The 57,671-nt window shown below is 60.6% G+C and carries 40 protein-coding genes, 2 tRNA genes and 1 other RNA gene; 14 read left to right on the forward strand and 29 right to left on the reverse strand.

Going from position 1 to position 57,671, the window contains the following annotated elements:
* Both HMPREF2845_RS07115 and HMPREF2845_RS07120 read left to right on the forward strand, forming a co-directional pair.
* A partial coding sequence (locus tag HMPREF2845_RS07115) for an ABC transporter family substrate-binding protein (protein ID WP_070634296.1) occupies nucleotides 1–1,667 on the forward strand: 1,667 nt, incomplete at its 5' end.
* A gap of 249 nt (nucleotides 1,668–1,916) precedes the next feature.
* Nucleotides 1,917–3,620, forward strand: a complete 1,704-nt coding sequence (locus tag HMPREF2845_RS07120; RefSeq protein ID WP_070634297.1) for an ABC transporter family substrate-binding protein — start codon at nucleotides 1,917–1,919, stop codon at nucleotides 3,618–3,620.
* Between the two features lie 168 nt (nucleotides 3,621–3,788).
* Here the strand turns inward: HMPREF2845_RS07120 and HMPREF2845_RS07125 are convergent, their stop codons facing one another.
* The 7 genes from HMPREF2845_RS07125 to HMPREF2845_RS07155 all read right to left on the reverse strand — a co-directional run bounded on the left by HMPREF2845_RS07125 (nucleotide 3,789) and on the right by HMPREF2845_RS07155 (nucleotide 16,053).
* Nucleotides 3,789–4,817, reverse strand: a complete 1,029-nt coding sequence (locus HMPREF2845_RS07125) for a dihydrodipicolinate synthase (RefSeq protein WP_246823121.1) — start codon at nucleotides 4,815–4,817, stop codon at nucleotides 3,789–3,791.
* A gap of 181 nt (nucleotides 4,818–4,998) precedes the next feature.
* Nucleotides 4,999–7,071: a glucose PTS transporter subunit IIA gene (locus HMPREF2845_RS07130; RefSeq protein WP_070629216.1), complete on the reverse strand. Its 2,073-nt coding sequence runs from the start codon at nucleotides 7,069–7,071 to the stop codon at nucleotides 4,999–5,001.
* A gap of 609 nt (nucleotides 7,072–7,680) precedes the next feature.
* Nucleotides 7,681–10,239, reverse strand: coding sequence for an HAD-IC family P-type ATPase (locus HMPREF2845_RS07135; protein WP_070634298.1), 2,559 nt, complete (start codon nucleotides 10,237–10,239; stop codon nucleotides 7,681–7,683).
* Between the two features lie 258 nt (nucleotides 10,240–10,497).
* Entirely contained in the window at nucleotides 10,498–11,268 is a 771-nt protein-coding gene (locus HMPREF2845_RS07140) for a heme ABC transporter ATP-binding protein (protein ID WP_012904204.1), read from the reverse strand.
* Nucleotides 11,265–12,344 (reverse strand): FecCD family ABC transporter permease, encoded by a 1,080-nt coding sequence (locus tag HMPREF2845_RS07145; RefSeq protein ID WP_070634299.1) that lies wholly within the window; start codon nucleotides 12,342–12,344, stop codon nucleotides 11,265–11,267. Before HMPREF2845_RS07145 ends, HMPREF2845_RS07140 begins: the two co-directional genes overlap by 4 nt.
* The gene (locus HMPREF2845_RS07150; protein ID WP_070634300.1) at nucleotides 12,344–13,507 is read right to left on the reverse strand and encodes a heme/hemin ABC transporter substrate-binding protein; all 1,164 of its coding nucleotides are present in this window, start codon (nucleotides 13,505–13,507) and stop codon (nucleotides 12,344–12,346) included. Before HMPREF2845_RS07150 ends, HMPREF2845_RS07145 begins: the two co-directional genes overlap by 1 nt.
* 182 nt (nucleotides 13,508–13,689) lie before the next feature.
* Nucleotides 13,690–16,053: an HtaA domain-containing protein gene (locus tag HMPREF2845_RS07155; RefSeq protein WP_070634301.1), complete on the reverse strand. Its 2,364-nt coding sequence runs from the start codon at nucleotides 16,051–16,053 to the stop codon at nucleotides 13,690–13,692.
* A gap of 237 nt (nucleotides 16,054–16,290) precedes the next feature.
* Between HMPREF2845_RS07155 and HMPREF2845_RS07160 the strand changes: the two genes are divergently transcribed.
* Complete coding sequence (locus HMPREF2845_RS07160; RefSeq protein WP_070634302.1) at nucleotides 16,291–16,953, forward strand: biliverdin-producing heme oxygenase; 663 nt, start codon at nucleotides 16,291–16,293, stop codon at nucleotides 16,951–16,953.
* Between the two features lie 139 nt (nucleotides 16,954–17,092).
* Here the strand turns inward: HMPREF2845_RS07160 and purL are convergent, their stop codons facing one another.
* The 9 genes from purL to HMPREF2845_RS07205 all read right to left on the reverse strand — a co-directional run bounded on the left by purL (nucleotide 17,093) and on the right by HMPREF2845_RS07205 (nucleotide 28,708).
* Nucleotides 17,093–19,411, reverse strand: coding sequence for a phosphoribosylformylglycinamidine synthase subunit PurL (purL, locus tag HMPREF2845_RS07165; protein WP_070634303.1), 2,319 nt, complete (start codon nucleotides 19,409–19,411; stop codon nucleotides 17,093–17,095).
* A 25-nt stretch (nucleotides 19,412–19,436) separates the two neighbouring features.
* Nucleotides 19,437–20,249: a phosphoribosylformylglycinamidine synthase subunit PurQ gene (purQ, locus tag HMPREF2845_RS07170; RefSeq protein WP_005507195.1), complete on the reverse strand. Its 813-nt coding sequence runs from the start codon at nucleotides 20,247–20,249 to the stop codon at nucleotides 19,437–19,439.
* Nucleotides 20,250–20,254: 5 nt separating this feature from the next.
* A complete protein-coding gene (purS, locus tag HMPREF2845_RS07175) occupies nucleotides 20,255–20,506 on the reverse strand; it encodes a phosphoribosylformylglycinamidine synthase subunit PurS (RefSeq protein WP_005507194.1) in 252 nt (83 codons plus the stop codon).
* A 191-nt stretch (nucleotides 20,507–20,697) separates the two neighbouring features.
* Entirely contained in the window at nucleotides 20,698–21,651 is a 954-nt protein-coding gene (locus tag HMPREF2845_RS07180) for a 3-methyladenine DNA glycosylase (protein ID WP_070593555.1), read from the reverse strand.
* Nucleotides 21,652–21,703: 52 nt separating this feature from the next.
* Nucleotides 21,704–22,177, reverse strand: a complete 474-nt coding sequence (locus HMPREF2845_RS07185; protein WP_371260518.1) for a PIN domain-containing protein — start codon at nucleotides 22,175–22,177, stop codon at nucleotides 21,704–21,706.
* A gap of 164 nt (nucleotides 22,178–22,341) precedes the next feature.
* Nucleotides 22,342–22,812 carry an excisionase family DNA-binding protein gene (locus tag HMPREF2845_RS07190; RefSeq protein WP_070634350.1) on the reverse strand — a complete coding sequence of 157 codons (471 nt, stop codon included), beginning with the start codon at nucleotides 22,810–22,812 and terminating at the stop codon, nucleotides 22,342–22,344.
* Between the two features lie 233 nt (nucleotides 22,813–23,045).
* Nucleotides 23,046–24,341, reverse strand: a complete 1,296-nt coding sequence (locus HMPREF2845_RS07195; RefSeq protein WP_070593553.1) for an aspartate kinase — start codon at nucleotides 24,339–24,341, stop codon at nucleotides 23,046–23,048.
* A gap of 187 nt (nucleotides 24,342–24,528) precedes the next feature.
* Nucleotides 24,529–25,683: a recombination mediator RecR gene (gene recR / locus HMPREF2845_RS07200; protein ID WP_070634305.1), complete on the reverse strand. Its 1,155-nt coding sequence runs from the start codon at nucleotides 25,681–25,683 to the stop codon at nucleotides 24,529–24,531.
* A gap of 178 nt (nucleotides 25,684–25,861) precedes the next feature.
* Complete coding sequence (locus tag HMPREF2845_RS07205; protein WP_070634306.1) at nucleotides 25,862–28,708, reverse strand: DNA polymerase III subunit gamma and tau; 2,847 nt, start codon at nucleotides 28,706–28,708, stop codon at nucleotides 25,862–25,864.
* A 193-nt stretch (nucleotides 28,709–28,901) separates the two neighbouring features.
* Between HMPREF2845_RS07205 and ffs the strand changes: the two genes are divergently transcribed.
* From ffs to HMPREF2845_RS07220, 3 genes are all read left to right on the forward strand, one after another.
* An RNA gene (ffs, locus tag HMPREF2845_RS07210) (signal recognition particle sRNA small type) lies at nucleotides 28,902–28,998 on the forward strand.
* A 338-nt stretch (nucleotides 28,999–29,336) separates the two neighbouring features.
* Nucleotides 29,337–29,425 (forward strand) — tRNA-Ser (locus HMPREF2845_RS07215).
* A gap of 119 nt (nucleotides 29,426–29,544) precedes the next feature.
* Nucleotides 29,545–29,868, forward strand: coding sequence for a type II toxin-antitoxin system VapB family antitoxin (locus HMPREF2845_RS07220; RefSeq protein WP_005507186.1), 324 nt, complete (start codon nucleotides 29,545–29,547; stop codon nucleotides 29,866–29,868).
* A 124-nt stretch (nucleotides 29,869–29,992) separates the two neighbouring features.
* Here the strand turns inward: HMPREF2845_RS07220 and HMPREF2845_RS07225 are convergent, their stop codons facing one another.
* Entirely contained in the window at nucleotides 29,993–30,688 is a 696-nt protein-coding gene (locus HMPREF2845_RS07225) for a TetR/AcrR family transcriptional regulator (protein ID WP_005509262.1), read from the reverse strand.
* A 108-nt stretch (nucleotides 30,689–30,796) separates the two neighbouring features.
* On the reverse strand, nucleotides 30,797–31,849 hold the full coding sequence (locus tag HMPREF2845_RS07230) for an alpha/beta hydrolase family protein (protein ID WP_070634307.1): 1,053 nt from the start codon (nucleotides 31,847–31,849) through the stop codon (nucleotides 30,797–30,799).
* 234 nt (nucleotides 31,850–32,083) lie between these two features.
* Between HMPREF2845_RS07230 and HMPREF2845_RS07235 the strand changes: the two genes are divergently transcribed.
* The 6 genes from HMPREF2845_RS07235 to HMPREF2845_RS07260 all read left to right on the forward strand — a co-directional run bounded on the left by HMPREF2845_RS07235 (nucleotide 32,084) and on the right by HMPREF2845_RS07260 (nucleotide 39,153).
* The gene (locus HMPREF2845_RS07235; protein WP_070634309.1) at nucleotides 32,084–32,812 is read left to right on the forward strand and encodes a queuosine precursor transporter; all 729 of its coding nucleotides are present in this window, start codon (nucleotides 32,084–32,086) and stop codon (nucleotides 32,810–32,812) included.
* Nucleotides 32,813–32,919: 107 nt separating this feature from the next.
* Nucleotides 32,920–34,374: an amino acid permease gene (locus tag HMPREF2845_RS07240; RefSeq protein ID WP_049346652.1), complete on the forward strand. Its 1,455-nt coding sequence runs from the start codon at nucleotides 32,920–32,922 to the stop codon at nucleotides 34,372–34,374.
* Nucleotides 34,375–34,606: 232 nt separating this feature from the next.
* Nucleotides 34,607–36,112: an amino acid permease gene (locus tag HMPREF2845_RS07245; protein WP_070634311.1), complete on the forward strand. Its 1,506-nt coding sequence runs from the start codon at nucleotides 34,607–34,609 to the stop codon at nucleotides 36,110–36,112.
* 345 nt (nucleotides 36,113–36,457) lie between these two features.
* Nucleotides 36,458–36,970: an acyl-CoA thioesterase gene (locus HMPREF2845_RS07250; protein ID WP_070634313.1), complete on the forward strand. Its 513-nt coding sequence runs from the start codon at nucleotides 36,458–36,460 to the stop codon at nucleotides 36,968–36,970.
* A gap of 111 nt (nucleotides 36,971–37,081) precedes the next feature.
* The gene (locus HMPREF2845_RS07255; protein ID WP_070634314.1) at nucleotides 37,082–38,203 is read left to right on the forward strand and encodes a phosphoglycerol transferase; all 1,122 of its coding nucleotides are present in this window, start codon (nucleotides 37,082–37,084) and stop codon (nucleotides 38,201–38,203) included.
* Between the two features lie 236 nt (nucleotides 38,204–38,439).
* Entirely contained in the window at nucleotides 38,440–39,153 is a 714-nt protein-coding gene (locus tag HMPREF2845_RS07260) for a hypothetical protein (RefSeq protein ID WP_070592999.1), read from the forward strand.
* Nucleotides 39,154–39,299: 146 nt separating this feature from the next.
* On the opposite strand, the gene HMPREF2845_RS07265 is transcribed toward HMPREF2845_RS07260, so the two are convergent.
* The 5 genes from HMPREF2845_RS07265 to HMPREF2845_RS07285 form a co-directional block, all read right to left on the reverse strand.
* Entirely contained in the window at nucleotides 39,300–39,809 is a 510-nt protein-coding gene (locus HMPREF2845_RS07265; RefSeq protein WP_070634316.1) for an SRPBCC family protein, read from the reverse strand.
* Between the two features lie 32 nt (nucleotides 39,810–39,841).
* Nucleotides 39,842–41,152 carry a tRNA guanosine(34) transglycosylase Tgt gene (gene tgt, locus HMPREF2845_RS07270; RefSeq protein WP_070634318.1) on the reverse strand — a complete coding sequence of 437 codons (1,311 nt, stop codon included), beginning with the start codon at nucleotides 41,150–41,152 and terminating at the stop codon, nucleotides 39,842–39,844.
* Nucleotides 41,153–41,276: 124 nt separating this feature from the next.
* Nucleotides 41,277–42,215, reverse strand: a complete 939-nt coding sequence (locus HMPREF2845_RS07275; protein WP_070634319.1) for a Dyp-type peroxidase — start codon at nucleotides 42,213–42,215, stop codon at nucleotides 41,277–41,279.
* 134 nt (nucleotides 42,216–42,349) lie between these two features.
* Nucleotides 42,350–43,612, reverse strand: a complete 1,263-nt coding sequence (locus HMPREF2845_RS07280; protein WP_070634320.1) for a glycoside hydrolase family 76 protein — start codon at nucleotides 43,610–43,612, stop codon at nucleotides 42,350–42,352.
* A 163-nt stretch (nucleotides 43,613–43,775) separates the two neighbouring features.
* Complete coding sequence (locus tag HMPREF2845_RS07285; RefSeq protein WP_012904179.1) at nucleotides 43,776–44,909, reverse strand: pseudouridine synthase; 1,134 nt, start codon at nucleotides 44,907–44,909, stop codon at nucleotides 43,776–43,778.
* Nucleotides 44,910–45,517: 608 nt separating this feature from the next.
* Here HMPREF2845_RS07285 and HMPREF2845_RS07290 point away from each other — a divergent pair.
* Nucleotides 45,518–46,102, forward strand: coding sequence for a TetR/AcrR family transcriptional regulator (locus HMPREF2845_RS07290; protein ID WP_044150799.1), 585 nt, complete (start codon nucleotides 45,518–45,520; stop codon nucleotides 46,100–46,102).
* A 266-nt stretch (nucleotides 46,103–46,368) separates the two neighbouring features.
* On the opposite strand, the gene HMPREF2845_RS07295 is transcribed toward HMPREF2845_RS07290, so the two are convergent.
* Entirely contained in the window at nucleotides 46,369–51,876 is a 5,508-nt protein-coding gene (locus HMPREF2845_RS07295) for a DEAD/DEAH box helicase (RefSeq protein ID WP_070634322.1), read from the reverse strand.
* A 147-nt stretch (nucleotides 51,877–52,023) separates the two neighbouring features.
* Here HMPREF2845_RS07295 and HMPREF2845_RS07300 point away from each other — a divergent pair, with 147 nt between their 5' ends.
* A complete protein-coding gene (locus HMPREF2845_RS07300) occupies nucleotides 52,024–52,611 on the forward strand; it encodes a malonic semialdehyde reductase (RefSeq protein WP_070634324.1) in 588 nt (195 codons plus the stop codon).
* 157 nt (nucleotides 52,612–52,768) lie between these two features.
* Here HMPREF2845_RS07300 and HMPREF2845_RS07305 read toward each other — a convergent pair whose 3' ends face one another.
* The 5 genes from HMPREF2845_RS07305 to HMPREF2845_RS07325 all read right to left on the reverse strand — a co-directional run bounded on the left by HMPREF2845_RS07305 (nucleotide 52,769) and on the right by HMPREF2845_RS07325 (nucleotide 57,642).
* Nucleotides 52,769–53,713: a DUF4232 domain-containing protein gene (locus tag HMPREF2845_RS07305; protein ID WP_070634325.1), complete on the reverse strand. Its 945-nt coding sequence runs from the start codon at nucleotides 53,711–53,713 to the stop codon at nucleotides 52,769–52,771.
* Between the two features lie 2 nt (nucleotides 53,714–53,715).
* Nucleotides 53,716–54,036, reverse strand: coding sequence for a 2Fe-2S iron-sulfur cluster-binding protein (locus tag HMPREF2845_RS07310; RefSeq protein WP_005509285.1), 321 nt, complete (start codon nucleotides 54,034–54,036; stop codon nucleotides 53,716–53,718).
* A 279-nt stretch (nucleotides 54,037–54,315) separates the two neighbouring features.
* The gene (locus HMPREF2845_RS07315; RefSeq protein ID WP_070615651.1) at nucleotides 54,316–55,569 is read right to left on the reverse strand and encodes a cell wall biosynthesis glycosyltransferase; all 1,254 of its coding nucleotides are present in this window, start codon (nucleotides 55,567–55,569) and stop codon (nucleotides 54,316–54,318) included.
* Nucleotides 55,569–57,164 carry a DNA repair protein gene (locus HMPREF2845_RS07320; RefSeq protein ID WP_070634327.1) on the reverse strand — a complete coding sequence of 532 codons (1,596 nt, stop codon included), beginning with the start codon at nucleotides 57,162–57,164 and terminating at the stop codon, nucleotides 55,569–55,571. Before HMPREF2845_RS07320 ends, HMPREF2845_RS07315 begins: the two co-directional genes overlap by 1 nt.
* A 402-nt stretch (nucleotides 57,165–57,566) precedes the next feature.
* Nucleotides 57,567–57,642, reverse strand: a tRNA-Arg gene (locus tag HMPREF2845_RS07325).
* Nucleotides 57,643–57,671 lie beyond the last annotated feature (29 nt).

A 57,671-nucleotide genomic window follows, 5' to 3' on the forward strand; every position in this document is an offset into this window, starting at 1 on the left:
GCACCGTTGCCCTGGGTACCGTCGGCCTGCTCGCAGCCTGCGGCGGCAACTCCTCCAAGAACGAAACCAGCGCTCTCTCCGCCGGCGACGACCTGTCCAAGGCAGTCTCCTACAACGAGAAGGACCGCTCCGCCCTCAAGGACGGCGGCGAGTTGCGACTGAGCGCAGACGGCATTGGCCCGAACTTCAACATCCTCAACACCAACGGCTACACCGCCGGTAACCTGAATATTCAGGCGGCAATCAACTCCGCCTTCACCGGCGGCTTCTACGCTGACTTCCGCGGCGAGTCGCACATGAACCAGGACTACGTCACCGAGTACAAGGCGCAGACCGTTGATGGCGTGCAGACCGTGACCTTCAAGATCAACCCCAAGGCAGCCTTCAACGACGGTACCCCCATCGACGTGAACGCCGTCAAGAGCTACCAGACCATCTACACCGCCGCGGCATCCGGTTCGGACTACCAGATCACCCCCTCGCCCATCTGGGAGCAGGTCGCAAGCGTCGAGGCTGTGGACGGCGATACCCGCCACGTGAAGGTCACCATGTCCAAGCCCTGGTACCCCATCGAAGGCAGCTTCACCTCCTTCCTGCACCCGGCATTCGTCGAACCCAAGTTCTTCAACGACGGCCTGAACGACAAGCCCCTCGACCAGTACTGGGCAGGCCCCTTCAAGGTCGGCGAGTGGAACTCCTCCTCCAAGGTGCTCACCGTCGTCCGCAACGAGAAGTGGTGGGGCACCAAGCCCGCTCTTGAGCGCATCACCTGGCGTGAAATGAGCTCCCAGGCAGAGCAGGCAGCTTACAAGAACGGCGAAATCGACTATGTGGACGCCAGCACCCTCAGCTCCTACAACGAGCTCTCCGGCGTGGCAAACACCGACATTCGCAAGGGTAGCGCTCTCAGCGTGGGCAACTACGAAATCAACCCCGAAAAGGTGCCCCTGCCCGTCCGCCGCGCATTCGTTGCAGCCCTGAACCGTGAGCAGCTGCAGAAGCTGCGCTACGAGAAGCTCGGCTGGAAGGAAACCCTGCCCGGCTCCATGTGCATGCTGCCCATGCAGGAAGGCTACCAGGACAACTACCCGACCAAGCGCGGCAAGGACGTCGCTACCAAGATCCTTGAGGACGCAGGCTACACCAAGTCCGGTGACTACTACACCAAGGACGGCGCTAAGGTCTCCTACCCGGTCATCACCTTCGGTAGCGACCCGGTTGTCAGCTCCACCGCGCAGTTCCTCGTTCAGCAGATGAAGGAAATCGGCGTTGAACTGACCATCGAGAACCACGGTGCCTCTGAAATGTCGAGCATCATCTCCTCGAAGAACTTCGCGATTAAGACCGGTGGCTACGGCATCACCACCTCCCCGGTGGATGCGGCGAACTACTTCTACATCTCCGAGACCAACAACGGTCACGGTAAGGATCTGGACTCGCTGGCAGCAACCATGATGTCCACCGAGGACCCGAAGGAACAGCTCAAGATCATGAACGAGCTGGAGAAGCGCCACCTGGACGAGGTCGCCATCTACGTGCCCACCCACAACGGCCCGAACTTCAAGGCGTGCCGTAAGGGCCTGGCGAACTACGGCCCCATGCTCTTCGGCCTGCCCTACTACAACCCGAACGTATGGATCAACGTCGGTTGGGAGAAGCAAAACTAAGCGTTGAGCACCGCTCACACACTCCATAAGGGGTAAAAGCGCTACAGCGGCGTGTTACAAAAGGATTAAAACCTTCTGTAGCACGCCGCTTTCCCGTTCCTAAGAGAGTCGCACGGATATACTTAAAACAAATGTGGGCATTCTGCCCGCAACCCCGGCAGAGACTGTCCTCCCGCCGGGTTGGAGTGTGGGTTACGCACCGTTCGCGTACCGCCTCCACAACACTGCGAATACTCTAGGAGAAATTCCATGAAGAGCATGTCTGTCTCTCGCCGTACCCTCCTGACCGGCACCGTTGCCCTCGGCACCGTTGGTCTACTGGCTGCCTGCGGCAGCTCGAAGGAAAAGGTTGGCGGTAGCGCCGCTAACAACGCTGAAGATATTCTGAAGAACCTTCAGGTCAACAAGCAGGACCGTTCCTCCCTCAAGCAGGGTGGCACCCTGACCCTCGCGGCTACCGCCCTGGGCCCCAACTTCAACCTGCAGACCCAGAGCGGCTACACCTCCAGCAACCTGGACGCTCTGGCACCCTGCAACATTCCCGCCGTGATGGGCTTCTACACCATGAGCCCCGACGGTGAAGGCACCCTCAACCCCGAGTTCTGCACCGAGCACAAGACCGAGACCGTCGATGGCGTGCAGACCGCGACCTTCAAGATCAACCCCAAGGCTGCCTTCAATGACGGCACCCCCATGGACGTGAACGCTGTTCGCGCCGTGTGGAAGGTCTACCGCGCAACCACCGACAACCCCTACCACATCACCGACAACACCATGTGGCAGCAGGTTGAGAGCATCGAGGCTGTGGACGGCGACAACTTCCACGTCAAGGTCACCATGAAGGCTCCGTATTACCCCTCCGAGGGTCTGTGCGCCTTCGCAATCCACCCCGCACTGGAAGACGTCAACCTCTTCAACGAAGGCTTCGTTGACAAGCCCCTCGACCAGTACTGGGCTGGCCCCTTCAAGGTTGGCGAGTGGAACTCCTCCCAGAAGGTGCTCACCCTGGTCAAGAACGACAAGTGGTGGGGCGAGAAGCCGATCCTGGACCGCATCATCTGGCGTCAGATGGACTCCGAAGCAATCCGTGCAAGCTTCAAGAACGGCGAACTGGATGCCTTCACCTTCGTGGGTGCAACCAGCTACAACGCTGTGAAGGGCCAGGCAGGCACCGAGATTCGCCAGAGCCAGAACACCAACGTCAACATCATTCAGCTGAACCCCAAGCGCATCGAGGACCTGGCACTGCGCCGCGCAATCCTTGCTTCTGTGGACCGCGAGCAGATCGCTAAGGCATACTTCTCGCAGCTCGGCTGGACCGAGCCGCTGCCCGGCTCCATCATCGCAATGCCGTTCCAGAAGGGTTACCAGAACAACTACGCTGGTGACACCGGTGCACAGGCAGCTGGCAAGATTCTGGAGGCCGCAGGCTACTCCAAGTCCGGCGACTACTACGCTAAGAACGGCAAGGTTGCTGGCTTCGCTCTGACCTCTTTCGGTTCCGAGGCGGTCTACCAGGCGGTCTACCAGATTCTGGAGCAGCAGCTGAAGTCCGCAGGTATCCGCCTGAGCGCTGACAACCAGCCGCAGTCGAACTCCAACTCCGTGCTCGGCCAGAAGAGCTACGAAGCAATCTTCACCGGTTGGGGCGTTCTGCCCGACCTGGCTTCCTCGGCACCCTACTTCTTCACCACCGAGGTGTTCGGAGTCGGTGACCCCGAAGTTGATAAGCTCATCGAGAAGCTGCAGAACACCGAGAAGGAAGACGAGCGCATCAAGATCGCTAACGAGGCGGAGAAGCTCTACTACGAGAAGGTCGCAGTGTACCTGCCCTACGCAAACGGCCCGATGTACGCCGCTGTCAAGGCTAAGGTCGCGAACTACGGTCCGTCCCTGTTCAAGCAGAGCTACACCAGCGCTGACTACTGGGTCAACGTTGGCTGGCAGGAGTAGTACCGCTTACGGTAACGCTCTAGCCGTCCTGTAGGACTCGAAATCCCGGGTACTCTCACGAGAGAGTGCCCGGGATTTTTCTGTCCCGCTTGTTCTGCGTCCTTTAGCTGGATACATTAGCGGGATATGTAATTACAAAAACTAGGGGAGCGCCACTCTAACTGGCTGCTACCACTCGCCCAGGTACAGGGCGCGCTCCTGCAGGTACCTCAACATCTTCGGGTTCTGCCGCAGATAGAAGATACGGTAAATGCCGCCTCCAGCAACGATGAAAGCCAGCGGGAAACCCAAAATCACGAGCACACGGCTCATATTAGCGGACAGATCAAACGGATCACCGCTGGTTGCCACCAGCACAATCCAGAGAGAATAGCCCACGCAGGCGAGCAGAGTGCCCCACATGCCGCGCACGAGCCAACTCACCAGCGCCACCGCAATGACCCACGCCAGCGCCAACGTGAACTGGTGCCGCTCCGCCTGAGCCCAAGGGAGTGCACCCACGTAAATAATTGCGGGGATGCCCAGGTACCCGGGGATATTCAGCGAGGCAAGAATGTTCACGCAAAAATAGCCCAAGAAAATAGCGCTCAACGACGAGGACAGGAACAGGTGCAGGGGAATCATGCCGTCGCCGCTATAGACGGCGGTCGGGCCCGCGTACACGGTTTCAAACATGAGGGTCAGCGGAGTCATCATGTACTCGATCCAGACGACCAGTGCAAAAGCACCGAAAATGCCCAGAGCCTGCATCAGCGCAATCAACCGTGAACGCGCATCGTGAGGAATAGTGAAGCTCTGACCCTTCGCCTTGACGCCGCAGAGATGAACGACAGCCACCATTGCCGCGATGCACAGTACCCAGCGCACGAGGACCCCCGGCAGCTCAGGAAGACCTCCATAAGCCCCCGTAGCGGGGTCGCCCCAGGCTCCGGGGAGCAGCGTAATAGCGTGAGTACCCTCGGGGAGGCTGGTGGAGGAAGCAAGCCGGTGCGGCTCGTAGATAACCCACCACAGAAGGCACGCTGGAATCAGCGCGGAGAGCTTACGCAACAGAACCGGAAACGGCGCGGACTCATAGACGAGCGCCTCAAGATTGAGCCGGCGCATCAGCCGCCGAACAGGAGAAAGAGCGCGTAGCTCTTTTTGCTGCTCTTCCCACACTCCGGTATCCCATGTCCTAGTATCAGAAGACATCATCGTACTCCCTATCACTTGAGAACTTCCTTGTTGAGCTTATTCTTACATTAGCAGAAATACCCCCCCCGGCTAGTGCATACGCCCAAGCAAAACCTGCCTAAAGAATCAGTACATAAGAGAACAGGCATAAGGAAAGGGGCCCCACCGTAACGGTGGGGCCCCTTAGAGCCTAGAAAGCAAACTACTTGGTGGTCACCTTCAGGACAGTGCTCAGGTTCTGGTGAGCAACGCCCGGCAGACCCTTTACCTCAGCAAACTTGCGGGTGTTGGTTACGATAACCGGGGTAATCAGCGGGTAACCCGCCTCCTTGATAACCTCAGGATCGAACTCAATCAGAGCGTCGCCAGCAGCAACAACATCGCCCTTAGCAACCTTCACGCTGAAGCCCTTACCGTCCAGGTTCACGGTATCCAGACCAACGTGAATCAGCAGCTCAATACCGTTCTCCAGCTTCAGACCCACAGCGTGGCCCGAGGGGTAGGTTGCAGCAACCTTACCGGCTGCGGGAGCAACAACAGTGGTACCGGTCGGCTCAATAGCCACACCCTCGCCCAGCTTGCCAGCAGCGAAAATCGGGTCCGGAACATCAGACAGAGCAACAGCAGTACCCTCAATGGGAGCGTGCAGCTCAATGACCTCACCGGCGGAAGCAGCGGGTGCAGCAGCGGCGGTCGCAGTAGCGGCAGCAGCCGGAGCAGCCTTAGCAGCAACAGCCTCAGCCTTGGGAGCGGCCTCAGCATCCTCAGCCTTACGCTCCGCAGCGTGCCTTACAGCGTCAGCCTTCGACTCGTAACCGAACAGCAGAACACCGGTCATAGCGCCGAAGAACGCAATAGCCAGACCAATCACGTACAGGTACGAGGGCTGCATAGCCGGAATCGACAGCAGCGAAGTGAACGCGAACGCGTAGGACTTAACGCCCAGGAAGGAAATGGTAGCACCACCAATAACAGCGGGAACCAGAATAATCGGAATCACGCGCTTGTAACGGAGCACAACACCGTACAGGGACGGCTCAGAAATACCACCGAGCAGACCGGACATCGACGCACCAACAGCGGTCTGGCGCAGCTCGCGGTCGTGCTTAGCCTTAATAGCCACACCTGTCACAACACCGAACACAGCGAAGTTGTATGCACCCATCGGGGACTGAATGAAGTCAGTACCCATGGTCTGCAGGTTGTTAATCATGACAGCGTTCAGCGGCCAGTGCAGACCCAGCGGAACCATGAACAGGTACAGGCCAGCAATCAGAGCACCAACCAGAGCCGGAGCCTGGTCGTTAACCATCTTCAGGAAGTCAGAGATACCCATAGCAACACCGATACCGATGGGGCCAACCAGGAACGCGGTCACCGGAACCAGAACGATGACCGAAATCATCGGTACAAACACCATCTGCAGCATCGAAGGAATAACCTTCTTCAGGAAGCGCTCAAACGGAGCCAGCAGAGCAACAGCCAGCAGCGGGGGGAAGACCTGACCGGTGTAGCTGAATGCGTACAGCGGCAGATCCAGACCAAAGAACGGAACGTTCAGAATCTTAGTGGTCTTGTCAGCCAGAGCAGTCAGATCGGTGAAGGTACCGGTCATCAGTGCAGCGGGGATAGCCGCACCAACCCACATGTTCGCGCCCAGACGCTTAGCAGCGGTAGCACCCAGCATGATGGGCATGAAGTTCAGAACCGACAGCGAAGCAGCCTTCAGGATGTACCAGAAAGCGAACTGCTGCATCCACTGGGTGTTCAGAGCCTTAGCAGCCTCCGGGTCAGCCACACGAGCACCGTTAATGATGTCGATGTTCACGCTTTGACCGGTCAAGTCAGTGTACTGGCCGAAGAAGCCCAGCTGCTGCAGGAACACAATCAGGGTCAGAATCATCGAGGTACCCAGAAGTGCCCACAGCAGAGGACGGAAGGAGTCAGACAGAACGTCGAAGACGTTGGTAAGCCAGCCGGACTTCTTGCCCTCAGCCTCAACCTTGGTGTCACCCTCAGCGTGGCCGGACATAGAAGGCAGAGCGTTGATTTCGTTGTACACAGCCTCAACGCGATCGCCCAGAACAACCTGAGTCTGGCCGGACTGCTCAATCACAGAGAGAACGCCGGGCAGGCCCTCAATCTTCTTGTTCTGCACTGCATCGTTAGACACAGGAGTGACACGAAGGCGGGTTGCACAGTGAGTAATGTGCGCGATGTTCTCGGGGCCACCCAGGCCGTCAAGAATCTTCTCGCCAAGTTCGCGGTTATTCACGATACTTCCTTAGATATGCGGTCAATGTCTATACGGTTGTTGCCGGAGGCTGTGCCTACCTGACGTTGCGGTAGCCGAAAAAGCCCCGGAAAACACGTCCAGAAAACACAAAAGACCCGAGTCTCTCGACCACCGGAAGCACTACACTCGTGCCCACTATGGAGCTTCGGTACAGCAAATAGAGGGGATTCTCGGCAGATATATGCTGCCGTCCCATACGGTGTTGAGTAACTCAGGTCTTGCCTGCCAAACCAGTAACAACCCTGAAGAAGGTTTCCCTTCTCAAATAGTTCCCTGTAACTCTAAGGGTTTTCCCAGGTTAAGAGCAAGGTGAGAGGCAAAAGCTATCAGAAGCTGTTAAATATTTCACCCAAGTGATAGCTGAGAATAGCTGAGACACGCTCTCGGTGCTGATTACGGGGGCGCCTCCCGGCTGGACTCCAGCAGGGCTCAGGCAAAGCCCAGGCAGGGTTCCAGGGCCCTCCGGTACGCCCAGATACGCCCCGGACCGGGTGCTTTCGAAGACGGCGCTCATGAAGACACGAAAGGACCCCGCATCCACAGGATACGGGGCCCACACGCTACCGAAGCAGCTACCTTTCCGACTAACTACTTAGCCGGGAAGAAATTCAGCGGAGCAACCTCCAGCTCAGGGTAATTACGCTTCTGCCAACGGCGGTTACGATGCGCATTCACCTCAATCAGCGCGGCACCCAGAACACCGGCACCCAGAGCCGTCCACAGCAGATGCGGAAGCACAGTAACGAACTGGTGGTACTCCACCAGAATCGGCACGAACAACGCCGCGAAGAACACCGCCAGCAACGCACCAAACAGCAGAACACGAGCACGGTTGAACGGACGAGCCACCGCAGCCAAGTTCCACAGACCCATCATCACCAGGGTAATGAACGAAGCCGTCTGAATCTGACGGATATCCTCAACACCCATGCCACGAGCCGTGAACGTCACCGCCAACAGCATCGCAACCACAATAATCGAGTTCGGAACCGTGTAATTCAGCACGCGACGCAAGAAGCCCGGCACGTAACGGCGCGAATTCGGCAACAGAGTCAACGCGAAGGACGACGCACCCACAATCAAGAAGTCAGCAGTCGAGTACTGACGCGGCAAGAACGGGAAGGTCAAACCGAAAATACTGAACAGAACACCCAGAAGAATCGCGAAACCAGTCTTCGTCAAGAACAGGTTTGCCACCATCTCAATGTTCGTAATGACCTGACGGCCCTGCTCCAACGCAGCCGGCAGGGACGAGAACTTACCGTCCAGAAGAACCAGGCGAGAAACAGCCTTCGTTGCCGGGGCAGCGTTACCCATCGCGATACCCAAGCTTGCGTGCTTGAGCGCCAGCGCGTCGTTGATGCCGTCACCGGTCATCGCCACCACGTGGCCGCGCTCCTTCAGCGCAATGACCATGTTCTTCTTCTGCTCGGGCGAGACACGACCGAAAATATTGTGGGTCGCGGCAGCCTCGGCAAGCTCCGGGCCGTCCTCGGGCAGGGTAGAGGCATCAACCGCGCCGGCGGAGGTGTCCATACCCGCAGTCTTTGCGGCGGCGGCAACCGTGAACGGGTTATCACCCGAGAAGACCTTCAGCGTCACACCCTGACGGTGGAAGTACTCCACAATCTCCGGGGCGTCCGCGCGCACGTTCTCGCGGAAAATCACGAACAGAACCGGGGTAGCGTCCGCCGGAATCTTCTGGACGGGCTCACCCTTCTCGTTACGCACCACGGCCGCGGCATGGGCCAGCACCATCGTGCGCAGACCCAGAGCCGCTAGCTCGGCGGCGCGCTCGCGCTCGGCGGTGCCCTTGGCGAGCAGCGCCTCCGGGGCGCCCAGAAGCCACGCACCCGAATCCTTGAACTCAATCGCGCTAAAACGCAGCGCCGACGAGAACGGCACGATGCCGCTGACGGTAGCCGAGGAAGCCTGCGGGAAGCCGCCGGTCAGCGCTGCGGCGGTCGGATTCGCGTTCTCATCGTGGCCGAACCACGACAGCGCCTCGTTCCAGCCGGTCGGCAGGGAGGCACGCCAGGAGGTGTTTTCGGCAGAGTCGACGTCGGGGCCCTCAGCCACCGCCTCGGTGGTCAGGGGACGCACCGAATCAAAAATCACGCCACCCTCGGTGAGAGTACCGGTCTTATCGAAGCAGACCACATCCACACGAGCCAGAACCTCAACCGCAGGCTGCTCCTGCACCAGGATATTGTGCTTGCGGCCCAGAGCCACGGCTGCCGCGGCGAAGGCCAGGGTGGTCATCAGCGCCAGGCCCTGCGGAATCATCGAAGCCACCGAAGAGACCACGGCGATAGACACCTGCTCCCACAGGTGGTTCTGCTCCACGGCCTCCAGGCCACCGGCGGCGCGAATCTGACCCCACAGCACCACCGGAATAATGACGGCCAGACCAATCGTAATCCAGCGGACCACGAGGTTCAGGGCATCGCGCAACTCAGACTGGATACGCGAGAACTGGCGCGCCTCGTCGGAAATCTTGCTGGCTCGCGAGTTCGCACCCACGTGAGAGAGCAACACGCGACCGGTACCACCGAGTACGCTCGAGGCCGAGAGCACCATGTCGCCCGGGCGCTTAGCAATCGGGTCGTTCTCGCCGGTCAGCAGGGATTCGTCCAGCTCCAGCGAATCGGAGGTGAGCACCACGGCATCGGCGGGCACCTGATCGCCGCGCTTGAGGACCACCACGTCGCCCTCCACCAGCTGCTCCATGGGAACCTCGACGGTCTTGCCATCGCGCACAGCGGTTGCGGGGGAGCGGTCCAGCAGGGAGATGCGGTCCAGCTCAAGCTTCGCCTTGTACTCCTGCACGAAACCGATGACCACGTTAGCGATAACAGCCGCCAGGAAGAGGAGATCCGCCCAACGCTGGTACATAATCACCACGGCACCACAGGCGCCCAACACAAAGTTGAAGACCGTGAACAGGTGCGCACGCATAATGCTCCACAGCGTGCGAGAAGACTTCGTGTTCTGGGTATTGACCTTACCCTCAGCCGTCAGGCGTGCAACGTCATCGCTGGTGAGGCCGTGCTGGGCGATATCAAAGGAGCCGCTATGCGGTGTTTCAGAATATTCGGGAATGTAGCCGGCAACGGCAGGCGCTGCCGTTTTCTGCTGAGGATCCATGCGGGGGTCTCTTTCTCGAATGGATGGAATGCTGAACTGAATAGAGTTCAGTATTGCGGACACTACCTTTCAGTGTATCTGTGCAGAAGGGGATAAAGATAATCTCCGCCCTGTAATGAACTGATATTTACAGCCATTCCAGAACGGAGATTTAATATATGCGAATACTGGCATATTTTGAGGTGGAAAGTGTTTGCGGGATGGTTCGCTAACGCCCCGTAAAATCAGCGCGCCAGCAGACTCAACGCGCCAGCAGACTCAGCGTTCTGGCAGAATCAACAAACGATTCGTCACCGGATGCCTCAACACCTCAATCGGATGCTGATACACCTCAGACAACAACTCCGCCGAACACACCTGCTCAGGGGCGCCCGAAGCAACCACCTCACCGCCACGCAACAACACCATACGGTCAGAATACGCAGCCGCCACATCCAAGTCATGAAGCACCGTCAACACCGCAGCACCCTCAGCAGCCAACTCACGGCTCACCCGCAACGTCTGCTCCTGATGCGTAATATCCAACGCCGCAGTCGGCTCATCCAAAAGAATCAGCGGAGTCTGCTGAGCAAACACACGCGCCAAATGCGCACGACCACTCTCACCACCGGACAGAGTCGTAATATCGCGATCCGACAAGTGAGTCACCGACGTACGCTCCATCATCGAAGCAACCACGGCGTCATCCTCTTCAGCGCGCTCCGTACCCTTCCACGGGGTGCGGCCCATCTGAACCACCTCATGCACCGTGTACGAAAACGCCACATTCAACTTCTGCAACAGCATCGCACGCTGACGCGCCATCTGACGGGCAGGAATCGAACCCAGAGGGGTGCCATCCAACAGAATCTCACCGCCACTGGGCGCAATATCACCAGCAATCACACCCAACAGAGTCGACTTACCGGCACCATTAGGACCAATCAGCGACACAACCTCGCCCGCAGCAACAGACAGAGACACATCATTCAAAATCTGACGCCCACCAGCGTTAAAACACACACCGGACAGGCTCAACAACTCACTCACGAAGCACCTCCGCCCTGACCCAGGGAACGACGCAACAACACGAAGAACGTCGGGCCGCCCACCAAAGCCGTAAAAATACCAATCGGCAAATCAGCAAAAGGCACCAGCGTACGCGCACCCAAATCAGACAGCGCAATCAACAGCGCGCCACCCAATGCCGAAGCCGGCAACAACACACGATTCGACGGACCCAAAATCATGCGCAACAGGTGAGGAATAATCAGACCAATAAACGCAATAATGCCCGCATACGCCACCGCAGCACCCGTCAACAAAGCCGTCGCCGCAATAGACACCGCACGCAGACGCTCCACGTTCACGCCCGAATGCTGCGCCGCACGCTCACCCAACGCCAGAACATCCAGCGAAGACGCCATCACAAAACACGCCACCAAGCCGATCAGAATAACCGGCCACACGCTCGCCACTGCCTTCCACGTGGAACCGTTCAGCGAACCCATCTGCCAGAACACAATCTGATCGCGGCTCGTCGTATCAGCAATAAACATGAGGAACGCAATAATCGCATTCGCCACCGCGGTCACCGCAATACCCGTCAAAATCATCGACAGGACCTTCGCACGACCCGAAGAACGCGACAGGAAATACACCAGTGCAGTAGCCGCCAACGCACCCACAAACGCGAATGCAGGAGTCGTGAAAATACCGAAGAACTGCAGGTTCAACACAATCGACAAACACGCGCCAACCGCCGCACCCGAGGAAACACCAATCACGCCCGGCTCAGCCAACGGGTTACCAAACACCGACTGCATCACCGCACCGGAAGTACCCAAAGCGGCACCCACCAGCACACCCAACAGCACACGCGGGAAACGGATATTCCACAGAGTGCTATCCGCCAGCTGCATCGCCGGGTTCTCCGGCGCAAGACCCAGGCGGCGGCCCACAGAAGCAACCACCTGATCAGTCGGGATATTGTACTGACCCAAACCCGCAGACAGCACCATCACAGCGCACAGTGCCACCGCCAAAAACGTAAACGTCAGACCGGCACGACGCCGACGTGAAGCACGATAATCCCGCGCACCCGCCGCACTCTTCACGGCAGCCACTACTGGCCCCCCGCAGGAGTGGAGTACGCAGCCTTAGCGAGCGAGAGCAACACTGCAGGAGTATTCGGGCCATAGGACAGAATCTGGCCGTCACCCATATCAATAATGCGCTTATTCTTACCGGCAGTCGTCTCACCCACACCCGGGCGAGCCAAGAAACCATCCAAACCGCCGGTGGACTTAATGCCGCCGCTCATGGTCAGAATGACGTCCGGGTTCAGCTTCACCAGCGCTTCACTGGTCGCCGGAATAATATTCGTCGCGTTCTGCTCAGACGCCACATCCTTGCCGCCAATAGCCTGAATCAAATCGTCAGCGCCCGAACCCTTGCCGAGCACGAAGAACACGCCAGCGGTGCCGCGCACGTACAAGAACGCGAACGACACCTGCTGTGCACCCTTCGGGGCGACGTCCTTGAGCACCTGCAGGGCATAATCCAGGTCCTTCTGCACGCGGGCAGCAACCTGCTCGCCCGCCTCCGGGACACCCAGCGCCTGCGCAACAGCCTTGAGCTGCGGAATGATCTTATCCATACGACGCTCATGATCGAAGACCACAACGGTCACGCCCGCAGCGCGCAGCTGATCCACAATCTCAATCGGGCCGTTGCTCTTATCCCACAGCACCAGGTCCGGGGAGGTCGCCAGAATCGCCTCAGCGTTCAGGTCGTGACCGTTCTGGGTCACCAGCGGCAGATGAGCCAGCGACTGCTCAGTCGAGGAGGTGACACGACCGACCAGGCGACCGCCCAGACCCAGCGCAATCATCTGCTGAGCCAGAGTGCCGTACAGGTCCAGTGCCAGTACACGGTCAGCAGACTTAACGGTCACCTCAGTGCCGTTGAAATCCTTGAACGTCACCGGGAAAGCCGGAGTGGGGGTATCGACCATCGGCTGAATTTCGGGGGTATCTGCGGCGCTATTGGGGCCGCGCAGAGCCTTCTGATCAGGGGCAATAGAAGAACGCAACTGATCGGCAAGGTTCTCCAAAACGGTGCGGGTGCTCTGCTCATCCACCACAGCCTGCGAAGCACTTGAAGAAGCGGCCGGGTTCTGAGTACCCACACCGCAAGAGCTCAGCAGGAACGCGGAAGTGATGGAGAATGCCGCATACTTCACTGCATCGCGGCGGTTCAGGGCAGAAGAAGAAAGGGAAGAAAGCATCGTCGTCTCACAGAAAAAGGGAGTTAGAAAAACTGGGGTAGGCGCCGGGGCAAAACCTGGCACCTGAAGCGGGGGTGCAGTGAAAATCTGCACCCCCGCACGGGCCGTGTCGGCTCACCGGTGAACCTCATGGTTGAGTCTCACAGGCGAGTCCACAGTGTGGGCAGCCTCGTGAGGTGCCGTTATGCCTTCTTGCGGCGGCGAGTGTACACGACGGTACCCGCACCGGCTGCAACAGCGATGAAGCCTGCAACCAGGGTGCCCTCAACACCGGAGGCGCCGGTGGACGCCAGAGGCTTGCCGGTGACCGGGTCGCAACCCTCACCCTCGTAGACGGTCTCGGACACGGTCTTGGTGGTGGTCTTCGCGCCGTTAATCGTCGCGGAGAAGCTCAGCGGAGCCATGTCCTTACCGGCGTCGTAGAAGCCAGCGAACGCCTTCGCGCCCTCAGCGGTCAGGGTGGTTGCCGCACCGTTGACGCTCACAGCGTCAGCGGAGCTCTGCAGACCCGAAAGATCCACCTTCAGCAGTGCCACCTCACCGTAGTTAGTTGCCTTGCCGGAGGGGTCATTGCTGTTCATGGTTGCGTAGAGAGTACCGGAATTGCCGTTAATCTCAAGGCGCGGGTTCGCAATGGTGGTGTCCAGAATGCCGTGGTGACCGGTGAAACGAACCGAACCGCTGAAGGAGATGGAACCCTTACCGCCCTTGAAGGTGCCGGTGCCGTTAGACCAGTTGAATGCATCCGAAGAGTAGGAGGTGCCGTTCAGCTCCCAGCTACCGTTCGCGATGCCGCCGCGCACGTAGTTGCGGAAGGAATCACGCACGCCCCAGCCAAGGTTTGCGCTCTTAATGGTGCCGTCGGATGCGCCCTGCTCCTGCACCTCGCGGGTGCGGGTGACGGGTACGCAGACCGGCTGTGCCGGGTTGTTGCTGACAGAACCGTTCGAGGAGGAACCGCCGTTAGAGACGCTGCCGGAGGTGCCTGCCGAACCATTAGAACCGGAGCTGTTAGCGCCGGAGTTACCGGAGGAGTTCGAGGAGCTGTTATCGGAGGAGCCGTTCTCAGAACCCTTGTTATCGGAGGACTTGTTCTCAGAGACGCGGGGAACCTCAACGGTGTTCTCTGCGGTCTGCTCGCTGAGCTTTACGGAGAAGCTCAGCGGCGCCATGGCGTTATCGGCACCGCGGTACTGGCCGGCGAAGAGCACGTTGGAACCTTCAGCGGTGAGCGCGACTGCCGCGTTCTGCGCCGAGAAAACGCCGTCCTTCACGCTCGCGCCGGAGAGGTCCACCTCGGCGATAGCCAGGCCGGTCTTAGAAACGGACTTGCCGTCGCGGGTCAGCGCGTCAACGTCAGCGACCAGGGTGCCCTTGCCGTTGACGACGACCAGGCGCATGTTCTTGATGGTGCTCTTGAGCTGACCGTTGTGGCCGGTGAACTCTGCGGTGCCCGCGAAGTTGATCTGACCGGTCTTGGTCTCGGGGTTGTACACGCCGGATGCCTGAGTGTACTTGAAGCCGCCAGCCGCGGTCTTCTCCATGCCCTCAACGTTCACGGAGCCGTGCGCGAAGCCGGTCAGGTACTTCAGGAAGGACTCGCGGATATCCCAGCTGAGGGTGCCGGACTCGACAACGTTGCCGGTGACCTTTTCTTCACGCTTGGGCTCGGTGGTTGCGGCGGGGGAGGAGGGTGCCGCGGAGGTGGGGGCTGCGCTCGGCGCTGCAGAAGTGGGCTCTGCGGGCTTGGGGTCTGTGGGCTTGGGTGCCTCGCTGGTCGGTGCGGAGGAAGGCTCTGCGGTCGGCGCAGCACTCGGCTCGGCGCTGGGTTCAGTGCTGGGTTCAGGGCTCGGCGCGGGTGCTTCCTTGGTCACGATGGTTGCGGAGAAGCCGAGCGCATCCAGCTCCTGACCTGCCTTGTAGAAGCCCGCGAAGGCGCCGGTTGCCTCTTCGGAGAGCTTGACGCGGGTGCCGTTTTCCTCGTCAACGCTGGGCAGGGTGATGGTGTTACCCTCAACCTTCAGGCCGGAGGCGTTGAAAGTACCGATGGTCATGTTCTTGGTTTCGACCAGGTCGTTCGGGGTGGTGTTGCCGTTGTAGGGGCGCGACTGAACGTTGGCGCGCACGGTGCCCACGCCGTCCTTAATGGTGACGGAGAGGTCGGAGATGATGACTTCCAGCAGACCGTGGTGTGCGGTGTAGTGGATCGAGGAGCCGGTGAAGGTGACGGAGTATTCGCCGTTGGCTACGGTGCCTTCGGCGGAGGTGAAGTGGTAGGAGCCGTCTTCGTTGGTGGTGACGCCGGTCAGCTTCTGGGAGCCCTGGGAGAAGGGGCCGTTGATGTAGGAGCGGAAGGACTTCTTCAGGCCCCAGTTGACGGTGACGTCCTGCAGGCTCTGCTCTGAGGCTGCGGCAACCTCACCGGCGCTGATGTGGGAGTTGGTTTCAGCTGCGAAGGCTGCGGGTACGCCGGCGACGCCGCTGAGGCCGATGGTTGCCGAAGCCAAGAACGCCCAGGTGCGCTTGGTGAGAGAGGGGGTAGACATTCGGTGTCTCCTTGAATTTTGTGATTGTGGTGTTCGTATCAAGTCTAGACCTATTAGCCTATGTTTGTGTAACTTAATGCCTAGGGTGACTTGTGCATAAGGTTTACCTTAGCAAAAGTTTTTTAAAAACTATTGCCAAAACCGGTTTTTGGTGACAATATGTCATTATCAGGTTTTGGTGACATTGTGTCACTAAAACATTTATTGTTCACCCACAAGTCACTTTAGGAACTCACAATGACCGTGATCGCCCCCGAAACCACCCAGGAACGCTTCTCCGCACACCTGAAGGAAAGCACCAAGCACGTCCACGACAACGCCGAACATTCCACCTTCATGGAAGACCTCATGGGCGGCTCCCTCAACACCGAGGCATACCTGCGCCTCATCAACCAGTACGTGCACATCTACGAAGCACTCGAAGCAGTCTCCGAACACTACCGCGCAGAACCCAGCCCCATCACCGAACCCTTCACCCACCCCGGCCTCGACCGCGCAGAATACATCCGTGCAGACATCCGCGCACTCGGCCAGGAAGGCGACATCGACGCGCCCCTGCCCGCAACCGCAGAATACGTAGAGCGTATCCGCGCCACCATCAACTCCCCCGAACGCTACCTCGCACACCACTACCTGCGCTACCTCGGTGACCTCTCCGGCGGCCAGGCAGTCGCAGCGCTCGTCAACCGCCACTACGGCATCCCCGCCGAAGCGCTGAGCATGTACCGCTTCACCGAACTGCCCAAGCCCAAGGTCTTTAAGGACGGCTATCGCGAACTGCTCGACAACGCACCCCTGACCGACGAACAGCGCGAAGCCCTCATCGAAGAATGCATCGAAGGCTTCCGCATTAACGCCTCCCTGTTCGCGCAGCTGGGCCGCAAGGTCGCCGAGGCATAAACCCAGAACGCGCATAAACAGAACGCCTCAACGCACAACCTCTCACCGCTCAACGCACAAGCCAGCGGGCATAACAAAAGGGGCGGATGCTTTCACAAGCATCCGCCCCTTTCGGCGTTAGTCTCAAACGAGTCGAAAACTAGCCCTTCGCAACCTCACCGAAGTAAGAAGCGAGAGTACCCTCGTGAGCTGCACGCAGCTCATCCAGGTCAATGGAAACCTCATCCTGGAAGTCCAGAGCGTTCGACTCAGCGTCCACCACACCAATACGTGCGAAGGGGAACTGGCGAGCGGTGCACATATCCTTGAAGCGCACCTCCTCAGAACGCGGAACCGAAACCACAACGCGGCCCAGGGACTCCGAGAACAGCAGAGTGAACAGGTCCACGCCGTCACGCTCAGCAACCTCACCCAGACCAATGCGGGCACCGGTGTTGAAACGCAGGCAAGCCTCCGACAGAGCCGCAGCCAGACCACCAGCAGACACGTCGTGCGCGGCATCAATCATGCCGTCACGAGACATGTTCACCAGCATGTCACCCAGCTGACGCTCCAGAGCCAGATCAACCTTCGGCGGCTGACCGCCCAGGTGACCCTTGAAGCGAGCCCACTCGGAGCCGTCCAGCTCATCGCGAGTGGTACCCAGCAGGTAGATAGCCTGACCGTCATGCTCAGGAGCCCAACCCGAAGGGGTGCGGCGGGTGACGTCATCCATCACGCCCATCATCGCCACCACGGGGGTCGGGTTAATAGCTTTACCACCGGTCTGGTTGTACAGGGACACGTTACCGCCGGTCACCGGAACACCCAGCTCCATGCAGCCATCAGCCAGGCCGCGAACAGCCTCAGCGAACTGCCACATGACGTCCGGATCCTCGGGAGAACCGAAGTTCAGGCAGTCAGACACAGCCACGGGGCGTGCACCAACGGTCGCAACGTTACGGTACGCCTCAGCCAAGGACGCGCGAGCACCCTCGTACGGATCCAGGTAGGTGAAACGCGGGGAGGCATCGGTCGCCAGAGCAACACCGAGGTTGGTGTTCTCGTCCACGCGCACCACGCCGCCGTCGTCCGGCATGGACAGGGCGGTGTTGCCCTGAACGTAGCGGTCGTACTGGTTGGTGATCCAGGACTTGGAGCACATGTTCGGGGACGCCATGAACGCCTTGATTGCCTCGCCCAGCTCCTTACCGCGCGGGCGGGAATCGTCGGCAGCCGAACCGGTGAAGTGGTTAGCCTGAACGTCATCCTGCCACTCGGGGCGTGCGTAAGGACGCTCGTAGGTCGGGCCGTCGTGCGCGACGGTGCGGGGGTCAACATCCACGATGACCTCGCCGTCCCACTCGATGACCAGGCGGCCAGAGTTGGTGACCTCACCGAGGAAGGAGTACTCCACGCCCCACTTGTTCATGATCGCTTCGAAGCGCTCCACGTTCTCGGGGGAGACAACAGCCATCATGCGTTCCTGAGACTCAGACATCAGAATCTCGCCCGGGGTCAGGGTGGGGTCACGCAGCAGAACCTTGGTCAGGTCGACGTGCATGCCGCCCTCACCGTTAGAAGCCAGCTCGCTGGTTGCGCAGGAAATACCCGCAGCACCCAGGTCCTGAATACCCTCAACCACGGAGCCCTTGAACAGCTCCAGGCAGCACTCAATCAGAACCTTCTCAGCGAAGGGGTCGCCCACCTGAACGGCAGGACGCTTCGAGGGCTTGGTGTCATCGAAAGACTCGGACGCCAGCACCGACGCACCGCCGATGCCGTCGCCACCGGTGCGTGCACCGAACAGAACAACCTTGTTGCCCACGCCCGATGCGTTCGCCAGGCGGATGTCCTCGTGACGCATAATACCCACAGCCAGTGCGTTGACCAGCGGGTTTGCCTGGTAGCAGGAATCGAACTCAACCTCGCCGCCGATGTTCGGCAGGCCCAGGGAGTTACCGTAACCACCAATACCGGCAACCACGCCGCCAATAACGCGGGCGGTGTCCGGGTGATCAATCGCGCCGAAACGCAGCGGATCCATCACAGCAATCGGGCGTGCACCCATGGAAATAATGTCACGCACAATACCGCCCACACCGGTCGCAGCACCCTGGTAGGGCTCCACGTACGAGGGGTGGTTGTGGGACTCAATCTTGAAGGTAACAGCCCAGCCGTCACCAATATCGGTCACACCGGCGTTCTCACCGATACCGACCATCAGGTCCTTCTTCATCTCCTCGGTGACCTTCGCACCGAACTGCTTCAGATGAACCTTAGAAGACTTGTAGGAGCAGTGCTCGGACCACATGACCGAGTACATTGCCAGCTCAGCCGCGGTAGGACGGCGACCAAGAATCTCCTTAATGTCCTCGAACTCGTTCTCCTTCAGACCCAGTTCAGCCCAGGGGAGTTCGGTGTCCGGGGTTGCCGCCGCGTGCTCGACGGTGTCGAGGTTAAACTGCTTTTCGCTCATAACTTCTTAGAATCCTTGTCGTGCGTTAGCGGGCGTTAATCAGGTTGGCAAGAACGGAGGTGAACACGCCGAGACCATCGGCGCCACCGCGCAGAGAAACCTCACCAAAACCGGAAGAGGAAGGACCGAAGCCGGGCTCCACAGCGTGCTCCGGGTGCGGCATCAGACCGACCACGTTACCGCGCTCATTGCTGATACCAGCAATGTCGTTACGGGAGCCGTTCGGGTTGAAACCAACGTAGCGGAACACCACGCGGCCCTCAGCCTCCAGCGCCTCCAGGGTCTTCGGGTCAGCAACATACTGACCGTCCTGGTTCTTCAGCGGGACAACAATCTCCTGGCCTGCAGCGTAGTCGCTCGTCCAGGAGGTGGAGTTATTCTCAATGCGCAGAACCTGGTCACGGCAAATGAACTTGCGGTGATCGTTCTTAATCATCGAACCGGGCAGCAGGTGAGACTCAGTCAGAATCTGGAAACCATTGCAAATACCCAGAACAGGCAGGGGAGCGGAACCGGAGGTACCGGCAGCGTTAGCGGCATCAATCACCGAACGCATCACGGGAGCCTTCGCAGCAATAGCGCCAGCACGCAGGTAGTCACCGTAGGAGAAACCGCCAGGAATGATGACGGCATCAACGTTCTTCAGGTCAGCGTCGTCGTGCCACAGCTCAACGACGGTACCGCCAGCCAGACGGACAGCACGCGCAGCGTCACGGTCATCCAGGGTGCCGGGGAAAGTCACCACGCCAACGCGTGCGTCAGCGAATGCGGGGTTCGGGGAGTAGCTAGAGAAGTCGCCAACCAGGGGGACTTCAGTGGGTGCGAGGGACTCTGCCATAGGTATTAGTCCTCCAGAACCGAAACGTTCACAACGTCTTCGATGACGGGGTTCGAGAGCAACTCTTCAGCAGCCTTGCGGGCAGCCGCGAGGTGCTCCTCGGTTGCCTCACCCTCGACGGTTAGCTCGAAGCGCTTACCCTGGCGAACATCAACGAAGGAATCAACGCCGATACGGGGCAGCTCGTGAGAAATAGCCTTACCCTGCGGGTCAAGAATTTCGGGCTTGAGCATAACATCAACAACAATACGGGCCATGTGTGGGCACTCCTTGGGTGCGTGGGTTCTGTATGAGCCGTATCTCATTCTACCCCAGTACAGCGGAAAGTGAGATGACGAGACCACCAATTACCAAATAGAGAGCCCCAAGTCACCCTTTTCTCACGCACTGGGTACCAAATCCACAGGCCACAGCGCCAAAAACGTAACTGGCCCCCGCCACCAACCAGCTACTCACTACTCAGCGGCGGCAGGTAACGCTCGCACACCTGCAGCAGGCGCTCACGCAGCTCAATCGAACGCTCCGATAGCTCACGCTGAATCCGCACGTACTCAGCCTTACCCTCGGTCGTCTCCACCGGAATCGGCTCGTACCCCCAGCTACGAATATCGTAGGGGGCTGCGCGCATATCCAGTTCGCGTGCATCCCACGCCAGGTCGAAACAATCCATGACCAGGGTCGAATCAACCAGCGGCAGCAGCTTATACGCCCACTTGTACACGTCCATATTCGCGTGCAGGCACGCCGGCTGTTCCAGGACGCGCTGCGTCTCACGGGTCGGCTGCAGCTCGTTCAACGGTGCTGCCTGCGGCATGAAGAAACGGAACGCATCAAAGTGCGAGCAGCGGATGCGGTGCTCCTCCACCACGCGGTCCGTACCCTCCGCACCCAGGCGCAGCTCCAGGTAGTCGTGGCGGATATTGTTCTCCACCGACTTGTACGCCATCGCCCACTCGTGCATGCCGAAGCAGCCGAACTGGCCCTTCTTCGCGGCGGTATTACGCAGAATCTCGTGGGTGAAGGCGAGGGCGGTAGCGCGGCGCTCCACGAAGTCGGTGACGTCCACCGTGACGGCGGAGGCGGCATCGGCCTGGGCACGCGTCACCTCGGGGGTACAACCCGCTTCGAGGAGCTCCTGCTCGGTTGCGGACCGGTAGAAACGCCAGGAGGCGCGCTCGGGTGCATCCAGCAGAATGATGCCGGCGCCGGGGTGCCAGCGCTTGAACTGGCCGGGCTTGAGAGTGTAGTAGGTGAAGAGGAAGTCCTCCACGGGGTGCACTTCGTGGCGGGCACGACGCTGCGCAAACGGGTCGGCGTAGCGGCCGGCACGCGCCTCATGCGCCGCCTCTGCGGCACGCCATTGACGGGCATCCATCACCTGGGAAAAAACAACACTACTCATGCTTCTAGCCTAAACGATGCCGCGACGAGGTAGCGGACGTAGCAATGTCTATCTAGTTACTAGAAGACCGGGCTTTAAACTCACGTTCAAAATCGACAAACTGTGGGCTATTAATCACCACAGTCCGAAGATATCGGGCAAATTGACCCGCCCCTGCTCGTTCAAGTGCGCGAGGAATGTCAATCTCCGTATGACCTTTGGAACGAGCATAAGATTCCTGGACGAGGTAAACCTGTGCGAAGAGAGAAGGGTGGGCGTATTTGGTGAGCTGCATCAGAAAATCATCTGCGCTGAGCGTCTCATAATTTTGAATATTCTGAGCTTCTTCCGTGGAGGCATAATCGAGAAGTTCATGGTCGTTGGTGACCAGCGCGTGCATGCCGCCGTATTGGGCAGCGGCATGCACATGAAGGTCGTTAGTGTCGGGATACCCTTTAGGCTTATTAACAGGGAAATCTTTGATGATAGATACACAAGAATCCGTAATTTGATGCTTCCAAGTCTGAATGGCTGCATCATTAATCATTGGGTTCCTTCGGCGTGTATGATATCCAAACTCATCCATGATTGCGGTGGATACGTATGGAGTGAAAAATCTGTAGTTACTCTCTTGTGCCAAGAGGAGAACCCAATCTCGAAGAGTCTTAGACATCAGAATATTCGTATCCAGTAGAACCGAGTAAACTCGGGTTACCATGCCGGGCCTCCAATGGTATCGATGAGACCCTGTTCTTCTTCAAAGGCCCAGAGATCCCTAATCGCCTGCTTATTCTTCGCGATGCTTCGTTCTAAGAGAGCCTTGCGGAAGCTATCGGCATCCTCGGTGCGGATACGGAAGTGGCTACCCACCTTATGCGCCGGGAGGTCACCAGAGCGAATAGCCTTCATGAGCGTGGGGCGGGAAATACCGATACGCTGCGCCGCAACGGTCGTCGTCAAATCTTGGGGGACAGGCTGAACATCAATACTCTGCCCGTTAGCCAAGGCATGGAAGACGTGCTGAATGACCTGGTTAAGGGCGTCGCCAAGCTGCTGGCTTTCTCGACCCGAAACGGTCAGCTCAATGGTGGTTTCTTCAGAATTCTTGAGAATCTCCCGCGCCTCTGCGCGAGCCTGATTGAGGGTATCTTCCTCCAGGGGGTTGGTTAGGGTGGTGGTCATTATCTTCTCCTTGGTGCTGTTGCCGGCAGAGTCAACGTCCGAAGATGCCACGTCGGTGGGGTGCATATCATTCGGTTGGAGGCTCATTGTGGTTGATACAACCCTACCCCTATCTGAAATAACTGTAAAGCGTTTCAGTTATTTCACCTATACACAGACAAAAGGGAGGGGCGGTGCCGGATCAAACCAGCACCGCCCCTCCCGAAGCGTACAGCTCACAAACGAGCTAAACCCTAGCGGCCAGTACCACCGTAAACAGTAGCCTCACCCTCAGCGTCCAGACCGAACGCAGTGTGCACCGCGCGAACAGCCTCATCCAGCTTGCTCAGCTCAGTAATCACCGAAATACGGATCTCAGACGTTGAAATCATGTCAATGTTCACGCCAGCAGCAGACAGAGCCTCAAAGAAAGTGAACGAAACACCCGTGTTAGTCTTCATGCCCGCGCCAACCAGCGACAGCTTACCAACCGACTCGTTGTAAATAACCTCCTGGAAACCCAACTCAGCCTGCGCAGCCTCCAGCGCCTTCAGCGCGGTGGGGCCCTGCTCCTGATCCAGGGTGAAGGAAATATCGGTCACGCCGGGGCGGTCGGTGGGAACGTTCTGAACGATCATGTCCAGGTTCACCTTCGCCTCGTTAATCAGACCGAACACCTTAGCTGCCGAACCGGGAACATCCGGAACACCAACAACAGTAATCTTTGCGCGGGTGCGATCGTGCGCGACACCAGAAATCAGGGGCTGCTCCAAGGGAATCTCCTTCAGATGGGTGGGGGTCAGTTCCGCGGACTCCTCCGGAACCACGATAGTGCCTTCAAGGTTAGAGAACGAAGAACGCACGTGAAGCTTCAAGTTAAAACGACGAGCATACTCGACGCTACGCAGGTGCAGAATCTTTGCACCGTTCGCCGCCATCTCCAGCATTTCCTCGCTGGTGATGGTATCCAGCTTGTGCGCGGTCGGCACGATGCGCGGGTCGGCGGTGAACACGCCGTCCACGTCCGAGTAAATCTCGCACACATCGGCGTTCAGCGCGGCGGCCAGCGCAACGGCGGTTGTATCGGAACCGCCGCGGCCCAGGGTCGTAATGTCGCCACTCTGACGGTTCATGCCCTGGAAACCGGCCACAATCGCGATATTTCCGGCCTCGACGGACTCACGGATGCGATCGGGGCGAACCTCCACGAGGCGCGCCGAACCGTGCACGCCGTCGGTAATCATGCCAGCCTGCGAACCAGTGAAAGACTGGGCCTTAGCACCCAGGTCGTTAACAGCCATCGACAGGACGGCAGTCGAAATGCGTTCACCGGCGGTCAGCAGCATGTCCAGCTCACGGGAAGGAGTGACATTGCTGGTGACCTCTGCGGCAAGGTCGAGCAGCTCATCGGTGGTGTCACCCATAGCGGACACCACGACGACCACATCGTTACCTGCCTTCTGAGTGTCCACGACGCGGCGGGCAACGCGCTTTACACCCTCCGCATCAGCTACGGAGGAACCGCCGAACTTTTGGACGATCAGGCTCATAGAATTCTCCAGGTCAGTTACTTGTGTGCCACCGGCAGAGGCCGGCTCCTCATTTATAGTAGACGGCGTTCAGTGCAAGCGGCGAACTGTGCACCCGTATGTATTGCCCCGTGAAATATTACGTAGTATTACGCGGTGGTGACGCGGGGCGCGGAAGCGGGTACAGCACGCCCGCGGAGGCTAGTTTTTAGGTCCACGGGTTCACATACGTGACACCCGGTAGCGGCGGAACATCCGGCTTCGGGGTGCGCAACGGGGCGTTCTGAATAGTGCGGATCTTCTCCTCATAATCGGGGGTGCGGAACACCTCCGGCGCATCTTCCGCCTGCTCGGCTACGGGTGCTTCAGCCGGTTCGGAGGTGGCGCTCGCAGGAGCCTCCTCGCCGGAGTCTTCGCCCAGGTCGGGGGCGGGTTTTACAGTGGGTTCTGCGTCTGCAGATTCGGCAGCAGAATCCATACCAGAACCAGCGGGGGATTCCTTGTTGCTGGATTCCTCAGCCTCCTGCAGAACCTGCTCAATCAGCTGCTCATCCACCGTGCCCTGCACACCCTCAGTGGCGGGCGCCTCCGTGCGGGAACCTGCAGAATCCTCAGAATCCAGGTCATCAAACATGCTCGAAGTCCAGCGGCGACGACTCTGCTTCGCCTCCTGAGCCTGAACCTGAGCCGCCTGCTCACGCTCCTGTTCCTCCTCACGGTTCACGCGCTCAAAATCCTCGGCGGCAGTATGCGCCACCGCTGTGCCCTCGCTAATGACGCGGCGGCCCTCCAACGCGCGGCCCAGGGTAATCTCGTCCGCGTACTCCAGATCGCCACCGACCGGAAGACCCGATGCCAGGCGCGATAGACGCACACCCAGCGGCACGAGCATACGCGAGAGGTAGGTTGCGGTCGCCTCACCCTCAAGGTTCGGGTCCATCGCCAGAATAATCTCCTGGATACGCTCATCCGCCAGGCGGGACACTAGCTCACGAATACGCAGCTGCTCCGGGCCCACACCCGCCAGCGGGTTAATGGCGCCGCCGAGCACATGGTAGCGGCCGGTAAAGGAACGGGTACGCTCAATCGCCACCACGTCCTTCGACTCCTCGACCACACACAGCACGGACGGGTCGCGGCGCTCATCACGACAGATCGTGCACAGCTTCGTCTCGGAGACGTTACCGCACTCCTCGCAGAAACTGACGCTGGTCTTCACCGTGGAAATCGCGTTGGCTAGGCGCGCCATATCGGCAGCATCCGCATTCAGAATGTGAAAAGCGATGCGCTGAGCCGACTTGGGACCCACGCCCGGCAGGCGGCCGAGCTCGTCAATGAGGTTTTGAACTGCTCCCTCGTACATGGCTTCTCCTTCAGATGCGGTGCGTTGTGCTGGTGTGTTGGTGCGCTGTTCTTGGGCGACGTTATGAGTATGCACCCAACCCCTGACAGTTTAGGGGCGTTTCGCGTAGCGAGTATGCGGCTGGAATGAGTGCGCCCGCCATCGGTGCGATGGCGGGCGCGGCACCTACAACCCTGGATTAGGGCTGGTGCAGGGGGCGTTCGTCGATGACGGTGCCACCAATAATTTTTTCGATAGCGCGCAGACCGATGAAGGTGCTGTTTTCGACCTTCTCGTCATCCTCAGAGACGTAGTCCTCATCGGATGCGGCGCGTGCCGGGCGAGCCGGTGCCGCCGGTGCGCTAGGAGTCGGTGTGGCAAGTGCGTTAGAAGCCTGCGCTGCGGGCTTCTCATCGCTTGCCGGCTTGTTATCGACCGATGCATTATCAGCTGGGGTAGCCGGAGTAATCGGAGTATCAAGCGGACCAGCCGGGGCGACCGGAGCAAGAGGACCTGCAGGCTCAACCGGAGGTGCCGAATCCTGCGGTGCTGCCTGCGGTGCCTCTGCCAACGGGCCAGCAGGCTCAACCGGAGCAGCGAGCGGGCCCGCCGGTGCTACGGGTGCAGCCGGCATTGCGGGTGCTGCGGGCATTGCGGGTGCAGCGGGCGCCTCAACCGGTTCAGCGTAGGCAGGCTCATCCTCAAAAGGGGGCTCCTCCTCATACGGAGGCTCCTGCGCATACTGGGGTTCAGGAGCGCTCTCCTGCTGCGGAACTCCACTACCGGAGGCGGCAAAGGAATCACGCTCACCAAAACCACCCACCGGAGCAACCGGCACCTGCTGAGCTGCCGGAACTTGCTGACCTGCCGGAACCTGCGGAGCAACCGGGGGCTCAGGGGCAAGTGGACCCGCCGGGGCTTCCTGAACCGGTGCCTGCACTGCCGCCTGGGCAGCCTGCTGAGGTGCTTCCTCGGGGGCGCTCTGCGGAATCGGGGCAACCTCCCACGCGCCCAGGGGCGCATCCACGCTCGTGGACTCGGGGGTGTTTGCGCCGGTCAGCGGCTGACCGTGGCGACGCCACGCATCCTCACCGCCGCGCGGACCATCAGCCAGAGGCGCCGGCTGAACGGGCTGCGGGGGAGTCTGCTGAACGGGCTGCTGAGGCTCCTGCGGGGCAACAGCCGTCGGAACTGCAGGCTGCGCTGCGGGCTTGACCTGCTCACCGGGCTTCGCCACCTGAGCGTGAATGGTCACCGGACGGCGCAGGAACTCACTCACGCGGGCGGTCAGCTCGGGCACAAAACCCTTGACCGCGCGCAAAGTCGCAATGTCGGCGCTCACGTACAGGGTTGTGCCGTCCATGCGAGCGGGGCGAACCTTCATCAGCTGCTCCGCCGCACCGGGAACGCTCATTCGGTTAAGGATGGCACGCCAATTACCCTGAACCGCAGCCAGTGGATCGTTCGGGTCAAGCTTCAGAGGCGCGGAGGGGGTACCCGCCGCAGCTGCTGCAGCAGAAGCCGGAGCATGAGGTGCCGCCGGGGTGTTACCCGCCAGGGGAGCACCAGCCGCAGACTCCTGCGCGGTCGGTGCCAGAGGTGCAACACTAAGGGGCGCACCCGCCAGCGGGGGAGCACCCGCGCTGGCATGCTGAGAACTGCCCTGCTGAGAGCCGCTCTGCTGAGGGACAGACTGCGGGGCAGTCGCCTCCTGAACAGGGGCGCTAGGAGTCTGCGCATTAGGCGCCTGAATCTGAGGAGCCTGGGTCTTAGGAGTCAGGCCAGCCGCCGCCATACCCGCCGCACGAGCAGCAGACATGCCACCCTGCGCCGGACCAGAACCAGCAGGAACCGAACCAGTAGCACCAGAAGCCACGCGACGCTCCAAAACCTGCAAGCGAGAAGCCAACGCCGCAACCTCAGCGCCACCGGCAGAACCCTCCACCGCAGGCAGAAGCAGACGAGCACACAGCAACTCCAGCTGAAGCTGCGGATTCGCCGCACCCGTCATACCATTCAGAGTCTCATTCGCCGTACCCGCAGCAACCGTCAGCTCACGCTCACCCAAAACCTGAGCCTGCTGAGCCAGACGCTCCAACTGATCCTGCGGAACACCCTGCAAAATCTGGCCGGCAGCCTGCGGAACAGCCTTCACCACAATCAAATCACGCAGACGCTCCAGCAGATCCTCCACAAAACGGCGAGGATCCTGACCGGTAGCCACCACACGAGACACCGCACCAAAGAGAGTCGGCGCATCCTTCGCACCCAACGCCTCAATAACCTCATCCAGAAGCTGCGCGTGGGTATAACCCAGCAGCGCCACCGCACGGTCATACTCAATACCGTTCTGCGAAGACGCACCAGCCATCAGCTGATCAAGAATCGACAGCGAATCACGCACCGAACCGCCACCAGCACGAATCACCAGCTGCAGCACACCCGGCTCAACCGGCACCTGCTCCTGCTCACACAGACCCTGCAGGAACGGCAGAAGAACCTCCGGCGGAACCAGACGGAACGGGTAATGGTGAGTACGCGAACGAATCGTACCCAGCACCTTATTCGGCTCAGTCGTCGCGAAGATAAACTTCACGTGCTCCGGCGGCTCCTCCACAATCTTCAGCAACGCATTGAAACCCTCACGGGTCACCATATGCGCCTCATCAATAATGAAGATCTTGTAACGGTCACGCACCGGCGCCAAAGTAGCGCGCTCACGCAGGTCACGGGCATGATCCACGCCGCCGTGGCTCGCCGCATCCATCTCAATCACGTCAAGAGAACCGCCACCATCACGCGAAAGCTCACGACACGAATCGCACACACCACACGGAGTAGGAGTCGGACCCTGCGCACAGTTCAAACAACGCGCCAAAATACGCGCCGACGTGGTCTTACCGCAACCACGCGGACCCGAAAACAGGTACGCGTGATTCACACGGTTCTTTTCCAAGGCGACCATAAGAGGTTCGGTCACGTGCTCCTGCCCGATAACCTCAGCAAAGGTTTCGGGGCGATAACGACGATAAAGGGCAGTGCTCACGGCAACCTCTTCAACTCGGGGGTGCGGATAGGACAATCCCTACCATTTTAGACGCTTTACCCCTCAGCCCGAGTGGCCGACAGTCACCGATGAACACGCACACGTCACGGATTCTCATCGGGCAGTCCGTACGCCCACAGAAATACTGTGCACGCACGGAATTCCCAAGCGCCAAAAAATCCGGTACACTGGTTCTTGCCTCTTACGTGGCGTTATCTTGGAAAACTCCCCCAGGACCGGAAGGTAGCAAGGGTATTCGAGCTATGACGGGTGCGTAGGAGGTTTTTCTATGCCCGAAAACAAGCCTTTCTCCTGAGAATGCGCACCCGTCATGTCCGTCTCACTGTCGTTCGACGGCTTCAACCCAGGATTTATATCCTCGCTCGCTCGGAATCCTGGGGTTCAGCGGTTGCGTAGGAGGTCTTTTTTTACCCAAAAACGGGTACCTTGGTAGTTCGCACCCGTCATATGCACTGCGTGCCCGCTCCGCCTGCGCCTCGTCCAAAAGCGAGGACACAAGCAACCATAAATGTGCTTTCTGTTACTTTTATCGCTCAGGGCTTGCATGTTTCACAAAAGCGTAGTAAAGTTTTATTCGTTGCCTACGCAATGCGTAGAAAACATAGCTGGAGGATTCGCCTAGCGGCCTATGGCGCACGCCTGGAACGCGTGTTGGGTTAACAGCCCTCGGGGGTTCAAATCCCCCATCCTCCGCCACCGATCCCCGGTCTTAGATTCTAAGACCGGGGATTTTTTATACCCCTTGGTACTATTTCTTCAGAACCCCACGGTTCCGGGCGCCGCCGAGGCGCCCCATACCTGCAGAAAGCACCACCATGATCTTCAAAAAAGTAGGCGACAGCCGCCCCTACCCCCAGCACGGCATGACCCACGCCGACTGGGGAGGAATCCCGCCGCAGCAGGTACGCCTCGACACCCTCATCACCACCCAAAAAACCCTCAACCTTGAGACCCTACTCGCCGAAGACTCCACCTTCTACGGCGACCTCTTCCCTCACGTCGTCAAATGGGGAGGCGAACTCTACCTCGAAGACGGCGTGCACCGCGCACTGCGTAACGCCCTGCACCGCCGCGCCGTCATGTACGCGCGTGTACTGGACCTGGACTCCATCTCACCGGCGCTACTGCCTGGCGCGTAAAAACCCACCCGAATACAGAAAAAGCCGCGGACCGATGCGAGAAGCATCAGGTCCGCGGCATTTTTGTGACGTATAACTGAGCTACGTTCCGCGGTTCAGGTTCCACGGTTCAGAGGTGCCACGCTTAGGATGCGACCTTCAGGCCCGCCTCCTGCACCGGGGATTGCTCCGGCAGGGACTCCTCGGAATCCAGGCGAACCGGGTTGCCCTCGGCGTCAAAACGCGCGCCCAGGCCCATCTGAATAAAACGGATAGTATTCAGAATCTGACGCTCGCGGGTCTCCTCATCCGGCGCATCCTCCGCGCGACCCGCACTTGAGGAGAGGGAACCGTGTACGAGCATCGCCAGCTCGCGAATGTCGTTCTTCGGAATGTAGTTCTCGGCAATGGCGGCAGAAAGAATATGCGCGAGCACCATCTGCAGCTCGTGAACGTGCTTGCCGAGCTTCGCGTAGGACTCGGGGGAGAGCATGGAGCGCATCGCAGGGCCCGGAGGCAGGTGGCGGCGCGCCAGGTCGTTGATCTGCAAGCGAATGTAGACCGCGAGCTGGTCAATCGGGTTTTCGATGCCCTCCAGGCCGACGCGCAGCTCGTTGAGGAAGCGTTCGGTTTCGTCCAGGGCGTAGGCGACCAGCAGTTCGCCCATGTCGGCGAAGTAGTTGTAGACTGCGGTGCGGCCGATGCCGGCGTTCTTGGCGACGTCGGTCATGGTCAGGCCGGAGAGGCCGCGGTTGTAGAGGATCTCGCCGAAGGAGTTGAGGATGGCGCGCTTGGTGTTTTCGCGCTGGGCGGCGTTGGTTGCTGCAGAAATACGAGGCATAGTGACACTCTACCCCAAATCGTCAGCAAATGACGAATTTATTGAATGTGTCACCAAGAAATTTGCGTAATCCATGCGAATTTTCACAAATATGACAAAAATCAGTCCTCACAAGAACCCCAAACGAGTAGCCGCCGCCAAATCAGCACCCACCAACGACGCAATCGGATACCCCGTATGGCCACGCCCCGGAGTCACCTGCAACAAAGTCCGCGCACCCAAACCCTCGTAGAACGCACTACCCTCCTGCACCGCAATCCGCGCCGACCAACTCCCCTCAGAACTCGTCGCCATACGCCGACGAGCCGACGGCGAACGACCATCCAGCACACCCACATGCCAGCTCATCAACAGGTGCTCATGCGAGGAAGGATTCAGCGCAGCCTGTTCACGCACCCGCACGGGCACGCCGTCAGCGCCGCCGCCACCGATAAAGGTGGCGCCACCTCCACGAATCCACTCAATATCGTGTGACAGCAGCTCGTAGCTGAGGAACTCGGCGCCACCCGAATAGCCCGCAAGCCAGATACGGCTCATATCCACCCCGTACGCCAGGGCAATCTCCTCAATGAGGGCGCGAACCATCCTGCCGTTTGAGCGGGCGCGAACCCACCAGTTGTAGGTCAGCGGAGGCGCATAAGAATCACCATCGGTCAGGCGCGGCTCCCGCAGACTACCCGGCGACAGCACCGGCACCGACAGCATATTGAACTCAGCCGCCACCTGCGCCAGCTCGGCACGCAGGGGGGAAGTTCGGCGCAACAGGCGGCTACCGGCACGCGAGAGATGATCACCATCAAAATAGAACAGCACACCGGGCGCAGACTCAGAATCGGTCAGAAGATACAGGTTATCGACCCGATAGTAGATATTGCGCCCGCGATGCGTAAACGATCGGTAACCGAGCAGCTCAGACGAAGCCAGAAGCACTGGCTCTAGCAGGGAAGCTCCGGTGCGCACGGCCTGCGCCGCATAGGTGAACAGCGGATGCAGACGCGGAATATGCGCGCTCAGCCGCCGCTGGTTACGGTGCCGCCGCCTCCGCACCTGCTGTGAAGAACCCCGTACCGACCGCCGAAGCGAGGCGCGTAGCGCACGCCCCGCCCCCAGCAGGGATACCACCTGCTCAGTGCGGTGAATTCCGTGGCCCAGATTCTTCATACATTTATTGTAAATGTGCGGTCAGGAAGGCTGGCGGGGTGGTCATGAGCGTCCACACTCTTGAACGAAGCCCGTAAACCTGCCGCCGCCACGGCATATAGGTACTATTAGATAGGCTCGGGTGGCAGACGAGCCGGTGAGTAGCGCCCTGCATAGCGCACTCACCCACCACACGTGAGGGCTCGTACCTTACGTGAAGAAACACATCGCATGAAGAAAGACTTGGGGAAAGTAATGGCTAAACCCGTTAGCGAATCTAAGGCTCAGACGAGCACCGTCAAGGTGCCCTGGGCTGGTCGCCGCGGCTACTTTGATCTGCTGCTGGGCGCATCCTGCGTCATCCTGATCATTTCGAATATTGGTGCAACCAAGGGCGTGGAGTTCGGTCCGCTGCCCTTCGAGCTGCCCCTGATTGGCTCGACCATCGTCACCGATGGTGGTTTCTTCCTCTTCCCGCTCGCCTACGTGATTGGCGACCTTCTTTCTGAGGTGTACGGCTTCAAGCGTGCCCGCCGAGCCATTGTGTCGTCCTTCGCCGCGGCTGCTTTTGCCGCCCTATGCTTCCTGCTGATCGTGCACCTGCCCGCTGCGAGCTTCTACAAAGGCCAGGAATCGTTCGAGCAGGTTCTCGGCCCGGTCTGGCAGATTTTTGCGGGTTCCCTGCTCGGTTACCTCTTCGGTCAGACCCTGAACGCCTGGGTCATGGTGGCAATGAAGAAGGCAAGCAAGGGCCGTTTCCTGTGGCTGCGTATGATTGTCTCCACCCTGGTCGGTGAGCTGCTCGATACCGTCATCTTCTGCTCCATTGCGGCACCGGTGCTCGGCATCGACACCATGGAAGCATTCATCAACTACGTACTAATCGGCTATATCTACAAGTGCCTGGTCGAGGTGATCCTCATGCCGATCAGCTACCCGATCATCGGTTGGTTCAAGCGTCACGAACTCGAGTACGTGGCATAAGCTAACCTCCTGACAGCTGATGTGCAGAGCCGCCCGGCCTAACGACCGGGCGGCATTGCCATTTCAGCTTTATTCAATACACAGCATGTCTAAGAAAGAGATACGTTATGTCTAAACTGCAGGGGAACACCCCCGAGCAGTCGGAGAAGAACGACTCGTTGAATCGTTCCCTCTCCCACGGCCAGTTGACCATGATTGCGATGGGCTTGGCGCTGGGTACGGGCCTGTTCCTGGGCTCCTCCTCCGCCATTAAAATTGCGGGCCCCGGCGCAATCCTCTCTTACGCTATTGGTTCGATGATTGCGGCAACCATTGCTGCGTGCGCGGGCGAAATGTCCGTGCGTCACCCCGTCCAGGGCGGTTTCGGCACCATTGCCAGCCGATACCTGAACCCCTTTAGCGGCTACCTGACTCGCTGGGCGTATTGGGCGTGCACCGTGCCGCTGGCCGGTGCTGAGCTGGTGGCGGTTGGCCACTACATGGCGTACTGGTTCCCGGACGTTCCCCTGGCTGTGTTCGTCGCCCTCTTCGGTGCGATTATTCTGGTGCTGAACCTGGTGAGCGTGAAGTCCTTCGGCGCCCTGGAGTTCATGCTCTCTTCGATTAAGGTTTCTGCCGTCATCGTGTTCATGGTGATTGGTGTACTGCTGGTGTTCGTGGGTCTGCCCGGTCACGCTGCGGCGGGTACCGCAAACCTCGTGAACGACGGCGGCTTCCTGCCCAACGGCCCGGCATCCATCTGGATTTCGATGGCTGTTGTCATGTTCTCCTTCGGCGGTGTGGAAATGATTTCCCTCTCCGCAGCGGAGGCGAAGAACCCGGCACGCTCGGTGGCAACCAGCGTGAAGGCAATGATTTGGCGCCTGTCCACCTTCTACGTGGTGTCCATGGCAATTATTCTGTGCCTGGTGCCCTGGCAGACCGCCGCACAGAACTCGGAGCTGACCGAGTCGCCGTTCGTGCTCGTCTTCTCTGAACTGGGTATCCCCTTCGCGGCGGACATCATGAACTTCGTGGTGCTCGTTGCTGCGCTCTCTGGCGCTAACGCCTCCCTGTACGCGGCAACCCGCCTGCTGCACGCCCTGGGCTCTGACCGTATGGCTCCCGCAGTGGCTGCCCGCACCTCCTCGCGCGGCGTACCGGTCGTGGCTCTGCTCATCTCCTTCACCGGCGTTGTCGTGGCGACCGTGATGGCTGTTGCCAAGATTGGCGACATCTTTGCCCTGCTCATGGCGCTGGTGACCCTGTGCATCCTGATCGTGTGGATCATGATTCTGCTGACCTACCAGGCGTACAAGAAGGACCAGAAGGACGCCTCCTCCTTCACCGTGCTGGGTGGCCGCGTCACCGCAGGTCTGGCTCTGGCGGGTGTTCTGGCGACCCTGGCGGCAATGTTCATGCTGCCCGGCTCGGGTGTTCAGGAATCGATCATGGTCGGTATCGTCTTCTTCGTGCTGATTTCTATTGGCTACGCCATCTCGTCGAAGGTTCAGGGCGGTTATGAGCGCCCCGACCTGGACGCTATGCACGCCGACGAGAACACCAGCGCGGCACAGCACTAAATAGCGTGAAAGCCTCGCAAGGCTAAAACATAAAAGGCACCGGATGGGGGAGCACCCCCGTTCGGTGCCTTTTCGCTTCTGCGCTCTAGACGGCGCCGTTCTGAGCGATGTGAGTGTGCCCGTAGAATAGTTAACTATTCGTACCCGTCAACGCGGCTAGAAGCCGCAGAAGCCGGGTGCGAGCACACATTGCACATCACGCCCCTAAGGCGTACTGACGGAAGGCACCTTCGTGTCCCACAACGACGATACCCGCAGCCACGCTGCAGCGGGGACCGCCGGATCGCGCACCCTGAAGCGTTCTCTGTCCCACGGACAGATGACCATGATCGTGATGGGTTCCGCGCTCGGTACGGGCCTCTTCTTGGGTTCGGGCACCGCCATTGCGATGGCTGGTCCCGCGGTCATTCTCACCTACGCTATTGGTTCTGCGCTCGCTTCGGTGATTGGCGCGGCAACCGGTGAAATGGCGGTTCGCTACCCTGTCCGCGGCGGTTTCGGTACTATTGCTACCCGCTACCTGGGCCCCTTCGCGGGCTTTTTGACTCGCATCGCATACTGGACGGCGACTGTTTTGATTGCTGGCGTTGAGCTGGTGTCGGTGGCGACTTACCTGAATTATTGGTGGCCGCAGCTTCCGCTGTGGGCGGGTATTGCCGTGTTTGGTGTGGCGCTGATTGTGCTGAACCTGACCAGCGTGAAGTCTTTCGGCATGCTGGAGTTCTTCCTGTCTTCGATTAAGGTCATTTCGATTATTGCCTTCCTGCTGGTAGGCCTGTGCCTGATTTTCTTCGGCCTGCCCGGTCACGCTGCGGTGGGTACCGCGAACCTCTTCAACGACGGCGGCTTCATGCCGAACGGTCCGCAGTCGGTGTGGCTGTCGCTGGCTGTGGTGATGTTTTCCTTCGGTGGTATTGAGATGATTTCAATCTCTGCTGCGGAGGCGAAGGACCCCTCCCGTTCGGTGCGTTCCTCGGCGAAGGCGATGATGGTTCGTTTGGCGACCTTCTACGTGCTGGCGGTTCTAATTGTTGTGGCTGTTATTCCGTGGCGTTCGGCATCGGGTCTGGGCGACGCTGTGGATGCTTCCCCGTTCGTTCTGGTCTTTGAACAGCTCGGTGTTCACGGTGTGGCACACTTCGTGAACTTTGTGGTGCTGATTGCGGCGCTGTCGAGTGCGAACGCGAACCTGTACGCGGGTGCGCGTCTGCTGCACTCGTTGGCGGCTGACGGTATGGCGCCTCGCCAGCTGGCTCAGGTGAACCGTGCCGGCGTTCCGGCTCGTGCGGTGTGGCTGTCGACCAGCGGCATGGTCATTGCTATTCTGCTGGCGCTGTACAGCCCGAAGGAAGCGTTCCTCTCCATGATTTTTGTGATCATGGTGTGCGCACTGACCGTGTGGGTTCTGATTCTGTTTGCTTACATCGTATATAAGCGTGTTGAGCCTGCAACCAATGGTTTCCGCCTGTGGGGTGGCCAGTTCACCGCGGCGGTTGGCGTTCTGCTGCTCTTCGCGGTGTGGGTTGCGCTCTTCATGGTGCGTGGTTCTATGGTTCCGGCAATTGTGGGCGTGGGCTACTTTGTGGTGCTGAGCCTGCTGTACTTTGCTCGTATCCGCCACACTCACGTGATTGATGAGCAGACCTTCGTGGAGGCTCAGCAGGCAACTGCCGAGTATGACGCCATGAAGTACGACGCTGATCATGCCCTGGAGACTGCGGCAAAGCTGGGCCGTTAAGGTTCTGCAGCTGCCGGGAGGGCCGGTGTTGGGGCCTGCAGAGACTCCAACACAGTAATAAACGAAAAATACGGAAAATTTCTGGAATTCCTCGTAATAAAACCGTAAAAATGCAGTTGGCCCTCAGGACGGGTCTATCATGGACAGTGAACCGTATGATCTTGTATGCGTTCAAATGTCTGTGTGTTGGATGAGGCTCGAAAGCATCGTAGCTTTCGAGCCTCATCGCTTTAACTATCAAATATATTTCTAGCCCCCGAATCATTATCAGCTGATTCATTTGCTGTACCTTGCGGATTCGTACGAATAGCCGCCTCACAGCGGTGGGGGAGTAGAGTTAAAACCATGCAAAGCCACGAAAAGAACCGCGAAAACACCCCCACCTCTGAGGTCGGTACCACCGACGAACTGCTGGTGCACGTACCCGCACGCTGGGGCGATATGGACGCCTACGGGCACGTCAACAACGTTGCCATCCTCTCGGTCATGGAAGAAGCCCGTGTGGCGCTCTTCGGCCCGCCGCCCTCCTCCGGGCAGAAGCCCACCGTGGCACCGCAGCCTCCGATTCCGCTTTTCGACCTGGTTGCCGAGGGCGTGCAGGCGCTTATTGCCGAGCACGGCATCCGCTACCTGGCTCAGCTGCCCTACACCGGTGAGCCCGTACCCGTGCGCCTGAGCGTGGAGAAGGTCAGCGCCGCATCCGTGCGGATTGGCTACTCGATTCTCTCCCCGGTGGACGGCCGCGAATGCGTGCGTGCCTTTACCGTGCTGGCGTTCTGGGATTCGGTTGTGGGGCGTTTGACCCGTCTGAGCCCCGAGCAGCGTGAGCTGTTGAGCTCCTACCTGCCGCAGAAGTAGGGGTAGATACCGGCGCTCCGCTGTAATAAACCGGTCTTGAACGGGGTCAAGCGTATGCTTTAAATACCTTCTGCAAAGGGTGCAAAAGGTTCATTCCCGGGAGAGATAACGATGTCGTTCCACCACACTCAGGCAGACCCCACCGGTTGGGGTCGCCGCACGATGCGCGCCACCGGATGCGCCGCCGCCCTGCTCCTCGCTCTGACCGGCTGCTTCGGCGGTTCTCAGAGCGAAAACTCCTCGTCGACCCCCAGCGCCTCCAGTACGGCTAACCACTCGAAGTACCCGCTTCCTTCCTCCACCGCGTCCCCGACGCCGACGAAGAAGACCGAGCCGACCGTCACCGAGACTCAGGCACCCGCCCCCAGCGAGAGCGCCGAGGCGAAGGCGTCCGATTCCTCCGCACCCGCTGATGCAAAGGCAACCCCCGTCGCGGCAGCAACCCCCACCGGTGACACTCCCCGCGCGCCCGAAAAGGTGGAGGCTGAACGCGCCTCCGCCGGCGAGCGCTGCGGACACATTGGCCGCAAGGGCTACCTGAAGACTGGTGCGGAAATCATGGTGCTGCGCGGTACCGTGGACTGCGCCCACGCCCTGGACGTGCTGACCGAGTACATCACCACCCCGCGTGCCGACGACAACCTGACCGAGCACCAGGTTGCGAAGGTTCAGGACGCCACCTGCTACTGGAACCCGCAGTACGCGATGGCTGAGAACCGTCGCGAGGATCGCGGCGCCCCCGAGTGCACTATCGGTGAGGATGTCGCCTTTGTGGCTCGTCTGGAAAACCCGGATGCTCCCCCGATTCCCTTCCTCATGGAGCCCTCCTACTACGATTCCGGTGCCGGCTATTACCGTTTCAAGAGCGATGACGAGCGCACCCTCTGCGAGCTGAACCCCGCGGATGGAACCCTGGTGTGCGAGCGCCGCACCGGTGAGCAGACCGGTGACGGTAACGGTGCGGTCGGTCGTACTTTTGCCGGTCCGGTGGAGGTGACTCGCATGAACTTCCTGACCGGCGCCAGCGAGGTGAATACCGTGAATGAGTCCTCGGTTCTGCACGGGGAGACCACCACCGCAAACACGAAGATGATGCACACCTGGGATGTGGTGACTGTGCCCGCTGCCGATGGTAATCAGCTGACCTGCTTCGGTGAGATTGAGACTGGCTCGATTAGCTGCCATGACGGAAACGGCCACACTATTCTGGTGCGTGGCAGGCAGGAAGGCTAAGCGCCCGTGCCAGAGGCAATGAGTTGTCAGTGAGCTGTCAATGAGTTGTGAAGAGCTAAGGAGGGGCTTCCGTAATGCCGGGGCACCCCTCCTTATTGCGTTCTTTCCGCTGTGCCCTTTTCCGTTATGCCCAGAGGGTCCACCCTGCGGGTTCCTAAGATGCCGTATAGCTAGCTCACAGGTAGCGTCTTTAGAATGCTGATAGGAACCCGAACCGATGACGCAGAAAGGTCACCATGCATCCGGCACAGAAGCACCAGACTTCTATCCAGGCTCGTTCTACTACCCTCCGCACCGCTAAGCGCTACAGCCCCGTAGCACTCGGTGCCACGCTGCTGCTGGCGCTGTCGGCATGCTCCGGAGGCGCCACTACCGCCTCCCCGAGCGCCACCGCAACCCCTAGCCCCAGCGCTACGAGCGCGAAGGCAACCGCCAGCCCCACCCGCACCGCAACGGTCACTGAAAGCACCCCGACTGCCGGTACCGTGCACACCCCCACCGCGGTGGCTACCGTGAGCCCCGGAACCATCACCACCGCAAGCCCCACGGCAACCGCGCAGGCGAGCGCGGCGTCGAGCCCTTCCGCATCGGCTAAGGCGAATACTTCGGCGAGTGCAGTGGCGAAGGCGTCGAGCACCGCAAGCCTGTCCAACTCGGATGTTCAGTCTGCGGGCGGTAGCTGCGGCAGCATGGACGCTACCGGCTACCTGAAGCACAACGCTACGGTTCAGGTGGCCTCGGGTGCGGTGGATTGCCTGTTTGCGCGTGAGCTGATCCGCCAGTTTGTGGTGCAGAACCCCGCCGAGGTGACCGATAAGGCGAATGGTGAGCGTACCGTCATGTCGGCGCGCTGCTACTGGAAGCCGGGCGACGGCGCGGATCGTGCGACCCCCGAGTGCGTGTCCCTGGATGGTGGTAGCACCGTCATTACCGTGAAGCTGACCAACTAGTTTACGATTCACATCCGGCAGGGCACACCCCAGAAGGTGCACCCGGCAAGGCACGGGTGTTAAACACAAGCGCCGCGTTGACGAATGATTCGTCAACGCGGCGCTTTTTGTCTTGAAGCTATCTCAGGCAGCTGGCGCGGCAGGTTTTAGAGCTCCCCACGTGCGCGGGCGGCGAGTACGTCATCCAGGCGGGCGAAGGTCGAACGCCAGGTGGTGCGCACCTCCTCGTGAACCGAGGCGGGCATGGGGCCAATCTCAATGAGGATGCGGGTACCGGAACCCACGCCGTCGGCGGTAATCACGGTTTCGGGGAAGAAACGGTGACGCTGGTACACCAGCACGCTACCGGGGTTGCCCAGGTGGTCGGGCAACTGCTCGGCGTATTCGAGCTCCTTGAACGGTTCAATGCTCAAAAAGCGGCTCTGCAGAATGCAGGACACCGAGGGGTCAACCTCGTTGATCATGGACAGGCGCTGCATGCCGCCGACGACAGGCTCCACGACAACGTCGGTGGGGCGCACGTGCCAGCCGGCGGGGCCGTACCAGCGGATCAGCAGTTCGGGGTCCAGGTAGGCGCCGAAGACGTCCTCGACCGGGGCTGCGATCTCGTGGTCGAAGACGAGAAGCTCCTCATCGGGAACATGAGTGATGCTCATAGGGTTCTCCTTAAGCGGGTTGAAGAGCGGGTTTAGGGCTTCTTGCCGGAGTAGTAGTTGCCGAGGAATTCGTCACGGTACTCGAAGTAGGTGCCGTCCTTGATGGCTTCGCGGGCGTCGTCCACCATTCGCACGATGAAGCGCTCATTGTGGATGGAGGCGAGGGTCGCCGCCAGACGCTCGTCCGCCTTGAAGAGGTGACGCAGGTAGGCGCGGGTGTAGTGGGTGCAGGTGTAGCAGTCGCAGCCCTCGTAGATGGGCGAGAAGTCCGCCTTGAAGCGCGCGTTGGTGATGTTGTAGCGGCCGGTGGGGGAGTAGACGGCGGCGTTGCGTGCCACGCGGGTGGGGGAGACGCAGTCGAAGGTGTCTACACCGTTTTCTATGCCGACGAAGATGTCGTCGGGTTCGGAGATTCCGAGCAGGTGGCGGGGCTTGGATTCGGGTAGCTCTTCGGCGCACCAGCGCACGATGGTGCCGAGGTTTTCCTTCTCGAGCGCACCACCGATGCCGAAGCCGTCGAAGGGCATAGAACCGAGGTTCTGGCATGCCTTGCGGCGCAGGTCCTCGTACTGTGCACCCTGAATGACGCCAAACAGTGCCTGGTAGGGCTTGCCCACGCGTTCAGTGGTCAGGCGCTGGTGCTCAGCGATGCAGCGCAGCGCCCACAGACGGGTGCGTTCGAGCGCCTCCTCCTGGTAGCCGCGGGAGTTGTAGAGGGTGGTCAGCTCGTCGAAGGCGAACATGACGTCGGCACCAATCTGGTGCTGAACCTGCATGGACACCTCGGGAGTGAAGCGGTGAATCGAGCCGTCAATATGCGACTTGAAGTTCACGCCGTCGTCGTCAATGTGGGCGAGGCGTTCCTTGCCCTTCGCCACGTCGTCGTCGCCGAGGGGGCGGCCGTCGGCGCCCTTAGCGTCCGCGACGGTACCCATATCGATAACCTTCTTGAAGCCGGAGCCCAGGCTCATGACCTGGAATCCGCCGGAGTCGGTGAAGGTGGGTCCGTCCCAGTTCATGAATGCGCCCAGGCCGCCTGCCGCGTCGAGGATTTCGGGGCCGGGCTGCAGGTACAGGTGGTAGGCGTTGGAGAGCAGAGCCTGAGCGCCGAGCTCCTTCATGGATTCGGGCAGGACCGCCTTGACGGTTGCCTTGGTGCCCACGGGGGTGAAGGCGGGGGTCTGGATCTGTCCGTGCGGGGTGGTGATGACACCGGTGCGTCCGCGGAACTGTCCGCCGTTGGCTTCTACACGTTCAGCGCTGGGGGAGGCGGTGTCCGCCAGGCGGCTGGTGATGGTGAAGCCAAAGTCCTCGGTAGGGAAAGAATTATCTAGAACGCTCATTCTTCTCTCGATTGTTTGCTTTCCGTCTGAATGTCTACACCCTAGCCTACCGGAAAACCCCGCCTCTCTTGCCGGAGGCGGGGTTCACGAGAATTTAGCTGAGGGTAGCTGGGTTTAGCTCGCCTTAGCCGGCGAAGTCGCCGAGCATATCCACAGTCGGCACGAAGAAGAGGGTGCCGGTCACCGCAGTGCTGAAATCCAGCAGACGGTCGTAGTTGGCGCCATCCACGCCGGTGAACATGTTCATGAGCATCTTCCGGACGGTCGAGAAGGTGCTGGCGTAGCAGATGAAGTAGGTGCCCAGCTCGTTGTTACCCACGGTGCCGAAGGGCATGTTGTCGCGAATAACCTTGAAGTCGTCACCGATATTGGCGATAGCGGAGTGCGAGTTGGTGGGCTTCTCGTCCTCGCTCATCTCGATGTCGTCGTGCTTGGAGCGGCCAATGACCTTCTCCTGCTCGGAGACGGGCAGGGCGTTCCACGCGGTCATGTCGTGGATGTACTTCTGCACGAACTGGTAGCTGCCGCCCCTGTACATGGGGTCGCTGTCACCGATGATGCCGAAGTATTCGCGCGCCGCGGGGGTCTGCGGGTTCTCGGTGCCGTCGACAAAACCGATGATGGAGCGGCCGTCCCAGTAGCGGAAGCCGTGCACCTCATCCAGTACCTCAGCAATATCGCGCAGTGCCGCGGTAATAGCGGACGCCATATCGTAGGCGACGGACGGCTGAGTCGCGCGGATATGGAAGTGCAGATCGCCGGGAGTGGACACCGCGGTGTGCTTATGGCCCCTAATCTCCTCGAACTCCACGAGCTCCTGAGGCAGTGGCTTGGGCAAATCCAGGGTCAGCCACGCGCTGTGGCTGATACCCAGCACAATGCTGGCGTTCTCGGGTGAGTAGCGGTTCGCGGCGGTGTGGTTGAGGTTAATGACGAGCCCGCAGAGGTTCTGGAACCCCTCAATGAGCGCGTCCTGGGAGACGCCGTCCTTGAACTTCCACACCATGAAAATGGTGTTAGCGTTCGGGCTGGCAGTGACCTGTTGTGATTCTGAAGCAAGCATAAAATTCACCGTACGCCTGTGCGCACACCCCTGCAATGAATCCAGCCCTAACCTTCTGCGCTGCTGGGAGAACGCACCGCTGGGAGAAGATTAGGGCTGGGGATAAAGAACAGCAGGGTTTTAGAAGCCGTACTTTAGAAACTGTGGGAGGCAAGGTACCGCGCATGCGCCAGACGCGCCGCCGTCTCAAAAATAGTCCACGCCTGCACCTGAGCGGACAGCTCCACCGGCGCGCCGGGCTTCACAACCTTGCTCATCGGCTCGGTGAACCGCGGGGAGAACTGCACGAGCGCCTTACCGCGAATCTCATTCGGGTCAATGCCGTACTCATTCATCGGCAGGTCGGGGTCAAACTCGCGGCGACCCTCCCACAGGGCGCGTGCGGTCGAGTACACCAGGGTCGAGGCGAGCGCTCGCGCCTCATCACTAAGCAGCGGCGAGGATGCCGCCATGCCCAGGTAGCGCACGAGAATGCCGGTGAACAGGCCGCCGTCGCCGTCACCGTGAGAGACGAGGATGCGGCGGCGAGCACCGGAGAGGAACTCCACCTCTTCGGTCATGTGCTTGACGATACCGACGATGAGGCGCTCGGCGCGCTCGGCAGGATCCACCTCGCAGGGCACACCGGATGCCGCCAAACTCAGCAGCGCACCCAGGGCGGTTCCCTGGTTGTAGGTGAATTCGCCGCGCTCGTACTCGTACTCGTCGCCGCGCACGTTCACGCCGTCAATATAGAGCGAACGTTCTGCATTCCAGAGAGTTTCGTTCATCCAGTCCATCAGCGCTGCGGCAGTCTTCGGGTCGCCCGCCCGCACATACGCCAGAGCAGTCGGCGCGGTCGCCGCAGCATTCACAAAATCACGCTTGGACTTGCGCCAACTCATGCCACCCACCGGGGAGAAACCCTTCGCCAACTGCTCGAAAAGAGCCGCGCCAGCATCCTGGGCGGCGACATCATTCGCGCCGGTCAGCTCAATGCAGAAGGAGTTCATGCGGCCCACCGCGAGGGTCAGCCACGCCATATCGTCAAAGTAGTCGTTCGCGAAGCGGCCGTAATTACGCACGTTAATGCCGCGCAACAGCGCGCGGGCACGGTGCAGCTCCTCCTGGGCGGCAGTAATATCGCCCTCGCGCAGGTGACGCTGACCGGCATCAATCACACAGTCCAGCAGGTGCGCCTGCCACCAGTAGTGCCAAGCGTTCAGGCGCTGGCTCAGCGGGCGCGGGTCGGGCACCTGCACCGAACCGATGAGGGCGCCGGGCACGCCGAGGATGCGGTGCACGAAGGTGTCGGTGACGCTGGCGGCTGCGGCAGCGGCATGCGAGGAGGTGCGCTCGGCGTACTCGCTAATCGACTCCAGAGACTGCGCGTTGTGGGAAGACGGCTGGGAATTCATGGACCCTCTGTAGTTGCGGTGAAGTATTACGTCTGAAATTATCCCACTTTTTGCCCTCTGAACGCCCGGACGCTGTGGGCGGGCTCTCGGGTGTGACCCCTTTTCGAGAGCCCGCCGAGAAGATGCACCGCAGGGAACGGGATGAACGCCACTCAAAAACGGGTTAGGCGGCGGCAACCAGCGAGCGGCCGCTGTACAGGTCCACCCGCTCACCGGTGATGGGGTGTTCAAAGTGCAGGCTGTACGCCAGTAGCTGCAGCGGGTACTCGGGGCGGTCGGGTGCGTCGGGGAGTACCTGCGGATAGAGTACATCGCCCAAAATGGGGGAACCGAGCATATTCAGGTGCGCCCGCAGCTGGTGCGTCTTGCCGGTGTGAGGCGCCAAATCATAGAGCGCCCATTCTCTATTCGGTTCCGCGCGCCAGCCCTCAACCGCCTGCGCGCTCGGGGTGAAAGTCTGCAGAATCTTCGCGGTCGTGAGCGTATTCGGCTCCACGCCCTGCGCCGCGCACTGCTCCTCAGAAAGCTGCTGAACCTGCAGCTGGTCGCGAATCTTCTGAATATGTGAACGCACCTGTAGCCCCTCCGCACTCAGCGCCCGCTCGGCGGCGGCGGGGTCAGCGGGAACCGGCGCCACGGCGCGGTAGGTCTTCGACACCCGACGGTGCTGAAACATCATCTGGAAGGGGCGGCGCGCCTCCACGGTCTTAGCAAAAAGTAGCACGCCCGCGGTCGGGCGGTCCAGGCGGTGAATCGGAATCAGCAGCGGGTTCTGCTCACGCACCCGCAGCTTGGTCAGCGCGGTCTGCGCAATATAAGCACCGCGCGGGGTGGTCGGCAGAAAATGCGGCTTATCAATCGCCAGCACGTGCTCGTCCTCGTAGAGCACCGGCATATCGGAGGGTAGCTCCGGCTCATCCGCAAGCTCGCGGAAGTACCAGATGCGCTCACCCGGCATGTAGGGGCTATCGCTGGTCAGCACCGTGCCGTCATCCAGGCGCACCTCGCCGGTATTAAAGCGGGCGTGAATAATCTGCGGGTCGTTCGGGTAGAAACGCGCAATCAGATAATCCGCGACGGTCGTCGGGGTGGTGCTGGTCGCGGAGCTACCGTTTGGGGCAAGCTCGGCGGGGAGCTCCTCTAGGTGCGGCAGAATCAGCTGAATCGGGTCAATGCCGTTCTTCTGTGCCAGCGGAGGGGTCAGGAGGCGGCGGTGTGTGCGGCGTGCAGGCTTCGCCTGGTAGTTTGCGCCGGGCTGCGTACTGGGCTGCGTGCGGGTGGTGTTCTGTGCGGGCATGGCTCTACTCTACCGCCTGAGCTCTAGTGTCTGGGCAGGGCAGAATTGGGGCTGAACATATGCGAGCCGAACTGGCTGCACTGAGCTGTGTACGGGTGGGGCTGTGTGCGGGTGGGGGCGGGGGAAATATTAACGTGGGTTTGGGTGTGGGGTTGCGAAATTTTGATTTGTCTGACACTCATGAATGCTTGTGTGAATGTGTGGGTGAGAAAACGAAAACTTCACAAATTTTTGAAATTATTGGACATTTAATTTAAAAAAACTGCATTAATTTTACAAAAAACAGCATTTAGGTGCGATATTTTCGAAAATGCTGTCAAATCAGGAATCAATAATCCTCAATTTAGACCCTGTGGTTTTTCTAATTATAAAAGATGTAAAGCAAGTAAAGACCTGCTAACCTGGGCATCCTACGTCATAAACGCCTTAATAAAAGCTGGAAACAGCCTTAAAGCGGTACGATTAAGGCACAGAAGTTCGAAATGTCGGACGAAGGGGTCGAAATGGGACAGAAACAGCGCAAGGATGCAGAGATTAAAGGAACAGCCCCGATGACAGCGATGCAATCGGACAATTCTAAAACACCGGAAAATAAAGCAGGAGAGGTTATGGAACATTCACAAAAGAATGCAGAGCCTCGTACCGGTGCCCTGCGCATGGAACCGCACGAACGCGAAGAGCAAATTCTGAAAATTGCTGCAGAACATTTCACTCGCCGCGGCGTGCTGGGTGCCTCCATGAGCGCTATCGCTCGCGATGCCGGCATCACTCGTGCCCTGCTTTACCACTACTTCCCCGGCAAGGACTCCCTGGCTGCCGCCGTCACTCGACGCGAAGCCAAAGCGGTCCTCGAAGCCCTGGGCGAGCATCACGAAAACCCCGAAGAGGCCCTGCGCAATGCACTGCGTACGTACTTCCTCGTCGTAGCCGGTGTCCCCACCCCCGGTGGGGAGGACTTCCCGAACAACCCCACCGACTACCTCGAATGGATGCTCAAGCGTACCGGCATGCCGATTAACGACCGCACCCGCGTCATTCTCGGTGGTTGGTTGCAGCTCGTCGACTACTTCGCCCTGCACGTCGTGCAGCTCAACCCCCGCGATCAGCGCACCGTTCGCTCCCGCGGGCTCGGGCTCGAAGAAGCTATCGACCTGTGCCTGGGCGCTGTGGACACCCTCACCGGCGGCTACTAGTCGCCGTAAGATGTGACAGGTCAACGTAGGACTTCCCGCTCCGATGTTTGGTTATGTGCTCCACGGCAAAGGCGACGTGGACATCCGGGCGGTTATTCCTCCGCCGCGCCGCATGCGACGTGGCGGACTCCGGGAACACCACCCGGATCGTGAGTAGGGAAACATAATGCCCCGCACCCCCTTGACGAGGGTGTGGGGCATTATGCTGCTCAGGTTGAGGTTAAAGGAATTATTTAATCTGAGGTTGAGCTTTAGGTTGTGCTTGGCTAAATGGCACGGCGCAGCGACAACCCCCGGACCGTCGCGTAGAAACCCTGCATCTGCAGTGCCGCACGCAGTGCCTCCACAGGGTGCTCCGTAACTTCGCCAGTGGCTGCGCCCTGTGCGGATGTGTTCAGCGTGTGGGTGCCCAAAAGCTCCACATCGTTGACCTTCTCCACCGAAATCTTCTCCGCACCACCGGCAGACACCAGGCGCGCCAGGGCGGGGGCAGCCGCCTCCAGAAGCACCGGGTCGGTGGTAAACGCCAGCAGAGTCTTCGCGCCGCGCTCCACGTACAGCACCGGGGCGCCGTCCACCAGCACCACGCAGGCGCCCGCCTTACGCGCCGGGCGGTGCTTCACCGTGCCCGCACCCTCGTGAGCAAAGGAGGGAATTGCGGGCCAGCTCAACGCCGCACCGTACGGGTTCGCCGGATCCGTCGCCGCCAACAGGGTCACCGTGAATGTGCCGTACACCTGCTCGGTATCGGTACGCTGCGGGGTGTAGGCGCTCGCACCAAAACCCTGTGTTGCACCAAAACCCTGTGGACCTGCGGGAACACTGAGGCTATCAGCGGTAGAACGTAGCAGGTCCACCGTCGCGGGGGCGGCAAACTGCGCCGCGCCCAAACCCTCAATAAAGTAGCCGCGACGCACCAGCGCACGATCCTCAGCCGCCGAATAGATCCGGTACAGCTGCGAGAACCCGCCGACAGAATCCTCCACCTGCAGACACCCGCGAGTCAGTACACCGTAGCGGTCCAGCAGCAGGTCGGCGCGTGCGAGCGCCGCAACGGTCGCCTCCACCGGCTCCTGCAGGAGCGTGTCCACGCGGGAGAAACGGCCGCTATCCTGCGGGGCAACGGCGGGAGCGGCGGCATGGAGCCCGCCGCGCAGGGAATGACCGCGCAGGGAACGCAGACCGCGCCCGGCGGCAGGCGCAGAGTAGCTGCCGGAACTATAACCGTCAGTGCCGTAGCCGCCCGCCATGGCGTTACCCATGGAGGCGCGCGCCGCCGCAATACGACCCGCACCGCGGCGACCCACCCGCGACAGGCGCGCGGGAGCCGCCGGCGTCGGATGCGCACTGCGGACGCCCGCAAGCATCGCCCGAACCGGCGCGAAACTATCGTTCGTCACCGCGCCAGACCACACCAGGCGCCACAGCGCCGCCGAAACCTCCGCCGCATCCGGGAAAGTCACCACCTGACCGGCGGGCGCAGCCGCACTCATCAGCTGCGTCACCCGCTCACGCAGCGCCGGCACGAACAGACCGCCGTGAGCCAGAGCCTCATAGATGGCGTGCTCCAGCGTGCCAGGAGTCTGTAGCGCCTCCCAAAGCTCGGGGTTCTCCGCGCGCACCAGCTGCTCCGGGTAGTCCTCGCCCAGGGTCAGCGAAGAACTCTCGCTCAAATGCAGGCGAATCCAGCCGTCAGACTTCTGTGCGCTACCGCCGCCGAGCTGACCGGCGCCGGTGAAGAACACCCTGCCGCTGGCCATGAGCTCGTCCAGCATGTGCGGCTGGTAGCCGGGCACGCGCGCCGGAAGAATCAGCGTCTCCAGCGCGGAAGCCGGTACGCGCACACCCGCCAGCTGGTCGATGGCGGTGAGCAAATCCTCCGTGGCGGAGGTGGAGTCCTGGCTCGCATGGGTGGTGCCGTTTTCTGCCGTCGGATTGAATGATGCCGAGCCGAGGGGTGCCACCCTCTCGCCCACCACTGTGGCGGCGCGGCGGGAGGGTATGAACGCACCGTAGGCGCTCGCCTCCGGCAGGGTCTGCGCAATCCGCACGGATAAAGAACGAACGTTCTGCCACGAAGGCAGGAAAACGCCGTAGACCTGCACCGATACCGGCTCAATCTCCTCACGCAGCGCCGCCAGAGAACGGGCACGAATCGTGCGCAAAACCTGAGTATCCACCCACTCAACACCGACCGCCCCGGAGGCGCGCAGCACCTCGGGCAGGAACTCGCCAGAGCTTAGGCGGCGCTGCTGCTGAAGACGCTGCAACACCGGGGTCAGCACGCCCACACCCACCGGGGTCAGGCGCGAAAAATGCTCCGCCGCCTGCTGCGCCGTGAAGGGAATATGGGTGCGCGCATAGCGAGAAACCAGGTCCTCTAAAGGCTCCGCGACCGACTCCAAAAGGGCAGCAGGAAGCGCCGCGGCGGGCATAATGCCCAGTCCATCGCGCAGGCGCGCGGCATCCTCAACCGCCGCATAGTACAGTTGCGGCTCGGTGGAACCATCGGCAGCTCCCATGAATGAGAACGCGCGGCGCGAGCGCACCAGCTGCTCCGCCAGTTCGCGCGCCTGCTCCACGCTGGCGTGCGCGCCGTACTCCTCGCCGTACTCCTCGCCGTAGTTTTCAGAATCCTCATGCTCAATGCCGGGCGCCTCAGTCGGCGGGTTGTCAGAGCGCAAACGCAGGCTCAACTCCCGCGCGCTCAACGGGCCCAGCTGACGCAGCAAATCCGCCACACCCTCCACACCGCAGGCGCGGTAACGCTCACCGGTGCGTTGCAGGCGTTGCTGAGTCTGCACTAGCACCGCCGGATCCAGCAGGTCACGCAGACCGCTCGAACCCAGCAACTCAGCAAGCAGCGCCGGGTCCAGCGAGAGCGCGGCGGCGCGGCGTTCGGCGGCGGGCGCATCGCCGTCGTAGAGATGCTCGGCAACGTACTCAAAGAGCAGAGTGCGCGCAAAAGGCGAAGGCTCGTTCGTCTCAACCTCCAGCATGGACACCGCCCGAGACTGCAGTGAACGGTGCACCTGAACCAGCGCCGGAACATCGTACACATCCTGCAGACACTCGCGCGCCGTCTCCAAAAGCACCGGAAAATCAGGGTACTTACGCGCCACATCCAGCAGCTGCGCCGCACGCTGACGCTGCTGCCACAGCGGGGTGCGCTTACCCGGATCACGGCGCGGTAACAGCAGGGCGCGCGCCGCATTCTCACGGAACCGAGACGCAAAAAGCGCAGAATCGCCCACGCGTTCGGTGACAATCGCCTCCAGCTCGTCCGGGTCGAAGAGGAACAGGTCAGCGCCGGGAGGCACATCCTCCATGGCGGGCAGACGGAGAATCAAGCCGTCATCGCTCGCCATGACGGAGGCGTCCACCCCGTACCGCTCCTCAATGCGGGCGCGCACCGCCAGCGCCCAGGGTGCGTGCACCCCGTAGCCCAGCGGCGAGTGCAAGACCACGCGCCAATCGCCCAGCTCATCGCGGTGCCGCTCCACAATCATGCGGGTGTCGGAGGGAACCGCACCGGTGGATTCGCGCTGCTCACGCAGGTAGGCGAGCAGATTATCGACCGCCCAGGTGTCCAGCCCGAGCTGTTCGAGCTGCTGGCGGGCGGCGGTGCTATCGGTGGCATCCAGGCTGGAGAGGGCGCGCGTGAACGCACCCGTCTGCACACCCAAGGCGTAGGGGCGGCCCATGCGGTCGCCGTGCCAGAAGGGCAGGCGCGCGGGCTGACCGGGCGCGGGGGAGACCCGCACCGCGTCGTGCGTAATTTCTTCAATGCGCCAGCTACTCGCGCCGAGGGTAATGACCTCGCCTGCGCGGGATTCGTACACCATTTCTTCGTCGAGCTCACCCACGCGCTTGGGGCCGCGCTCTTCATCGCTGCTAACCAGGTAGACGGGGAAGAGGCCGCGGTCGGGAATCGTGCCGCCGCTGGTGACGGCGAGGCGCTGCGCACCGGGACGACCCTCAATACTGCCGGAGGGAGCCTCCTCGGTGGGGGTGCGGTCCCAGATGATGCGCGGGCGCAGTTCGGCGAACTCGTCGGAGGGGTAGCGTCCGGCGAGCATCTCGAGCACGGAGTCGAAGAGGGCGCGCGGTAGCTCGGCGTAGGGGGCGCTGCGGCGTAGCGCTTCGTACCAGGAGTCCACGCTGATGGGGCCCAACGCGCAGGCGGCGACGGTCTGCTGTGCGAGCACGTCCAGGGGGTTGGTGGGGATAGCGAGCGGTTCGAGGGTTCCGCTGCGCATGCCGGCGAGGGTGACGGTTGCTCCGAGTAGGTCGCCGCGGTGCTTGGGGTAGAAGAATCCGCGCGAAATTTCGCCCACGCGGTGCCCGGCGCGACCCACGCGTTGCAGTGCGGAGGCGACCGAGGGCGGCGCCGCAACCTGAATGACAAGGTCCACGTGGCCCATGTCGATGCCCAGCTCCAGGGAGCTGGTGGCGACCACGCAGCGCAGGGTTCCGCCCTTGAGCGCCTCCTCGATGAGGGTGCGCTGCTCCTTGGACACGGAGCCATGGTGTGCGCGGGCGAGCGGCGGTACTTCGGCGATGTCGCAGATGCCTGCCGCGTAGTCTTCGGGGCTGATGGCTTGCTTCGCGAGGACGCGGCGCAGGTGAATATCGTTGAGTGCCGCAGTGAGCTTTTCTGCTAGTCCGCGCGAGTTAACGAAAACAATCGTAGAACGGTTGTTCTCAATATGGTCGACGATGCGCTCCTGTACGCGCGGCCAGATGGAGGTCTCGGGGCGCTCGCTATCGGCGGTTTCACGGAGTGATTCTTCCGGGATGGTGAGCGTATTTTTGGGTGCGGTGTTACCGTCAGCCTGAGTCGGGTACGCTTGGTCGGCTTCCTGCCCGGGGAATACGCCAATGGCATCTTCGAGCGTGTAGGGTGCGCTTGCCGGGATGCTTGCTGCACTAGAGATAGGCTGCGCCGCACTTACCGGCGAGCTCGTAGAAGCTGAGCCTCCGCCTCCCTGCATCTCTGAGGGCGCGTAGAGCCCCTGCCCGTAGTCGTTGGCGCCTCCGAGTGCCGCCATGTCGGGCACGGGTACGCTCAGACGCAGGTCCCATTCTTTGGCGACCGGGCGGCTCATGATGGTCACCGGCTGAACGCCGCCGAGGAACCGGGCGACCGCCTCCGGATTTTCGACGGTTGCCGAGAGGCCAATGCGCTGCGCGGGCTTCGTAAGGAGCGCGTCGAGGCGTTCGAGGGAGACCGCCAGGTGTGCGCCGCGTTTGGTGGCGGCGAGGTTGTGAATCTCGTCCACGATCACGGTGGTTACGCCCGCGAGGGTGTTGCGGGCGGCGCTGGTGAGCATGAGGTAGAGGGATTCGGGGGTGGTGATGAGAATGTCGGGCGGGTTGCTGATGAGTTGGCGGCGTTCGCGTGCGGGGGTGTCGCCGCTGCGCACGCCCACGCTGATGCTGGGTTCGCCCGTCTCGTTTCCGCTCAGGCGGGTGATTCCGGCGAGGGGTGCGCGCAGGTTGCGTTCGACGTCCGCGCCGAGTGCTTTAAGTGGCGAAATATAAAGGATGCGCGTACCGCCTGCGGTGCCGGCTTCGTGTTCGCGGTGGAGGGCGTCGAGTGCCCAGAGGAAGGCGGCGAGGGTTTTACCGGAGCCGGTGGGGGCGATGATGAGGGTGTTGTTGCCGTTGCGGATGCTCTCCCAGGCGCCTTCTTGGGCGGCGGTGGGCGCGCTGAAGGTGGCGCGGAACCAGTCGCGTACGGGGGCGGAGAAGTGGGAGAGTGCGTCGGTCATGTATCTATTATGGCGGGGTTTATGGTGTGCGCCTCTTGAATTGTTGGGGGCTGGGGGAGGAAGATGTGCTTGACAGGTTCCGAACAAGCCCGTAATATTTTACTTGTAAAGTAATTGGCTGAGAGAACAACACAAAGGAGCACCACCATGACCCGTCTGAACGACGAACAGCTCATCAACCTCTTCCACGAACCGCGCACCGTCTCCTCCTTCACCGAGGAGCCCGTCACCGACGAACAGCTGCGCCGCATCCAGGAGCTGACCTTCTACGGCCCCACCGCCTTCAACAGCCAGCCCCTGCGCATCACCTGGGTTAAGAGCCCCGAAGCACGCGAGCGCCTCGTTGCACACCTGGCTGACGGCAACAAGGCTAAGACCCAGGCGGCACCGGTCACCGCGATTCTCTCCGCAGACGCAAACTGGGTAGAGCACGCTGAGACCTTCAACCCCAACGCTGCCAGCTTCATCAAGGGCTTCTACACCACCGAGGAGCTTGCTACCCCCGCCGCTGAGCTGAGCGCTCACCTGCAGGCAGGCTACTTCATCACCGCAATCCGCGCCCTCGGCCTGGACGCTGGCCCCATGACCGGCGCAGACTTCGCCGGCATCAAGAAGGAATTCTTCGCGGATAACGCAGAGATCCCCTTCCTGATCGTCAACCTCGGTCACGGTGAGGCGCCCGCATACCCGCGCGGTGCACGCTTCAGCCACGATGAGGTTGCCCGCTCCCTCTAAGAGCGCGCGGCTACCGCATGGCTAAAGCTAAACCCTAGATTTAGGCTTAAAGATAGTTCAAGGGCGGTTCCCCATCACGGGGAACCGCCCTTGAACTATATGTGAACTATATGCGCACACAACGTGCCAGAGATGTTGTCACATCTGCAATGCCGCGTTAGCGGGCACCAAACTGACCCACCGACAGCTGCGGAACAGACGAGGAACACGCGGTCGTATCCAGCGGAACAATCACGCCACCGGAACCGGAGGGAAGGCCCACCAGGAAGCCCTGAACCGGTCGGCTACCGCAATCGTCACCGAAGCGAGCCGGGTACACCGAACGCAGCACCGCGGTGGTGCTATCGCCTGGTTTGAGGGTCACGCCCGCAGAGTTCATGTACTCAGCAGAGGCGGATGCCTCACGGCCGACCCAGGTTCCCGAAGAGCCCGCATGAACCACACGCGGGTAGCCGCGCAGGGTGCAAGAAGAATTCGAGGAGTTCTGGAAGTACAGCGTGTAGTTTCGGGCGCCGGGGGAGCCATCTCCAATGGACACCGAAATGTTCAGGTCGTCCAGATCGCACTGGCCGGGGCCTTCAGCAGTGTTGTTGGAGGAGTTCGAAGAACGATCCGAGGAATTCGACGAATTCGATGAGCTCGACGAACGTGAAGACTCCGAAGAATGGGAGGATCCGTTCGACGAATGAGAATCCGACTGTGAAGACGAGTTTGAGCTCTTCTGGGAATCCTGCTGAGAATCTGCAGAGTCGTCTGACTTGTTCTGCTCGGAACCCTCGTGGGAGGACCCAGAAGAGTGAGAGTCCGAGTTCTGCTTCGACTCGTGAGTCTCAGTATGGGAAGAAGACTCGGAGTGCTCAGAGGAAGAGCCGTGGTTCTCCGCATCGGGAGAGTTCACCACGGTAATAGAGCCCGGGGTCACCGAAGAGGTAGCCCCGTCGGAGGCTACTCGAATCGTGCCGGGCTTGACCGAAGCCGAAGCACTCGGCTGCGCCGAGGTGCCTTCAGCTTCCTGACCGGCCTGGGACGCGCCGCATCCGCTGAGCGCGAGCACGCCGCAGAGGAGGGTGGTTGATGCGAGTACCTGAGCCGATTTAAACATGATTACATCGCCGCCTGCATTTGGATTTCTGCTCCGTCCATACCGGGGGCGTACTCGACCTGGCAGCACAGGCGGGAGTACTCGTTGGCGACGTCATCGACCATGTCGAGCAGGTCCTGCTCAGCTTCGGTGCGCTCACCGGAAGCTTCGAAGTGCTCGGGGTCGATGAAGCCGTGGCAGGTAGCGCAGGATGCGTTACCACCGCAGGTTGCGAGGACCGGCACACCGTTAGCCTGGAGGGTTTCCAGGAGGGTGTGGTGGTCTTCCCACTGAATGTCGTAGTTTACGCCTGCTTCGTCAGTGACCTTAATCGTTACGCCCATGCGTTCTCCTTCTTCTGTAGTGATGCGTTTCTATTGTAGAGGTAGGGGCTGTTAATCACCGTACTTTGTGGCGCATCCCCAACCCTACCGTCACGCATATCACGGGAACGCATATTAATTTTTATGCTGAATAGCATGTATGTATTGCCCCCAGTCTACCGCGTATTGCCCTGACAATGCGGGATATCAGCGCCAACGAATACTGCCCCCAGATGCAAAGACATGCTGGGGGCAGTATAAAGAACCGGCACGCAGGGGCGCTTTAACGGTGACGAAGACCTACTTTGATTCCTTCTCCGCAGTCTTCTCGGTGTCCTGCTTTTCTGCGCTGTGGTTATCGGCGTTCTGGACGCTTCCTCCGGGGCCGCGCACAATACCGCGTACACTATCGCGCGGATCGGCGTAGCGCAGGTCGATACCGAAGGTATTGCGGATTTGGCGTGCCGAGTTCAGGTGCCAACGCTGCGAATCCGACGGAGTCACCGAGGTGACCGCCTTCTGACCCGGAGCCAGCTTCTCGTGGCGAATATCGTAGTGCTTACCGCCCATGGTGATGGTGAAGCCGTGCTCCTGCAACAGCTGCACGAACGCATCCACATCGTGCGGGATCTTGCGGCCGCGCTGCCTCTTTGTGCCGCTCATCCTCGGCTGCGACTCGAAGGGGTTGCGGCTGGGCGCGGTGCCGCGGCTAATACGGATTACCTGCTGGTCGGAGTGCGAGAACTCCACCTGGTAGCCGTTGAGCGAGTACACGGTGCGGCTACTGCCGGGAATCGGGCGGCGGTCCTCGGCCTCATCCAGGATGCGGGCAATGTACTCGCCGGTCAGGCCGAGCGCCTTCAGCTGTGCCTGAGCATCGGGGGAGAGCTGGTAGCCTCCAGCGAGAGCCTGCAGCGGGCGTAGCGCGAGAACTTCGGCGGTCAGGGGGTTGAGCACCACCTGGTAGCCTTCCTCTTCATGCGTGTAGAGGGTGACTTCGCGGCCGTAACGGTTCTCCTGCGCGCTTTCTTGAACCACCGTGCTTACAGGGGATTCGATGATGTCCAGCAGCAGCTCGTAGGTGAGCCCGTGGCGCATCATGTAATCCATGACGCCGGGGAGCACGCCGTAGATGCGGCGGCGCGGCGGCACGTCACCGTAGAATTCCTTCTCGATGCGCGCGGCAATACGCTGGTTCTCCAGCGGCACCTCGGTCAGCGGAATGAGGCGCTGATTGGAGGGGCGAATCTTGGCGCGTGCGGCGGCGGGCTTGGGCGCCTGACGGTATGCGTCCACGAGTGCCTGCTGCTGCTCCATGAATTCCTGGGCAATGAGCGGTAGGAGGGTGAAGTAGAGCTCTGCCGCTTCGGGCTTGAGCGCGCCGTTCTCATCGAGTAGGGAGGCGCCATCCTTGGAGAGCAAATCCCACGGCTTATCGCTTGCAGTGTTCTCTTCGGAGCCCTGCTCATCGCGGTAGCTATAGGCGGCGAGGGAGGCAAGCTCCTGCAGACGAACGTACACCTCGAGAGGAATAGTGATCTGCTTAGCGGACATTATTTCTCCTCCTCGGTGGTGTTTTCTGCCTGGGCTGCCTTATCTTCTGCCTGTTTCGCCAGGGTGTTGCTGAGCTCTTCGAGCTGTGCCTTGCGCAGGTTCTCCGCGTGCAGAACATGGAAATCCGGGGTCTTCGCCAGGGCAAGAACGGTCCGCTCATCGGGCGAAACCGCAATTTCCAGACCCTGCGCCGCGTAGATGCGGGTCCAGCCTTCAGCCATGCGCACGCTCTCGGGGCTGCTCAGCGCCTGAAGCATCAGGTCGAAAACGAACGGCGGGTTCTTCTTCAGGAAGGTCCGGGCGCGCTCGCTGAATTCGAGTTCCAGGGCGTTGAGCGAGTTGTATTCGCCCTGCGCCAGGGATGCCTGCGCCGCTTCGTTGTATTCGGCGTCGTATTCGTCAATGACCGTAATGACTTCTGCGGAGGCGGTGTTGACGTCCACCCGGTAATCGTCGTGGGTGAAGCGAATCGTCCAGTCGTTGAGTCGTTCTGCCGCGCCTTCACGCAGGATGGTGCGCACGAGCTCTTCGCTGATGTTTTCGCGTTCGAGGCGGGCGCGCAGGCTCGGGCGCAGGCGGTAGCTGCGTTCGCGGTCCTCTTCGCTGACGCCGCGAGGCGCGGTCGGTTCGGCGGCTACCGGCTGAGCCGCGGGCTCGCTGAGGGCCGCCGGAGCAGCGGGGACCGGGGCTGCGGGCTTCGGCGCGCTCGGCTTCGGGGTATTCGTCTCCGGAGCGGCGGGCGCACTCGGTAGGGACTGGCTGAGTACGGGCAACTCTTCAACAGGTGCCTGCTCGCTAGCTACTGCCGTATGGGTAGCTTCTGCGGCTTCGGCAGCCTGTTGGCGGGCACGCAGACCCTCCAGGTACTCTTCGATGCGCGGCGGGCGGTAGGTCAGCGTGGACTTGCGGAACATGCCGGGGGAGGGCGTACCGGGAGTAGGCGCTGCCGGCTTCGGTGCTGCGGGCTTGGGCGCTGCGGGAGCAACCGTGGCGGGCGTCGGTATAGGAGCCGTCTTTTCTGCTGTTGCCTCTGCGGGTGCTTCCACAGATGCTTCTTCCGGCACGCTGGGAGCAGGGCTGGGAGTCGGGGCGGGTGCCTGTGCCGCGCGGGCAGCAAAGAGTGCGGGGGAAGGCGCGGGCTTCGGGGCTACAGGCTTGGGCGCAACAGAGGCGCTCACTTCCGTGCCCTTAACTACTGCAGGTTCGGCGGGGCTAGTTGCAACCTCAGCCGTAGGCTCTACAGTATTTTCAGCTGACGGCTCTTGCAGCTCGCCCTGTTCCTCATCAACAGGCTCTTCCTCACCGCGACGCAGGGCTGCAACGAGTTCCTGACGTGAGGTATAAGGAATGATTTCCTCGGGAGAGTCGATATATCGGGGGAAGTTCTCGTAGAGAATCTTTGCCGCGGCCTCAAAGAGCTTCTCCGCGGTGGTGTTGGCGGCGGGTGCGCAGGGGCAGAGGAGCTCCTGGCGCTGTGCGTCATAGATGGACCAGTGGGCGCATCGTTCGGTGGGCGGGAAGTAATCGAGGGTTCCCAAATCAGCAATATCAATGAGCGCACCTATCAGGGACTGCGGAATGGATAGCTGTGCCATAGTGCTCCTTCGCGTTGTCTGCTCTCCAGCCTATGTGTGGAGGGTCCTTCTTTCCATCCTAGGCGTTTTTCGGCGGGTGTGCCCCGGAGCACGTCATCTGGGAGCGTAAATCTGCGGATTCACAGGTTGAGGCGCTTTTAGGCGCGGTTTTTGACACAGCGGGGACAGCGTCAGGTGGTGAAGCGTCCTTGCTGCACCTAGCTAGAGCCCGCAGTGTGTCGTACTGCAACATGTCGTACTGCAACATGTCGTACTGTGCGGTGGCTTGAGCTCTGCCCCGGGGCTTTTGGCAGAGCGTTTTCTGGGCGCGCTTTTTCCCCACACGCATCTTCCCGGGCGTGTCTTCCGGGTACGTCTTCTGGGCATACAAAAAATCCCCGGTTCCGAAGAACCGGGGATCGTTGGTGCGCCCGAAGGGATTCGAACCCCCAACCTTCTGATCCGTAGTCAGATGCTCTATCCGTTGAGCTACAGGCGCATGTTCCTCGCTTCGGATTTCTTCAACCC

Origin of the sequence: Rothia sp. HMSC065B04, assembly GCF_001812285.1 — a bacterium.
Taxonomy (GTDB): Bacteria; Actinomycetota; Actinomycetes; order Actinomycetales; family Micrococcaceae; genus Rothia; species Rothia mucilaginosa.

What these genes read in the sequence shown, in the direction of transcription:
- HMPREF2845_RS07240 (WP_049346652.1), top strand. Translation starts at nt 32,920, where the DNA reads ATGTCTAAACTGCAGGGGAACACCCCCGAGCAGTCGGAGAAGAACGAC.
- HMPREF2845_RS07260 (WP_070592999.1), top strand. Translation starts at nt 38,440, where the DNA reads ATGCATCCGGCACAGAAGCACCAGACTTCTATCCAGGCTCGTTCTACT.
- HMPREF2845_RS07185 (WP_371260518.1), bottom strand. Translation starts at nt 22,177, where the DNA reads ATGATTAATGATGCAGCCATTCAGACTTGGAAGCATCAAATTACGGAT.
- purS (WP_005507194.1), bottom strand. Translation starts at nt 20,506, where the DNA reads ATGGCCCGTATTGTTGTTGATGTTATGCTCAAGCCCGAAATTCTTGAC.
- HMPREF2845_RS07180 (WP_070593555.1), bottom strand. Translation starts at nt 21,651, where the DNA reads ATGAGTAGTGTTGTTTTTTCCCAGGTGATGGATGCCCGTCAATGGCGT.
- HMPREF2845_RS07220 (WP_005507186.1), top strand. Translation starts at nt 29,545, where the DNA reads ATGATCTTCAAAAAAGTAGGCGACAGCCGCCCCTACCCCCAGCACGGC.
- HMPREF2845_RS07120 (WP_070634297.1), top strand. Translation starts at nt 1,917, where the DNA reads ATGAAGAGCATGTCTGTCTCTCGCCGTACCCTCCTGACCGGCACCGTT.
- HMPREF2845_RS07255 (WP_070634314.1), top strand. Translation starts at nt 37,082, where the DNA reads ATGTCGTTCCACCACACTCAGGCAGACCCCACCGGTTGGGGTCGCCGC.
- HMPREF2845_RS07280 (WP_070634320.1), bottom strand. Translation starts at nt 43,612, where the DNA reads ATGAATTCCCAGCCGTCTTCCCACAACGCGCAGTCTCTGGAGTCGATT.
- HMPREF2845_RS07295 (WP_070634322.1), bottom strand. Translation starts at nt 51,876, where the DNA reads ATGACCGACGCACTCTCCCACTTCTCCGCCCCCGTACGCGACTGGTTC.
- HMPREF2845_RS07135 (WP_070634298.1), bottom strand. Translation starts at nt 10,239, where the DNA reads ATGGATCCTCAGCAGAAAACGGCAGCGCCTGCCGTTGCCGGCTACATT.
- HMPREF2845_RS07235 (WP_070634309.1), top strand. Translation starts at nt 32,084, where the DNA reads ATGGCTAAACCCGTTAGCGAATCTAAGGCTCAGACGAGCACCGTCAAG.
- HMPREF2845_RS07275 (WP_070634319.1), bottom strand. Translation starts at nt 42,215, where the DNA reads ATGCTTGCTTCAGAATCACAACAGGTCACTGCCAGCCCGAACGCTAAC.
- HMPREF2845_RS07265 (WP_070634316.1), bottom strand. Translation starts at nt 39,809, where the DNA reads ATGAGCATCACTCATGTTCCCGATGAGGAGCTTCTCGTCTTCGACCAC.
- HMPREF2845_RS07160 (WP_070634302.1), top strand. Translation starts at nt 16,291, where the DNA reads ATGACCGTGATCGCCCCCGAAACCACCCAGGAACGCTTCTCCGCACAC.
- HMPREF2845_RS07315 (WP_070615651.1), bottom strand. Translation starts at nt 55,569, where the DNA reads ATGTCCGCTAAGCAGATCACTATTCCTCTCGAGGTGTACGTTCGTCTG.
- HMPREF2845_RS07285 (WP_012904179.1), bottom strand. Translation starts at nt 44,909, where the DNA reads ATGCCCGCACAGAACACCACCCGCACGCAGCCCAGTACGCAGCCCGGC.
- HMPREF2845_RS07310 (WP_005509285.1), bottom strand. Translation starts at nt 54,036, where the DNA reads ATGGGCGTAACGATTAAGGTCACTGACGAAGCAGGCGTAAACTACGAC.
- HMPREF2845_RS07305 (WP_070634325.1), bottom strand. Translation starts at nt 53,713, where the DNA reads ATGTTTAAATCGGCTCAGGTACTCGCATCAACCACCCTCCTCTGCGGC.
- HMPREF2845_RS07125 (WP_246823121.1), bottom strand. Translation starts at nt 4,817, where the DNA reads ATGATGTCTTCTGATACTAGGACATGGGATACCGGAGTGTGGGAAGAG.
- HMPREF2845_RS07230 (WP_070634307.1), bottom strand. Translation starts at nt 31,849, where the DNA reads ATGAAGAATCTGGGCCACGGAATTCACCGCACTGAGCAGGTGGTATCC.
- HMPREF2845_RS07290 (WP_044150799.1), top strand. Translation starts at nt 45,518, where the DNA reads ATGGAACATTCACAAAAGAATGCAGAGCCTCGTACCGGTGCCCTGCGC.
- HMPREF2845_RS07250 (WP_070634313.1), top strand. Translation starts at nt 36,458, where the DNA reads ATGCAAAGCCACGAAAAGAACCGCGAAAACACCCCCACCTCTGAGGTC.
- HMPREF2845_RS07300 (WP_070634324.1), top strand. Translation starts at nt 52,024, where the DNA reads ATGACCCGTCTGAACGACGAACAGCTCATCAACCTCTTCCACGAACCG.
- HMPREF2845_RS07150 (WP_070634300.1), bottom strand. Translation starts at nt 13,507, where the DNA reads ATGCTTTCTTCCCTTTCTTCTTCTGCCCTGAACCGCCGCGATGCAGTG.
- HMPREF2845_RS07195 (WP_070593553.1), bottom strand. Translation starts at nt 24,341, where the DNA reads ATGAGCCTGATCGTCCAAAAGTTCGGCGGTTCCTCCGTAGCTGATGCG.
- HMPREF2845_RS07155 (WP_070634301.1), bottom strand. Translation starts at nt 16,053, where the DNA reads ATGTCTACCCCCTCTCTCACCAAGCGCACCTGGGCGTTCTTGGCTTCG.
- HMPREF2845_RS07320 (WP_070634327.1), bottom strand. Translation starts at nt 57,164, where the DNA reads ATGGCACAGCTATCCATTCCGCAGTCCCTGATAGGTGCGCTCATTGAT.
- tgt (WP_070634318.1), bottom strand. Translation starts at nt 41,152, where the DNA reads ATGAGCGTTCTAGATAATTCTTTCCCTACCGAGGACTTTGGCTTCACC.
- purL (WP_070634303.1), bottom strand. Translation starts at nt 19,411, where the DNA reads ATGAGCGAAAAGCAGTTTAACCTCGACACCGTCGAGCACGCGGCGGCA.
- HMPREF2845_RS07225 (WP_005509262.1), bottom strand. Translation starts at nt 30,688, where the DNA reads ATGCCTCGTATTTCTGCAGCAACCAACGCCGCCCAGCGCGAAAACACC.
- recR (WP_070634305.1), bottom strand. Translation starts at nt 25,683, where the DNA reads ATGTACGAGGGAGCAGTTCAAAACCTCATTGACGAGCTCGGCCGCCTG.
- purQ (WP_005507195.1), bottom strand. Translation starts at nt 20,249, where the DNA reads ATGGCAGAGTCCCTCGCACCCACTGAAGTCCCCCTGGTTGGCGACTTC.
- HMPREF2845_RS07190 (WP_070634350.1), bottom strand. Translation starts at nt 22,812, where the DNA reads ATGACCACCACCCTAACCAACCCCCTGGAGGAAGATACCCTCAATCAG.